General features: G+C 66.2%; 45 protein-coding genes (1 of these 45 only partly in view). 38 read left to right on the forward strand and 7 right to left on the reverse strand.

Translation table 11 applies throughout. The annotated features are described in order from the left end of the window. The 3 genes from hpf to secA all read left to right on the forward strand — a co-directional run. Positions 1–287 carry the end of a ribosome hibernation-promoting factor, HPF/YfiA family gene (gene hpf / locus ACT3S6_RS07255; RefSeq protein WP_444554382.1) on the forward strand. 397 nt of this gene lie to the left of the window's left edge, so the window shows 287 of its 684 coding nt (coding positions 398–684); its start codon lies beyond the left edge, outside the window; it ends in the stop codon at positions 285–287. A 28-nt stretch (positions 288–315) separates the two neighbouring features. Next, positions 316–1,590, forward strand: a complete 1,275-nt coding sequence (locus ACT3S6_RS07260) for a winged helix-turn-helix domain-containing protein (protein WP_444554383.1) — start codon at positions 316–318, stop codon at positions 1,588–1,590. A 72-nt stretch (positions 1,591–1,662) separates the two neighbouring features. Continuing rightward, on the forward strand, positions 1,663–4,398 hold the full coding sequence (gene secA, locus ACT3S6_RS07265; RefSeq protein WP_444554384.1) for a preprotein translocase subunit SecA: 2,736 nt from the start codon (positions 1,663–1,665) through the stop codon (positions 4,396–4,398). On the opposite strand, the gene ACT3S6_RS07270 is transcribed toward secA, so the two are convergent. Further along, positions 4,395–4,973: an Rv3235 family protein gene (locus ACT3S6_RS07270; RefSeq protein WP_444554385.1), complete on the reverse strand. Its 579-nt coding sequence runs from the start codon at positions 4,971–4,973 to the stop codon at positions 4,395–4,397. The two genes, secA and ACT3S6_RS07270, sit on opposite strands and share 4 nt — an antisense overlap. Before the next feature lie 5 nt (positions 4,974–4,978). After that, entirely contained in the window at positions 4,979–5,782 is an 804-nt protein-coding gene (locus tag ACT3S6_RS07275; RefSeq protein WP_444554386.1) for a LysM peptidoglycan-binding domain-containing protein, read from the reverse strand. Between the two features lie 104 nt (positions 5,783–5,886). Here ACT3S6_RS07275 and ACT3S6_RS07280 point away from each other — a divergent pair, with 104 nt between their 5' ends. The 5 genes from ACT3S6_RS07280 to ACT3S6_RS07300 all read left to right on the forward strand — a co-directional run bounded on the left by ACT3S6_RS07280 (position 5,887) and on the right by ACT3S6_RS07300 (position 14,870). Then, positions 5,887–6,441, forward strand: a complete 555-nt coding sequence (locus ACT3S6_RS07280) for a hypothetical protein (protein WP_444554387.1) — start codon at positions 5,887–5,889, stop codon at positions 6,439–6,441. Positions 6,442–6,588: 147 nt separating this feature from the next. Further along, positions 6,589–7,242, forward strand: a complete 654-nt coding sequence (locus ACT3S6_RS07285) for a hypothetical protein (RefSeq protein ID WP_444554388.1) — start codon at positions 6,589–6,591, stop codon at positions 7,240–7,242. Continuing rightward, entirely contained in the window at positions 7,239–8,480 is a 1,242-nt protein-coding gene (locus ACT3S6_RS07290; protein WP_444554389.1) for an AAA family ATPase, read from the forward strand. The genes ACT3S6_RS07285 and ACT3S6_RS07290 overlap by 4 nt, the downstream gene beginning before the upstream one ends. Positions 8,481–8,576: 96 nt before the next feature. After that, positions 8,577–13,400, forward strand: coding sequence for an NAD-glutamate dehydrogenase (locus ACT3S6_RS07295; protein ID WP_444554390.1), 4,824 nt, complete (start codon positions 8,577–8,579; stop codon positions 13,398–13,400). A gap of 3 nt (positions 13,401–13,403) precedes the next feature. Next, positions 13,404–14,870, forward strand: a complete 1,467-nt coding sequence (locus ACT3S6_RS07300) for a sensor histidine kinase (RefSeq protein WP_444554391.1) — start codon at positions 13,404–13,406, stop codon at positions 14,868–14,870. A gap of 77 nt (positions 14,871–14,947) precedes the next feature. Here ACT3S6_RS07300 and ACT3S6_RS07305 read toward each other — a convergent pair whose 3' ends face one another. Beyond that, positions 14,948–16,726 (reverse strand): LysM peptidoglycan-binding domain-containing protein, encoded by a 1,779-nt coding sequence (locus ACT3S6_RS07305; RefSeq protein WP_444554392.1) that lies wholly within the window; start codon positions 16,724–16,726, stop codon positions 14,948–14,950. Between the two features lie 226 nt (positions 16,727–16,952). Here ACT3S6_RS07305 and ACT3S6_RS07310 point away from each other — a divergent pair, with 226 nt between their 5' ends. Continuing rightward, complete coding sequence (locus tag ACT3S6_RS07310; RefSeq protein ID WP_444554427.1) at positions 16,953–17,285, forward strand: Rv2175c family DNA-binding protein; 333 nt, start codon at positions 16,953–16,955, stop codon at positions 17,283–17,285. Positions 17,286–17,315: 30 nt separating this feature from the next. On the opposite strand, the gene ACT3S6_RS07315 is transcribed toward ACT3S6_RS07310, so the two are convergent. Then, on the reverse strand, positions 17,316–18,422 hold the full coding sequence (locus ACT3S6_RS07315) for a polyprenyl synthetase family protein (RefSeq protein WP_444554393.1): 1,107 nt from the start codon (positions 18,420–18,422) through the stop codon (positions 17,316–17,318). Positions 18,423–18,495: 73 nt separating this feature from the next. Between ACT3S6_RS07315 and dinB the strand changes: the two genes are divergently transcribed. The 25 genes from dinB to nrdR all read left to right on the forward strand — a co-directional run bounded on the left by dinB (position 18,496) and on the right by nrdR (position 47,730). Beyond that, positions 18,496–19,695, forward strand: coding sequence for a DNA polymerase IV (gene dinB / locus ACT3S6_RS07320; RefSeq protein ID WP_444554394.1), 1,200 nt, complete (start codon positions 18,496–18,498; stop codon positions 19,693–19,695). A 172-nt stretch (positions 19,696–19,867) separates the two neighbouring features. Next, the gene (locus ACT3S6_RS07325; RefSeq protein ID WP_444554395.1) at positions 19,868–20,233 is read left to right on the forward strand and encodes a DUF3040 domain-containing protein; all 366 of its coding nucleotides are present in this window, start codon (positions 19,868–19,870) and stop codon (positions 20,231–20,233) included. Between the two features lie 480 nt (positions 20,234–20,713). Continuing rightward, on the forward strand, positions 20,714–21,145 hold the full coding sequence (gene mraZ / locus ACT3S6_RS07330) for a division/cell wall cluster transcriptional repressor MraZ (protein ID WP_444554396.1): 432 nt from the start codon (positions 20,714–20,716) through the stop codon (positions 21,143–21,145). 169 nt (positions 21,146–21,314) lie between these two features. Further along, a complete protein-coding gene (gene rsmH / locus ACT3S6_RS07335; protein WP_444554397.1) occupies positions 21,315–22,307 on the forward strand; it encodes a 16S rRNA (cytosine(1402)-N(4))-methyltransferase RsmH in 993 nt (330 codons plus the stop codon). A gap of 2 nt (positions 22,308–22,309) precedes the next feature. After that, on the forward strand, positions 22,310–23,011 hold the full coding sequence (locus ACT3S6_RS07340) for a hypothetical protein (RefSeq protein ID WP_444554398.1): 702 nt from the start codon (positions 22,310–22,312) through the stop codon (positions 23,009–23,011). Between the two features lie 63 nt (positions 23,012–23,074). Continuing rightward, a complete protein-coding gene (locus ACT3S6_RS07345) occupies positions 23,075–24,895 on the forward strand; it encodes a peptidoglycan D,D-transpeptidase FtsI family protein (protein ID WP_444554399.1) in 1,821 nt (606 codons plus the stop codon). Next, a complete protein-coding gene (locus ACT3S6_RS07350) occupies positions 24,889–26,547 on the forward strand; it encodes a UDP-N-acetylmuramoyl-L-alanyl-D-glutamate--2,6-diaminopimelate ligase (RefSeq protein WP_444554400.1) in 1,659 nt (552 codons plus the stop codon). Before ACT3S6_RS07345 ends, ACT3S6_RS07350 begins: the two co-directional genes overlap by 7 nt. Positions 26,548–26,559: 12 nt before the next feature. Beyond that, positions 26,560–28,038 (forward strand): UDP-N-acetylmuramoyl-tripeptide--D-alanyl-D-alanine ligase, encoded by a 1,479-nt coding sequence (locus ACT3S6_RS07355; protein ID WP_444554401.1) that lies wholly within the window; start codon positions 26,560–26,562, stop codon positions 28,036–28,038. Continuing rightward, the gene (gene mraY, locus ACT3S6_RS07360) at positions 28,035–29,141 is read left to right on the forward strand and encodes a phospho-N-acetylmuramoyl-pentapeptide-transferase (protein ID WP_444554402.1); all 1,107 of its coding nucleotides are present in this window, start codon (positions 28,035–28,037) and stop codon (positions 29,139–29,141) included. The genes ACT3S6_RS07355 and mraY overlap by 4 nt, the downstream gene beginning before the upstream one ends. Further along, entirely contained in the window at positions 29,123–30,664 is a 1,542-nt protein-coding gene (gene murD, locus ACT3S6_RS07365; protein WP_444554403.1) for a UDP-N-acetylmuramoyl-L-alanine--D-glutamate ligase, read from the forward strand. The genes mraY and murD overlap by 19 nt, the downstream gene beginning before the upstream one ends. Before the next feature lie 9 nt (positions 30,665–30,673). Next, positions 30,674–32,206 carry a putative lipid II flippase FtsW gene (ftsW, locus tag ACT3S6_RS07370; protein WP_444554404.1) on the forward strand — a complete coding sequence of 511 codons (1,533 nt, stop codon included), beginning with the start codon at positions 30,674–30,676 and terminating at the stop codon, positions 32,204–32,206. After that, positions 32,203–33,351 (forward strand): undecaprenyldiphospho-muramoylpentapeptide beta-N-acetylglucosaminyltransferase, encoded by a 1,149-nt coding sequence (murG, locus tag ACT3S6_RS07375; protein WP_444554405.1) that lies wholly within the window; start codon positions 32,203–32,205, stop codon positions 33,349–33,351. Before ftsW ends, murG begins: the two co-directional genes overlap by 4 nt. A 4-nt stretch (positions 33,352–33,355) precedes the next feature. Beyond that, positions 33,356–34,753, forward strand: coding sequence for a UDP-N-acetylmuramate--L-alanine ligase (murC, locus tag ACT3S6_RS07380; protein WP_444554406.1), 1,398 nt, complete (start codon positions 33,356–33,358; stop codon positions 34,751–34,753). Next, positions 34,750–35,493, forward strand: a complete 744-nt coding sequence (locus tag ACT3S6_RS07385) for an FtsQ-type POTRA domain-containing protein (protein WP_444554407.1) — start codon at positions 34,750–34,752, stop codon at positions 35,491–35,493. Before murC ends, ACT3S6_RS07385 begins: the two co-directional genes overlap by 4 nt. A 197-nt stretch (positions 35,494–35,690) precedes the next feature. Then, positions 35,691–36,917 (forward strand): cell division protein FtsZ, encoded by a 1,227-nt coding sequence (ftsZ, locus tag ACT3S6_RS07390; RefSeq protein ID WP_444554408.1) that lies wholly within the window; start codon positions 35,691–35,693, stop codon positions 36,915–36,917. 82 nt (positions 36,918–36,999) lie between these two features. Beyond that, positions 37,000–37,773, forward strand: a complete 774-nt coding sequence (locus tag ACT3S6_RS07395; RefSeq protein ID WP_444554409.1) for a polyphenol oxidase family protein — start codon at positions 37,000–37,002, stop codon at positions 37,771–37,773. Next, entirely contained in the window at positions 37,770–38,552 is a 783-nt protein-coding gene (locus tag ACT3S6_RS07400) for a YggS family pyridoxal phosphate-dependent enzyme (RefSeq protein ID WP_444554410.1), read from the forward strand. Before ACT3S6_RS07395 ends, ACT3S6_RS07400 begins: the two co-directional genes overlap by 4 nt. 67 nt (positions 38,553–38,619) lie before the next feature. Further along, entirely contained in the window at positions 38,620–39,138 is a 519-nt protein-coding gene (locus ACT3S6_RS07405) for a cell division protein SepF (RefSeq protein WP_444554411.1), read from the forward strand. 15 nt (positions 39,139–39,153) lie between these two features. Beyond that, entirely contained in the window at positions 39,154–39,444 is a 291-nt protein-coding gene (locus tag ACT3S6_RS07410) for a YggT family protein (protein ID WP_444554412.1), read from the forward strand. 172 nt (positions 39,445–39,616) lie between these two features. Beyond that, positions 39,617–40,348 carry a DivIVA domain-containing protein gene (locus tag ACT3S6_RS07415; protein ID WP_444554413.1) on the forward strand — a complete coding sequence of 244 codons (732 nt, stop codon included), beginning with the start codon at positions 39,617–39,619 and terminating at the stop codon, positions 40,346–40,348. A 96-nt stretch (positions 40,349–40,444) separates the two neighbouring features. Next, positions 40,445–41,029, forward strand: a complete 585-nt coding sequence (lspA, locus tag ACT3S6_RS07420; RefSeq protein ID WP_444554414.1) for a signal peptidase II — start codon at positions 40,445–40,447, stop codon at positions 41,027–41,029. Continuing rightward, positions 41,026–41,961, forward strand: a complete 936-nt coding sequence (locus ACT3S6_RS07425) for an RluA family pseudouridine synthase (protein ID WP_444554415.1) — start codon at positions 41,026–41,028, stop codon at positions 41,959–41,961. Before lspA ends, ACT3S6_RS07425 begins: the two co-directional genes overlap by 4 nt. 113 nt (positions 41,962–42,074) lie before the next feature. After that, positions 42,075–45,638, forward strand: a complete 3,564-nt coding sequence (gene dnaE, locus ACT3S6_RS07430; RefSeq protein ID WP_444554416.1) for a DNA polymerase III subunit alpha — start codon at positions 42,075–42,077, stop codon at positions 45,636–45,638. Positions 45,639–45,696: 58 nt separating this feature from the next. Continuing rightward, positions 45,697–47,064, forward strand: coding sequence for a histidinol dehydrogenase (gene hisD / locus ACT3S6_RS07435; RefSeq protein WP_444554417.1), 1,368 nt, complete (start codon positions 45,697–45,699; stop codon positions 47,062–47,064). A 174-nt stretch (positions 47,065–47,238) separates the two neighbouring features. Further along, positions 47,239–47,730: a transcriptional regulator NrdR gene (nrdR, locus tag ACT3S6_RS07440; RefSeq protein WP_444554418.1), complete on the forward strand. Its 492-nt coding sequence runs from the start codon at positions 47,239–47,241 to the stop codon at positions 47,728–47,730. Positions 47,731–47,794: 64 nt separating this feature from the next. Here the strand turns inward: nrdR and ppgK are convergent, their stop codons facing one another. Further along, positions 47,795–48,601, reverse strand: a complete 807-nt coding sequence (ppgK, locus tag ACT3S6_RS07445) for a polyphosphate--glucose phosphotransferase (RefSeq protein ID WP_444554419.1) — start codon at positions 48,599–48,601, stop codon at positions 47,795–47,797. A 32-nt stretch (positions 48,602–48,633) separates the two neighbouring features. Next, the gene (gene map, locus ACT3S6_RS07450; protein WP_444554420.1) at positions 48,634–49,509 is read right to left on the reverse strand and encodes a type I methionyl aminopeptidase; all 876 of its coding nucleotides are present in this window, start codon (positions 49,507–49,509) and stop codon (positions 48,634–48,636) included. 97 nt (positions 49,510–49,606) lie between these two features. Here map and ACT3S6_RS07455 point away from each other — a divergent pair, with 97 nt between their 5' ends. Further along, positions 49,607–49,792, forward strand: coding sequence for an SPOR domain-containing protein (locus ACT3S6_RS07455; protein ID WP_444554421.1), 186 nt, complete (start codon positions 49,607–49,609; stop codon positions 49,790–49,792). Here the strand turns inward: ACT3S6_RS07455 and panB are convergent, their stop codons facing one another. Then, positions 49,793–50,647 carry a 3-methyl-2-oxobutanoate hydroxymethyltransferase gene (gene panB / locus ACT3S6_RS07460; protein ID WP_444554422.1) on the reverse strand — a complete coding sequence of 285 codons (855 nt, stop codon included), beginning with the start codon at positions 50,645–50,647 and terminating at the stop codon, positions 49,793–49,795. It abuts the gene before it with no gap. A gap of 127 nt (positions 50,648–50,774) precedes the next feature. On the opposite strand from panB, the gene glnA reads away from it, so the two are divergent. The 3 genes from glnA to ACT3S6_RS07475 all read left to right on the forward strand — a co-directional run bounded on the left by glnA (position 50,775) and on the right by ACT3S6_RS07475 (position 55,753). After that, positions 50,775–52,115 (forward strand): type I glutamate--ammonia ligase, encoded by a 1,341-nt coding sequence (gene glnA, locus ACT3S6_RS07465; protein ID WP_444554423.1) that lies wholly within the window; start codon positions 50,775–50,777, stop codon positions 52,113–52,115. 9 nt (positions 52,116–52,124) lie between these two features. Continuing rightward, positions 52,125–55,322: a bifunctional [glutamine synthetase] adenylyltransferase/[glutamine synthetase]-adenylyl-L-tyrosine phosphorylase gene (locus ACT3S6_RS07470; RefSeq protein WP_444554424.1), complete on the forward strand. Its 3,198-nt coding sequence runs from the start codon at positions 52,125–52,127 to the stop codon at positions 55,320–55,322. 101 nt (positions 55,323–55,423) lie between these two features. After that, positions 55,424–55,753: a cupin gene (locus tag ACT3S6_RS07475; RefSeq protein WP_444554425.1), complete on the forward strand. Its 330-nt coding sequence runs from the start codon at positions 55,424–55,426 to the stop codon at positions 55,751–55,753. Positions 55,754–55,898 lie beyond the last annotated feature (145 nt).

Here is a 55,898-nt window from a genome sequence, read left to right on the forward strand (position 1 = left end):
AACAGGACCAGGAACGCGAAGCAGCCGAAGCCGCCGAGGAAAGCCCGGTCGAGATCCGCCGTAAGGTCTTCCCCTCCGAGACCATGAGCGTGGACGATGCGGTGGACCGCATGGAACTGGTCGGGCACCCGTTCTACCTGTTCGTCGATGCCGACACCGGGGCCAGCTCGGTGGTGTACCGCCGGCGGCAATGGAACTACGGGGTGATCACCCTCGACGACAACCACTCCGACGAGGAGACGGTGGAGACCCGGAAGTACCGTGGCTCGCAGGGCGCCGCCGTGTGATGACGGCTCCGGGGCCCGAAAGGGCTCCATGACCCGATCGATGACCTTGGCCCAGGCCCGGCGCATTGCGCTGGCGGCCCAGGGACTTCATCAGGAACGGCCCACCCGCCGGGCGACCGCCCGGCAGGTGGGCCGGACCTTTGAGCGCCTGCAATTGTTGCAAATTGATTCGGTCAACGTCCTGACCCGGGCCCACTATCTGCCGCTCTTCGCCCGGTTGGGGCCCTACGATCGGGCGGCATTGGACCGGTTGTCCTCCCGGTCGCCACGGCGGATGGTGGAGTACTGGGCCCACGAAGCAAGCTTCATCCGGCCCGAACACCACGCCGACCTGTTGCTGTGGCAACGACGGACCTGGATGGGCAGCTTCACCCCCGATCGTCCCGAACTCGGTGAACTGGCCGACCGGATCCTTGACCTGCTGGGCTCCTCACGGCCGCTGACGGCCCGTGAGGTGGCGACTCGTTTGGGACACCATGAAGTGATCGACCGTTCCGGCTGGGGATGGAACCGCTCCTCGGTGAAGGAGGCGTTGGAAGCCATGTTCGCCCTCGGGCAGGTCGGCTCCGTGAACCGCAGCACCCAGTTCGAACGGCGTTATGCCCCCATCTCCACGGTCCTTCCCCCACAGGCCCGCAGTGCGGGGCCGCCGCGGGCGATCGAGGGGGTCGGAGGTGGCATGGTCGTCGCGGCCACCGACGCCGAGCGCTCCACCTCCGCCCGCAGGCTGATCGAGGCCGCGGCCAGGGCTCACGGCATCGGCACCGTGCGTTGCCTGGCCGATTACTTCAGGCTCCCGGTCCGCGCCGCGGCCGAAGCCGTGGAACGACTCGTCGAGGACGGGGTGCTCGAACTGGTCGATGTCCAGGGGTGGCCCGGCCGCCAATACCTCCACCACCAGGCTCTCAAACCGCGCCGGGCACGGGCCCGGGCGCTGCTCAGCCCCTTTGACTCGCTGGTCTTCGAACGACGGCGCCTGGAGGAGCTCTTCGGTTTCCACTACCGGCTCGAGATCTACACCCCGGCCGCCCGACGACGCTACGGCTACTACGTCCTGCCCTTCCTGTTGGGCCAGGACCTCGTGGCCCGGGTGGATCTCAAGGCCGATCGGGCGCGGGGAGTGCTCCTGGTCAGATCCAGCCACGCCGAACCGGAGGCACCCGCTGAAACCGCCCGGGAACTGGCGTCCGAGCTTTCCCTGATGGCTGAATGGCTCGGTCTGGAATCGGTGCAGGTCGAACTGGAGGGTAACCTTTCCCTAGAACTGGCCAATACGGTGGGGACACGAAGCGCGGGAACCTGAAAGGGCCGCCGATCGTGTCTCCCGTAGACTGGTCAAGCCAGAATTCCTGTGCCTGAGATTTGGAGCTACCACGTGGCATCACTGCTAGAACGCGTCCTGCGGACCGGCGACAAGAAGACCCTGAAGCAACTGCGCGGATACGCGCAGGCCATCAACCTGCTTGAGGACGAATTCCGGGCCATGTCGGATGCGGATCTGCGGGCCGAAACCGAGGACTTCAAGAAGCGCTTCCAAGAGGGCGCTTCGCTGGACTCCTTGCTGCCCGAGGCCTTTGCCGCGGTCCGCGAGGCATCCGACCGCACGTTGGGCATGCGTCACTTCGACGTCCAGCTCATGGGCGGGGCGGCCCTGCATCTGGGTGACATCGCCGAAATGAAGACCGGTGAAGGCAAGACGCTGGTGGCGACCGGGCCTGCCTATCTCAACGCCATCTCCGGCAAGGGCGTGCACATCATCACGACCAACGACTACCTCGCCGAGTACCAGTCGGACCTGATGGGGCGCGTCTTCCGCTTCCTGGGCCTGACCACCGGCTGCATCCTGGCCAACCAGGATCCTTCGGTGCGCCGTCAGCAGTATGAAGCGGACGTCACCTACGGGACGAACAACGAATTCGGCTTCGACTACCTGCGCGACAACATGGCTTGGAGCAAGGATGAACTCGTCCAGCGCGGCCACAACTTCGCCATCGTTGACGAGGTCGACTCCATCCTCATCGACGAGGCCAGGACCCCGTTGATCATCTCGGGCCAGGCCCAGGGGGATGTGAACCGCTGGTTCAGCGAGTTCGCCCGGCTGGTGACCCGCCTGGACGTCGACACCGACTACGAGGTCGACGAGAAGAAGCGCACCGTGGGCGTGCTGGAGGCGGGGATCGAAAAGGTAGAGGACCACCTGGGCATCCACAACCTCTACGAAGAGGCCAACACCCCGCTGATCGGCTTCCTGAACAACGCCATCAAGGCCAAGGAATTGTTCAAGAAGGACAAGGACTACGTCGTGATCAAGGGCGAAGTCATGATCGTCGACGAACATACCGGCCGTACGCTGGCGGGACGCCGCTACAACGAAGGCATGCACCAGGCGATCGAGGCGAAGGAAAACGTCGAGATCAAGGCGGAGAACCAGACGATGGCCACGGTCACATTGCAGAACTACTTCCGTCTGTACGCCAAGCTTTCCGGCATGACCGGTACCGCACAGACCGAGGCGGCCGAGTTCATGGGGACCTACAGCATCGGTGTCGTGGAGATCCCCACGAATAAACCGATGGTGCGCAAGGACCAGTCGGATCTGATCTACAAGAACGAAATCGCCAAATTCGATGCCGTCGCCCAGGACATCGTGGAACGCCACGCCGCCGGACAGCCGGTGCTGATCGGTACCACCAGCGTCGAAAAGAGCGAATACCTCTCCCGCAAACTCGCCCAGGAGGGCGTGCGCCATGAGGTGCTCAATGCCAAGCAACACGCCCGTGAGGCCGCCGTCATCGCCCAGGCCGGCAAGAAGGGTGCGGTCACCGTGGCCACCAACATGGCCGGCCGCGGTACCGACATCATGCTCGGCGGCAACGCCGAGTTCCTCGCCGTCGCCGACATGGAGCGCCGTGGCCTCGACCCCGAGCGCGACTCGGAGGAATACGAGCGGATCTGGGACGACGTGTTCGCCGCCGCCCGCGAAAGCGTGAAGGCCGAGGCCGAGGAGGTCCGCGGGTTGGGCGGTCTCTACGTCCTGGGCACCGAACGCCACGAATCCCGCCGTATCGACAACCAGTTGCGCGGCCGTTCCGGACGTCAGGGCGATCCGGGGGAGTCCCGTTTCTACCTGTCCATGACCGACGAACTGATGCGGCGCTTCAACGCCAACGCTGCCCAGCGGATCATGAACAACCCCTCGATGCCCGAGGACATGGCCCTGGAGTCCAAGATCGTGTCGCGGGCCATCGAAACCGCCCAGGGCCAGGTCGAGTCGACCAACGCCGAACAGCGCAAGAACGTCCTGAAGTACGACGACGTCATGAACCGCCAACGCGAAGCCATCTACGGCGACCGCCGGCGCATCCTTGAAGGTGGCGACCTGCAGGAGCAGGTCCAGCACTTCCTGGAGGACGCCATCAAGGCCATGGTGTCCGAGGCGACGAGCTCGGGGCACGGCGACGACTGGGACTTCAAGCAGTTGTGGACGAACCTGGGGCAGTTGTACCCGATCGCCTTGACCATCGAGGAGGTCCTGGAAGAAGGTGGCGGCCCCGGCCGCATCACCCCGGAGTTCCTGTACGAGGAAATCCTTTCCGACGCCCGCGTCCAGTACGAGGAACGCGAACGGGCCATCGGTGCCGAGAACCTGCGTGAACTCGAACGCCGGGTGGTCCTGAGCGTGATCGGACGCAAATGGCAGGAACATCTCTACGAGATGGACTACCTCAAGGAGGGCATCGGCTTGCGGGCCATGGCCCAGCGCGACCCGCTGGTCGAATACCAGCGCGAGGGCTACGTGATGTTCCAGACCATGATGGAGGCCATCCGCGAGGAAAGCGTCGGCTTCTTGTTCAACCTCGAGGTCGAGGTCGCCGCACCGACCCCGGTGTCCTTGCCCGGGGTCACCGACGGACGCTCCAACACCACGACGCCGGTGCTCAACACCCCCGGCCTGGATGCGCCGGCCCCTCCCTCGACCTTGCAGTACACCTCACCCAGTGAGGACGGGGAAGCGGAATCCCGGGTCGAGCGGTCGGCCTCGGCGGCGGCCAAGACCAAGGGCAAGGCCAACCGGGCCGAGCGGCGCTCGAAGAAGGCCAAGCGCAGCTAACCCAACTGCAGATCGACTACGGTCCAGTGTCCGTGTCGCCGCTCCACCCGGAGAGCGGCGGCACGGACACGGTCGTTTTCGGCCACCACCAGACTCGCCTCGTAGGCGCCGGTGGCCACCGGGCAGAGCCGGGTCCGTCTGATCGAGGTGTTGCGCCGGGAGCGGGTTCCGTCATCGGGTCGGGTCGCGTTGATCAGGGCGACCCGGCAACGGAGCTTCTCGTACTGGCCGGCCTCGAGCCAGCGGGCCAGCTGGTGGACCGGTCTGACCCCCGTCATCGATTCGAAGGCCGCCAGGGCAACCATGCGCACGATCGTCTGCACATGGGCGACTTCCTCCCGCCGGGACGCCTCCGCGGCGTCGTGCCGTGCCGGTGGAACCCTGGGGTCCGCAGCGGACCCGTTCGAAGTGCTGGCGGGGTAGCGGGGTGTGGTTGCCGGGAGCAGATCGGCGAATTTGCGCACCGGCAGGGGGCGGATCATTGCCTCCGGTGTTCCGGCGGAAAACCCCGGTCCGATCCCGGGGCCGTTCACGGGGCCCGGCGGCGGGGGTTCCGGTTGTGCTGACTGGCTCATGGCTCCTACTTTCCGTTGTGGTCCAACTCGGCCGGAGGCCGGGTCAAGACGGTTCCGATGGACAACAGGTTGGGGTCCGGGCCGATGGCATCCCGGTTGGCGTGGTACCAGCGGGGCCAGGCATGGGCGATTTGTGCGTCACTGGCTCCGGGCCCGGCCATCCGTGCGGCGATCCGCCAGAGGGAATCCCCGGCGCCGACCACCACGGTCCTTCCCGGTGCGGGGGCATCGGCCGGACTGCCCATCAGCCGCTCCATCGGTGCTGCCGGCCGTTCGGCATTCCACCGGGGGGTGGGTAGCTGCCGTTCGGTCCAGGACGCCGTGGGCACCGTGGACCGTGGGTCCTGGAGTGCCAGCTCCGGTACCGCGATGCGGAAGGTGGCAGACGAGGCAGCGACGGGGGGAACCGGTGCGAGGGCGTGGGCGGCCGGGGCGATCAGGAGTTGGGTGCCGAGCAGGGCTGCCGCCGCCCGGCGCATGAAGACCGGCGAAAGCCGTGCGGTGCGATCGGCGCCCGCCGTCCGTCCTCTCCGGCGTAGGAATTCACTGAGGCAGGCGGCAAGGAAGCTGAAAATCCACCACCCGATGACCGCCAGCCCCAGCACGACGCAGCAGAGGGCGGCGCTGCGGTCCCAGCTGGCGGGGGAGCGCGTCGCCGCATCGCCCCACTCGGGTCCGCCGGACAGTCGGATCACCGCACAGAGCGACAGCAGGATCGTGCAGAGTCCGATCAGGACCCCGCTCACCCCCGAGGCTGTCTGCCGGGGGTCACCGGTCGGTCCTGGAACCATTTCCATCACTCTTTTCATTTGATGCAGTTTGATGTTATTTGGTGTTGATTGAGATCGAGCATGGCACTCGGGATCCCCGCTGTCCAGAGCCGAATGGAAATCGGTGGGAATAGGGTGGGCCCATGCGCTGGGAATCACTATTCGCCGATCTGGAGTCCCAGCTCAATGCCGTCCGGGCGCGGGAGCGCACCGTGGAGATCCAGGAGATGGTCCGGATCGAGCGGTCCCAGCTGCGCCTCTGGGACTATCTCGCCGGCCAGACGGGCGCGGAGATCACGCTGGACCTGCTCTCCGGTCAGCGGCTGCGCGGGGTGCTGGTGCATGTGGGGGCGAATTGGTTGTCGCTGCTCGAGGGCCATGCCGAATACCTGGTGTTGGCTCCCGGCATCAGGTCGATCGAAGTGGCCGGAGAGCGTGCCGCGGTCGTGGACCAGACCGCGGTACGACGCCGGCTCAGCCAGGGTGCTGCCCTGCGTTCACTGGTGCGCAACCGGGCGCGGGTCACGGTGTGGGCCGTGGACGGGGCCGCCTTGGGGACCGGGACCCTGGATCATGCCGGTGCCGACCATTTGCGCCTGGCCCGGCATCCGGCCGACGGGTACCGTCGCAGCGCCGAGGTCAGATCGGTTGCCCTGCTGCCATTCGCCTCGATCTCCGTCCTGCGTCATGAGGGCTGATGGCCGCCGACGATCCACAGATCGGGCCCACCCCTTGGGTAGTGGGGGTTTAGTCATTAGTGTTGACGCGTAGGGAGGAATCATTCACCGTAACTTCTCCCACCAACGCGGTCTGTGTCATCACAGTCGGCGGGAAGCAGAGGCAGCGTGGCAACCGATGTACAGCACAGCCAACCGGCGCGCAGACTGCGCAAACCCGGGTGGAGGGATCCCCGGCTGATCGTTGGCATCCTGTTGGTTATCGGCGCCGTGGCCGGAGTCCTCACCCTGCTGTCCTGGCAGAACAAGACGGTGCCGGTATACGTGGCCAGCCAGGACATCAGCATGGGGGAGAAGATCGAAGCCTCCGGATTGGACGTTGTCGATGTGCGGCTGGATTCCGTCCAGGACCAATACCTCACCGCCCGGCAGGCCCCGTCCGAGGATCTTCGGGCCAATACGCTGATCCGCAGCGGTGAACTGGTCCCCCTTGCCTCGCTGGGCGGCCGCGACCCGCAGAACCGCAAACCCCTCTCCGTCGAGTTGTCCCGGGACCTGCCGGTGGCGGTGGCGGTGGGCACCCGTGTTGATGTGTGGGCCGCCGAACGGGCCAAGGACTCCACGACCTATCAGGAACCGAAGAAACTGTTGGAAACCGTGGAGGTCAGTGCCATCCGCGAACTCGATTCCGGTTTCGGCGGGGTCTCGGGGCAGGTGGTTGAGCTCCTCGTGACCGATGAGGACCTGCCCGGGATGATTTCCGCCTTGGCCAATGAAGCGCAACTGACCGTGGTGTTCGCCGGCGGAGGGTCTGCCGGATGAGTATCGCCGTCGTGGTCTGGGGCCGGGCCGGGGACCTGGCGGACCGTCTTGAACGATTGCGCGGCATGGTCACCATCGTGAGGCACTGCGAGGAACTGGGCGAGGTCGTGGCCTTGGCCGAATCCGGCTTGGCCGATGCCGCGTTGTTGCTGGGACCGCCCATGGACATCGATGCGGAATTCGCCGACGAGCTGTCCTTCCACGGCGTCCCGGCGGTGGCCATCACGGATGAACCCTCCCAGGCCGGGCGGCTCGCCGGGCTCGGTCTGGGCGTGGAACCGGAAACCGCGCAGGAGCAGTCGGTCTCGGATCTGCTCGAACTCCTGGTTTCCGGCGCCCACCGTCCAGCGCCACGCGGTGCACGCCGGGCGCAGTCCCCCGCAAGGACGGAGCACATCCCGGAGCCGGCCCCGGGACGGATCCTGGCGGTCTGGGGCCCGGCGGGATCGACTGGGAAGACCCTGGTTGCGGTGAACCTGGCTGCCGAAGCGGCCATGGACGGCCAACGGGTCGTGCTGCTCGACGCCGATACCTACGGCGCCAGCGTCGCCGTCCATCTGGGGCTGCTCGACGAGGCTGCGGGGCTGGCACAACTATGCCGGCTCTCGGACCAGGGCATGCTCGACGAGGCGGGGTTCGAACGCTCCTGTGCCGTGGTCGCGGTCGGAGGGACAACGCTCCGGGTGGCCACGGGCTTGTCCCGGCCCCAACGATGGCCCGAACTGCGGGCCGGGGCCTTGGCCCGGGTGCTGGACTTCGTGCGTCGTCGGGCCGACCTGGTGGTCGTCGATGTCGCCTCCTTCCTCGAACGCGACGAGGACCTGACGTATGACACGTCCGCCCCGCAACGCAATGGTGCGGCCCTGGCCGTGTTGGAGTCGGCGGCCGAGGTCATCGCCGTCGGCTCGGCCGACAGCGTCGGGGTTCCCCGGATGATCAAGGGCCTCGAGGATCTGCGCGAGATCCTGCCCGGAACGACTCCCCGGGTGGTCTTCAACCGGGTGCGTCGTTCGGCGGTCGGACCCGCCCCGGAACGGGCCCTGGTGGAAAGCTGGGAGCGCTTTGGTCCCGGTGGCGGGATCGACGGGCTGCTGCCCTGGGAACCGGACACCGCGGACCGGGCCTTGCTGCAGGGCAGCGTGCTGGCAGAGCTGGCTCCCGAGAGTGTTCTGCGGGCCGGGATCGCGGCCCTGGTTTCGGTGGAAGTCAGGCGTCGTGCAGGGTTCTTCAATCGCTGATACAGCCCATTGGGAGCTAACCGGTCCGCGGGTTAGTCTTGAGGTGTTCGAGACCGCAAAGGCGCGGTCCTCATCCTTTTACGGAGGCGTTAATTGATGTCGTCGGAGTCGGGCAGTCCTACAGGATTCATTGCCGAGACCAACACCCCCCAGTTCGCCGAGGCCTATTACGGGCACCTTTCACCGGAGGATGCGGCAACGTATCCACCGGAGGAGCTGCGGAACCGCGTCGGGGTGCATCTGGGCCTCGGGCACCAGCGGGACCGGGGACGGGCGAAGGTCGCGGTGGATCTGGAGGAGGACCGTGCGGTCGTCTATGCGGTCACCGACGACATGCCCTTCCTGGTCGACTCTGTCACCGCGGAGATCGTCCAGCAGGAACAAGGCATCACCTTGGTCGTCCACCCGACGTTCCTGGTCCATCGGGACGAGGAGGGAATTGCGACCACGATCGAACCGGTCAACACCGCCGAGGCCACATCATCGGGCGATACTGCTGCCTTGCCGGACCTTTCCGCCTTCATGGACCAGACCGGTAAATCGACCGTCGAATCATGGATCGCCATCGAAATCGCCGGGACGCCGGAACCGGAGCGGGTCACCGCATTGGTCGAGGGCCTGGAACAAGTCCTGTCCGATGTCCGCGACGCCGTGGAGGACTGGGCGCCGATGCGTGCCAAGGCCCACGAAATCGCTGATTCGCTGGCAGATGTCAACGACGAGATCCCCGATCTGGATAGCGCTGCCGAGCTGTTGCGTTGGTTGGACGAAGGCAACTTCACCTTCCTGGGATACCGCGAATACGATCTGGCCGTGGAGGACGGAAAGGATGTCCTGCACGTGCGTTCCGAGAGCGGATTGGGCCTGATGCGCCGGTCGGGCACCACCATGCTCCGTCAGGAACTGACGAAACTGGGGAGGGACAAGGCCCGGGAAAAGCGTCCACTGGTCATCACCAAGGCCAATTCACGCTCCACGGTCCACCGCGCGGTCTACCTGGACTACATCGGGGTCAAGAGCTTCGACGCCCAGGGCAACGTCACCGGCGAACGACGCTTCATCGGCCTCTTTGCCACCAGTGCCTATACCCGCCCGGTCCGGACCGTCCCGGTGGCCCGCGATAACGTCGAGCGCGTGCTCAAGGCCTCGGGATTCGCCCCTGATTCCCATTCGGGCAAGGACTTGTTGACGATCCTGGAGAGCTACCCCCGGGACGAACTCTTCCAGATCCAAACGGAGGACCTGCTGCGTATCGTCACCGGGATCCTCAGGCTGCAGGAACGTCGTCGCACCAGTTTGTTCCTCAGGCCCGACATCTACGGACGGTTCATGTCCGCCTTGGTCTTCCTGCCCCGCGATCGGTACACCACGGCGGTCCGGTTGCGCATCGAGGAGGAACTGAAGAAGGCCTACGCCTCGGATTCCACCGAGTACGAAGTACAGATGAACGAATCCGCCCTGGTGCGGCTGTTCTATCGGGTCCGACTGCCCCTGGGTGAGCAGACGCCTGAGGTTTCCCGCGAGGAGCTGGAACAGCGGCTCGTCCGGGCCGTCAGGTCCTGGGGCGAGGGAGTGGACGAGGAGGTGCGCAGTCGCTTCGAGCGAGGCGAAGCCGCCGAGATGTCCCGGCTTTGGGCCGATGCCTTCCCGCAGGCCTACCGCGTGGACTTCGAAGTGGAGGACGCACTCGATGACATCGAACGCTTCTCCACCTATGACGAGCCCGGGCACGAAGGCCCCGTGCTCCACGTCTACGTCCCCTCCAACGTGGCCGACCAGCATGGCGTGGATGCCCGGTTGAACCTGTACCTGACCGAACCGCTGTCCTTGAGCCGGATCCTTCCGGTGCTGTCCCACCAGGGATTGGAAGTCGTCGACGAGAAGCCGTTCGCCATCGAACGACGCGACGGCAAGAAGTTCTACCTCTACGACCTGGGACTGAAGTATCCGGAGGGCATCGACCCGCTCGAAACCAGTGACCTGCTCACCGAGGCCTACGGTGCGGTCTTCGTGGGACGGGCCGAATCCGACGCCTTCGACCGGCTCATCCTCGCTCAGGGCCTGTCTTGGCGGGAGACGGCGGTCCTGCGGGCGTACGCCAAGTACCTGGGCCAACTCGGTGCCTCGAACTCCTATGGGTTCATTGCCGATACCATGCTGGCCAACCCGGAGGTGACCGAGGCCCTCGTGGACCTGTTCGAGGGCACCTTCGACCCGGATCTCGATGACGCCGAACGCACGCGTCGCACCGCAGCGGCACGGGCCGCGCTGGAGACCGGGCTGGAACACGTGGCGACCCTTGACGCCGACAGGCTGCTGCGCCGCTTCGTCAACGTCATCGACGCCACCACGCGGACCAACTACTACCAGGACACCATCCACCTGTCCTTCAAGCTCGAACCAGGGCGGATCGACGGGGCCCCGTTCCCGCGGCCGCAATACGAAATCTGGGTCTATTCGCCCCGCGTCGAAGGCGTGCACCTGCGCTACGGCAAGGTTTCCCGCGGTGGCCTGCGCTGGTCGGATCGCCGGGAGGACTTCCGGACGGAGGTCCTGGGGCTGGTCAAGGCACAAATGGTCAAGAACGCCGTGATCGTCCCGACCGGCGCCAAGGGCGGTTTCTTCGCGAAGAACCTGCCTGACCCTTCGGTGGATCGCAATGCCTGGATCGAGGAAGGCAAGGCCGCCTATCGGATCTTCATCTCGGCCCTGCTCGATATCACCGACAACCTGGTCAGGGACGGTGACACCGAGAGGGTGGTCGTCCCGGACCGCGTGGTGCGCCTGGATGACGACGACACCTACCTGGTCGTCGCCGCCGACAAGGGCACGGCCAGCTTCTCCGATACCGCCAACGAGATCTCACTGGCCCGGGGCCACTGGCTCGGCGACGCCTTCGCCTCGGGCGGATCGGTGGGCTACGACCACAAGGCCATGGGCATCACGGCCCGTGGCGCCTGGGAGTCGGTCAAACGGCACTTCTTCGAACTGGGAATCGACACCCAGACGGAGGAATTCACCGTGGCCGGCATCGGCGACATGAGCGGGGACGTCTTCGGCAACGGGCTGCAGCGTTCCGAGCACGCCAAACTGGTTGCCGCCTTCGACCACCGGCACATCTTCCTGGATCCGAATCCGGATCCGAAGCCGTCCTTCGCCGAGCGCCAGCGGCTATACGAGCTACCGCGTTCGAGCTGGGGCGACTACGACACCTCGCTGATCAGCGAAGGCGGGGGTGTTTATCCACGCCAGTCCAAGTCCATCCCGATCTCCGACCAGGTCAGGGACGTGTTGGGGCTGCCGGAAGGGACGACGTCGATGTCGCCCCCGGACCTGCTGCGCGCCATCCTGTCGGCGCCAGTGGATCTGGTCTACAACGGTGGCATCGGCACGTATGTGAAGGCTTCCACGGAATCCCACACCGATGTCGGGGATCGTGCCAACGACGCGATCCGGGTCGACGGCAAGGATCTGCGGGCCCGGGTGGTCGGCGAAGGCGGAAACCTGGGCATGACCCAGCGCGGACGCATTGAAGCAGCGCTGAAGGGGGTCATCCTCAACACCGACGCGATCGACAACTCCGCCGGGGTGGACTGCTCCGACCACGAGGTCAACATCAAGATCCTGATCGATCGGATGGTCACTGCCGGAAAGCTGCCCGAGGACGAGCGGGCGGACTTCCTGCATTCGATGACCGACGAGGTCGCGCGGCTGGTGCTGCGGACCAACGTCGACCAGAACATCCTGCTGGTCAACGACAAGCAGCATCTCTCCGAATGGAGCCCGAGCTTCGAACGGCTCATGGACTGGTTGGAGGAGCATGCCGATCTGGACCGCGAGCTCGAGTTCCTGCCCAGTACGGAGGAACTGGAGGAACGCCTGGCCGGGGGCAAGTCACTGACCGCTCCCGAGCTGGCCGTGTTGGTGGCCTATTCGAAGATCCAGCTGGCCACGGCGTTGGCGCAGACCACGCTGGCGGATGATCCGTACTTCGACCGGACGATGCGCGAGTACTTCCCGGTGCAGCTTTCGGAGAAGTTTCCCGAGGATGTCCTGGCCCACCCGCTGCGCCGGGAGATCGTCAGCACCGTGGTGGCCAACGACATGGTCAACATGGGTGGCATCACCTATGCGTTCCGGGTGCTGGAGGAGACCAGCGCTTCCGAGGAAGCCGTGGCCCGTTCATTCGTGGCCCTGCGGGAGATCTACGCCCTGGATGACTTCGTGGACGCCGTGACCGGTTTGCCGGCCAGCGTCCCCGTCGAGCACTGGTGCCGCATCCAACTGGATATGCGCCGGCTGCTGGACCGGGCCACGCGTTGGTTCATCTCCCATGTCGGTTCCGGGACGAGCATCCAGCAGGACATCGAGGCCTTCGAGCCGACGGTCACCGCCCTGCAGGCCGAACTGGGGGACCTGCTGCGCGGCGTTGACGCCGAGCGGGTGGCCCGGTGGAAGGACAACGGGATCCAGTGGGGCCTGCCCGAGGATCTTGCCTCGCGCTGGGCCTTGCAGTTCGAGGGCTTTGCCTTGCTGGATATAGCCCAGGCCGCCCATGACCGGGGACTGCCGGCCCGCGAGGTCGCAGCCGTCTACTACGTGGTCTTCGCGCGTTTCGGCATCGACAATTTGCTCGAACGCATCACCCGGCTCCCGCGGGGGGACCGGTGGCAGGCGCTGGCCCGTGCCGCCCTGCGGGACGATCTGTATTCCACGGCGGTGGACATCACCGGAGCGGCGTTGCAGGCCGCACCGGAGGTGGTCGATCCCGAGGGACGGGTCGTGGAGTGGGAAGAGCAGAACGCCGACAACCTGGCCCGGGCGAAGAACATGTTCGATGAGGTCAACAGCCTCGAACGCGATGACATGGCTTCACTATCGGTGGCACTGCGCCTACTGCGTTCGATCGTGCGGCGGTAGCTCTTGGCGACCTTCACCGATCCGGTCCGGGACGACGCCGATTTCAGGCCCGGGGACGAGGAATGGCTCCACCTGCTGGTGGGGGATTGGCAGATGGTCGCGGACCTGGCGTTTGCCGATCTGGTCCTCTGGCATCCCTCGGCCGGAGGGACGTATGTGGCTCTGGCCCATGTACGTCCCTCCACCAGCCATACCGTCTTCCATAGCGACTTCGTGGGGGAGCGGATCCGCAAGGACCTGCGCCCCCTGGTCGAGCAGGCCTGGACCAGCGGGGAATCCCAACGCGCAGGGGAGGAGCATTGGACGCAGGAGTCGGCGATGCGCATCGAGGCGTTCCCGATGGTGCGCAACGGCAGGACGCTGGCGATCGTCACCAGCCACCAGGATCTGTCCAACTCCCGGGTGGCCTCGCGGCTGGAACAGACCTATAAGCAATGCGCCACCGATCTGCTACGCATGGGCATGCAGGGCCTGTGGCCGGACTTCGCGACACCCACCGGCTCCCGACGCGGGGCTCCCCGCGTCGGTGACGGGCTGATTCGGTTGGATGCCGAGGGAATCGTGCAATATGCCAGCCCCAACGGGGTCTCGGCCTATCGCCGTCTCGGGGGGGTCGACTCCCTGGAGAGCCGCTCACTGGCGGAGGTCACCACCGGTCTCCTGAGGGACCGCCGCCTCGTGGACGAGGCCCTCGCATTGGTCGTCACCGGCAAGATGCCCTGGCGCACCGAGGTCGAGTCCAACGGGGTCAGCTTGTCCCTGCGGGCCATCCCGCTACGTGATGGCAAGAAGCGATACGGGGCCCTGGTGCTCTGTCGCGATGTGACGGAGTTGCGCCGCCGCGAGATGGAGCTGGTCTCCAAGGATGCCACCATCCGGGAGATCCACCACCGGGTGAAGAACAACCTGCAGACCGTCGCCGCACTGTTGCGCATGCAGTCCCGCCGCATGGTCAGCGAAGACGGAAAGCAGGGTCTGGAGCAGGCTATGCGCCGGGTGGCCACGATTGCCCTGGTGCACGAGACGCTGTCCCAGGGCCTGAGCCAGAGTGTCGACTTCGATGAATTGATCGACCGCCAGTTCAGGTTGGCCGCCGAAGTGGCCTCACCCGGTCAAGTGGTCCACACCGAACGGTCGGGATCCTTCGGCGGGCTGCCCAGCGAACTGGCGACCCCGCTGTCGCTGGTCATCAACGAGTTGGTTTCCAACGCCGTCGAACACGGCCTGGGCGAGCAGGACGGAACGGTCAGCCTCCACGCGGTGCGACGCACCATCGCCGATGGCACCGAACGGCTGCGCGTGGTCGTCTCCGACGACGGTCGTGGTCTGGGCTCGGAGCCCCGCAAGGACGGACTCGGACTGCAGATCGTTCGCACCCTGGTGACCAGCGAACTGGCGGGGACCATCGAATGGGAGCCGGGAACCCATAGCGGCACGGATGTCATCCTGGACCTGCCGCTGCGCAGCTGAGGGGCGCACCCGTGAACAGGAAAAACGCCGGCCGGTCCCCGAAGGGACCGGCCGGCGTCATGGGGACCCGGGATTGATCAGTTGAACTTCTTCTGGTGGGCCTTGACCGACTTCACGTAGGTCTTGGTATCGCTGTACATGCCATTGCGCTTCACCGAGCCCTGCCCCTGGTAGTAGGAGGCGATGCCGTCTTCGACGTTGCTGCTGGTGCGCTGCAATGAACGGATGATGGCAACCCCCGCCGTGGCGTTGTCGTAGGGGTTCAGCAAGTCCAGCTTCCGGCCGACCAGCTGTGACGCCCAGTCACCCGAGGTCGGGATGACCTGCATGGCACCGATGGCGTTGGCGGGGGAGACCGCTGCCATGTTGAAGCCTGACTCCTGGTACGCGTGGGCCAGGGCCAGGGACGGGTCGACGCCCATCTTGCGTGCCGTGCTGCTGATGATCGACTGCATTTCCGACCGTGAGGGGAGGTTGCGCGAGAGCAGCGTGTACTTATTGTCGTTCGCGGACTTCACCGTGCCGGCCGGGTACTTATAGTGCAGGAAGGTATCCGGCACCAGCTGCTTACGGGTCGACGAGGTCGAGGAGGTCGAGGAGGCCGGGGACCCGCCGGAGAGCTTGAGCTTCTGTCCGGGGTAGATGACCGAGGAGTTGTTCAGGTTGTTGGCCGACAGGAGCTTGGACAAGCCCATCCCCGCCTGGCCGGCGATACCGGAAAGGGTGTCCCCGGACTTGACCGTGTAGGTGCTGCTGGTCTTCTTCTTCGTCGAGCTCGACGAGCTGGAGGAACCCGAGCTGGATTTCGAGGAGGAAGAGGCGGAGCCGGAGAGCTTGAGCTTCTTGCCCGGGTAGATGACCGTGGACATGCTCATGTTGTTGGCCGCCAACAGCTTGGACAGACCCATGCCCGCCTTCTCGGCGATCGCCGAGAGGGTGTCCCCGGATTTGACCGTGTAGGTCGACGCCGATCCGCTGGAGCTCTTCTTGGAGGAGCTCGAGCTGGACTTGGACGAGTTCGAGGAGCCCCCCGAGAGCTTGATCTTCTGGCCCGGGTAGATCATGGAGCTGGACTTCAGTCCGCTGGTCTTCAGCAGGGCCGAAAGGGAGAGGCCCTTGCTGTGGGCGATGCCCGAGAGGGTGTCTCCGGATTTGATCGTGTAGGTCGATGCCGATCCGCTGTAGCTCTTCTTGGAGGAGCTCGAGCTGGACTTGGAGGAGGACCCACCGGAGAGCTTGAGCTTCTTGCCCGGGTAGATGATCGTGGACATGCTCATGTTGTTGGCCGCCAACAGCTTGGACAGGCCCATGTCCGCCTTTTCGGCGATCGCCGAGAGGGTGTCCCCGGATTTGATCGTGTAGGTCGACGCCGATCCGCTGGAGCTCTTCTTGGAGGAGCTCGAGCTGGACTTGGAGGAGGACGATCCACCGGAGAGCTTGAGCTTCTGGCCGGGGAAGATCAGATCGCTGGCCTTGAGCTTATTGGCCTTGAGGAGTTTCGACAGCGGCATATCGTGTCGATGGGCGATGCCCGAGAGGGTATCGCCTGACTTGACGGTCACCTTCTTGGCGGGCGCTGCGGCCACGGTGAGGCGGGTCGGCAGCTGTGAAGCCACCAGATGGGCGGCGATGCGCTGCTGGGCGGCCGCGATGTTCGCGGGAGTCGCGGTCTTCGGGGTGAGAAGTGCTGTGGACGTGGGAGCCTCGACGGCGGCTGCGGGGGCGGCTGCTGCCACACCTGACAGGACGACGGCGGGAATCGTCGCGGCTGCGACGGCTCCGGAAATGGAACGGTTGCGGGCTCCCTGAACGAAGACGTTCGAGGAACGCGCGCCGCTGGTGCGGTGCTCGGGCATGTAGACATCCTCTGATCGCGACGGCCTTGGCCGAAGAGATCACCATCGAGTTGAAGCCAGGCAGGGCTTCGCGATACTCGTGTGACCTATGTTGCAACTGTGACTCATGTGAATTTACACCATGTGATGCGTTCCTAAAAGTCTTAAGTGGCTCGTCACCTGAGCATTGCGACGGGGAGAGCACGGATTGTGGCATTCTTGTGTGGTGAGTTCTCTTAATAATCTCGTGACCGAATGGTTGTCTTTGCCTGACCTAGCCGAGGCGTTGGACGTCTCGATCAAGGACGTGCACCGTCTGTTGGACGAACGCTCGATCGTTGAATTGCGGGTGGGCGCACGCAAGGTGCGCTCCGTTCCGGCGGAATTCGTTCTGGAGGGGCGGATCATCGATAGCCTCAAGGGCACCATCACGGTGCTGGGCGACGCCGGATTCACGGACGAGGAGCTGATCAGCTGGCTCTTCACCCCCGATGAATCGCTGCCCGGTACGCCGATCCAGGCCCTGCGTGAGGGGCGGAAGACGGAGATCAGGCGCCGGGCCCAGGCCCTCGGCTGGTAGCAGCGGCGCCCGGGCGGGCGGCGGTGGTGCTCAGGCCGTGCGCTCGGTGACGGCCTTTCCCAGCGCGCGCAACTGTTCGCGGATCTGATCGGTGACGGATAAGACGTCGAGCGCATCGAAGGCCTGCGCCGAGAGTGCGGCGATGCTCCCCTCGGTCGCTGCCAGCGCCCCGCAATCGGTGAGGACCGTCATCATGCGATTGATTTCCGCCGCTGTGAGGTCATCGGCCCCCAGACGGTTCTGGATGAAGTCGCGGTCTTCCTCAGAGGCCAGCAGCAGCCCGTGGGCGATCATTTCGGTGCGTTTGCCCTCGCGGAGATCATCGCCGGCAGGTTTCCCGGTGATCTCGGCGTTTCCGAACACGCCCAACACGTCGTCGCGGAGTTGGAAGGCCTCGCCGATCGGCAAGGCGAAGGCGGAGTAGCCGGCCAGCAGGTGGTCGTCGGCCCCGGCCAGGGCGCCCCCGAGGAGCAGGGGGTTCTCGGTGGAGTACTTGGCTGATTTATATCTCAGGATCGTCCGGGCCCGTTCAAGGACGTCGCTATCGGATGACGAAGGCCCCGCCGACTCCTCCAGGACGTCGAGATACTGCCCGGCCATGACCTGGGTGCGCATGCCGTCAAAAATCCTCCGCGCCGGCGAACCGGCGTCCGTGGCGGTCGCGAAGAGCTGTTCACTGAACGACAGGCAGAGATCGCCGGCCAGGAGGGCTGCTGCTTCCCCGAAACGTGCTCCGTCCCGGGCCCAGCCGAGCCGGGAATGGGTGGATTCAAAGGATTTGTGCACGCTGGGTCGGCCGCGTCGGGTCGCGGACCGGTCGATGACATCATCGTGGATCAAGGCCGCCGCCTGGAACAGTTCCAGGGCCGCGGCCGCCCTGATGATCGCCTCGTCGGCGGGATCCCCACCGGCCCCGGCATAACCCCACCAGGCGAATCGCGGCCGAAGCCTCTTGCCGCCCTGGATGAGGGTTTCGACCGAATCGACGAGATCGACGGCGGTGGGCGAGATTCCGGTCACGATATCCCGCTGTTCCGACAGGAACGTCGCCAGCATGGAGTCGAGGCGCTTGATGAATTCGGTGTCCTCGGCGCGGGGGGGCCGGGGGAAGGGCCCGGGGGCTTCAGTGGGATTCATGACGTCCGTTGTGTGGGGTGGGCTGGGAACGGTCCCATTCTATCTGTCGGAGCAGTTACGTAGAATTGGTGACATGGTCGAAGCCCCCACGCCGCGCACGGTCTTCCATGTGGACATGGATGCCTTCTATGTCTCCGTCGAGCTCCTGACGCGGCCGGAATTGAAGGGGCGCCAGGTCATCGTGGGAAACCCCGGGGGGCGTTCGGTGGTGCTTTCCGCATCCTATGAGTGCCGTCGCCTGGGCGTCCGGTCCGCGATGCCGATGGGCACGGCGATGCGGATGGCACCGAAGGCCACGGTCATCGAGCCGAACATGGCTTCCTATCGCCTCATTTCTGAACGCATCATGTCGGTCTTCGCCGAGATCACCCCCCTGGTGGAACAAGTGAGCGTGGACGAGGCCTTCCTCGACGTCACGGGCAGCTTGCGTCGACTGGGTGAACCACTGGAGATCGGGCGCATGATCCGGGCCAGGTTCCGCGCTGAACTGGGCCTTCCGGCCAGCGTGGGGATCGCCAGGAACAAATACGTGGCGAAGGTGGCCTCGACCCGTTCCAAGCCCGACGGATTGCTCCGCATCGCTCCCGAGGACACGGTCGCCTACCTGCACACCCTTCCCGTCGAAGCCCTGTGGGGCGTGGGGGCCAAGACAAAGGAGGTGTTGGCCCGGGCCGGGATCTCGATGGTGAGCGAACTGGCCCAGACCCCGCTGGCCACGCTGGAACGGCTGCTTGGTTCCAATGGCCTCCACCTCCATGCCCTCGCCTGGGGCAGGGACGACCGTGCGGTGGAACCGGTCAGGGTGGAGAAGAGCATCGGTGCCGAGGAAACCTTCGCCGTCGACGTCCATGAAGAGGCGCCGCTGAAGCGGGAACTGCTGCGCCTGGCGTACCGCGTGGCCCAAAGACTCCGCGAGGCGGAGCGCCAGGGCCAGACAGTGGCCCTGAAACTCAGGTACTCGGACTTCACCACCATGTCTCGGAGCCGTCGACTGGTGCAGCCCACGAATTCCGCGCAGGTACTGCTGGCGGCTGCGGAAGGACTGCTGGCCGGGATCGGAGAACGACCGCAAGGGGTTCGTCTCATCGGCATCCGGGTGGAACAACTTTCCGATGCCGACGGCGGCATCCAATTGAGCTTCGAACGGAGCGACGGAAACTGGCGTCAGGCCGAGGAAACCATGGATCGCATCCGGCAGAGGTTCCCCGCCGGATCGCTGCAGCCGGCGACCCTGATGCGCCCACCGGAGAACCCACCCGAGGAGGAAACATAACTCGACTTCCCGGTGGTGGAAATGCAGACTATCCTTGACGGACCACAGGTAGCGAAAAAGTAATTGGACGTACTTGCGGCAGCGGGAACAATGCAGTTGCGGGAACCGTTGACTTATATATAGGGGTTCTCCGGACGGAGACCGACGGACACGAGGGATTGGGGAAGGGATCATGCCACTTTCCGAACACGAGCAGCACTTGCTCGAGCAGCTGGAAAAGCAACTGCACGAGGATCACAAGTTTGCCTCCTCGATGAAGTCAAACGCCGCACCCGGCGGCTATTCCACGCGGAACATCGCCATCGGCGCCATCATCGGAGTCGTGGGCATCATCGCTCTGTTGCTGGGTGTCTCCAGCCAATGGATCCCGGTCGGTGTCCTGGGCTTCGCGCTGATGTGCATCGGGGTCTATGTCGCTTTTTCGAAGAATGCCTTCGGCAAGGTCGGCAAGGGCAGAACCAGGTCAGGACCGCAGAAGAGCTCATTCATGGCGGATCTTGAATCCAAATGGGAAGCCCGTCATCGGGACGAGCACTAACGATCACTAACTAGTCGTCGGGCCTGGCCACCAGGCCCGAAGAAGGACCCTAGCCACCGCAGGGCGCAGGCCATCACGGCCGGCGCTCTTTTTTTGTGCCCTCAGGGCGCCACGACCTCGTGGTGAACGCCACACCCCCGCGGGCCCATCCCCTCCGGTGGCCCTCCGCGCCGTCCTCCACTTCCCGCCACCGGGTTCCTCCACTTTGCCCCACCAGGATCCCGGCGAGGGCGCACAGCCCGTGATTGCGCATCTTTTCGGACTTTTTCCCGTCCGGCGCGCTCTTGTATACCAAATTCCCTCCACTCCTCACCACGGGCCTGCTTCCCTCTGATTGCAAGGAAAAGAATTTGCCCTATTGGTGGTAAAACTACCGTCTGTCGTTGACAGTGGGGCTTTGTGGAGTAAAGTGGGGGACTGTAGAGGTGATGGGGGATGACGGGGTGAACGTAGCTCCTTGATGACGGGAAGGCGGTGCGTATGTTCCTCGGGACGTACACGCCGCGTCTTGACGAAAAGGGGCGCATCATCCTTCCTGCCAAATACCGCGATGAACTGGCGAACGGGCTGGTTCTGACCCGGGGGCAGGAACGCTGCGTCTACGTCTTCAGCCAGCGGGAATTCGAGAACGTGCATGAGCAGATGCGTCAGGCACCGTTGTCCTCGCGGCAGGCGCGGGATTACATCCGCGTTTTCCTCTCCGGCGCCTCTGACGAGATGCCGGATAAGCAGGGCAGGGTCACCATCCCGGGGGCACTGCGCGCCTACGCCGGACTGGACCGTGAGGTCACCGTCATCGGTGCGGGGTCCCGGGCCGAGATCTGGGATACCCAGGCTTGGAACGAATACCTCGAAGAACAGGAGAGCACGTTCTCCGAGACAGATGAAGAAGTACTGCCGGGCATTTTCTAGCAACCGCTGGAAGCGCTCGGTGGGGTTGGACCAGATCTCCAGCCGCCCGTCAGCATCATCCTGGCTCCACTTCCCCGGAGCCAGGCCGATGAGGATCGGAGCGGAGGGGGATCTGGCCCAATCCCTACACCACGATTGCAAGCTGTGACACGCTGAAAGGGGACAGGGCATGACCGACGACATCACACCCCGTCCCACATCCGAGCGGCACGTACCGGTGCTGCTCGAACGTTGTGTAGGGCTGTTGGCGCCGTCGATCCAGGCAGGGATCGACCAGCGCGAACGGGCCGTCGTCGTTGATTGCACGCTCGGCATGGGCGGGCACTCCGAGGCGCTGTTGCGTCGTTTCGACCAGCTTCACCTGATCGGGCTGGATCGCGACGAGCAGGCACTGGCCTTGGCGGGGGAGCGGTTGGCGCCGTTCTCCCACCGGACCGATCTGGTCCACGCGGTCTACGACGAAATCGATGATGTGGTCGAGGACCTGGGCTTCGACGGCGTCGATGGCGTGTTGTTCGACCTGGGGGTTTCCTCGCTGCAGCTCGATGAGCGCGAACGCGGCTTCGCCTATTCCTTCGATGCCCCACTGGACATGCGCATGGACACCTCGACCGGACCGACGGCCGCCGATGTGGTCAACGACTATTCCGAATCGGATCTCGTCCGCCTGATCCGCACCTGGGGTGAGGAGAAGTTCGCCGGTCGGATCGCGTCGGCCATCGTCCGGGACCGGGGGATGCGCCCCTTCGAAACCACCGGCCAGTTGGTGGAGAGCATCCGCAGCGTCGTGCCGGCCGGGGCCGCCCGCACCGGGGGACACCCCGCCAAAAGGACCTTCCAGGCCCTGCGTATCGAGGTCAACGAAGAACTCGATGTGCTGGACCGGGCGCTACCGGCCTCGATGGACGTGCTGAACATCGGGGGCCGGGTGGTGGTGATGAGCTACCACTCGCTCGAGGACAAGCTGGCCAAGAAGCACTTCGCCGCGGCCTCCAAGTCCTCGGCCCCCCTCGGGTTCCCGGTCGAGCTGGAGGAGCACAAGGCCCGCTTCCGGAGTCTGACCAAGGGAACCGAGAAGCCGAATGACATCGAAATCGACGAAAACCCCCGCGCGGCATCAGCCAAGCTCCGCGCGGTGGAACGAATCCTGAAGAGGAGCTGAACATGAGCACCGCAACCCAGACGCGTGCAGTTCACGCACGGCAGAGCACCGCAGGCAGCACCGTCGGTGCCAACGCCCGCGCACTGGCTCCGACGCCCCTTCCTCGTTCCGAACCCAAGCCGCGCACACCGCTGTCCCTGGTCCCGGCCACGAAACGCAGCCGACGCGCCGGATTCGCCGTGTTCTGCTTCGCTTTGTTGCTGGCGGCGCTGGTCGGGGTCCTGGTCATCAACGTCAATGTGGCCAACTCCCAGTACGACATCGTGAGCCTCCGCGGCCAGGAACAGGCCCTCAGCCAGCAGAACGAAGCGCTGACACAGGAGCTCCAAAACCTTCAAGCTCCCCAGAATGTGGCAGTCAAGGCGGCAGAATTGGGTATGGTCACCCCGGGAACGGTGGCTTCGATCAATCTGGACACCCAGAAGATCGCCGGAAAGGCCACGGCCGCGGAAAAGGGAAAGCTTCCTTCCGCCCATGTACCGACACCGGCGGTCCCTGAAGACCAGGCCAAGAAACAGACGGTGGCGGACACGAAGTCCGAAGCCGCGGAGCAGCAAAGCAACATCGCCCCCGAGGGCAAGGCAGTCACCGACGGCGCCTCGGAGGCCGAGAGCAAGACACAAAAGAAGACCGACGAAGCTTCGAGCGAGGACCTGAACGGCGGAACCATCCCGGCTCCGGCGCAGCAGGGTTCCGGACAGTAGGGCAGCGAGTCCTGTTCGGTACGGACCTCGAGAAGAACCGATCAGCAACCCAAGGAATGAACTATGGCCAGGCCGCCCGCCAGGAAATCAAAGCACACCGAGCCGCGCCGTCTGCGGACGGGCCTGGCCCTTGCCATGGTCATGCTGGTCCTGCTCGGCGGACGGCTCTTCCTGGTGCAGGGGCTCGATCCGTCGGCTGCTGCGGAGGCGGCCACCGGCCAGCGGATCCGCGAAACGGACCAGCAGCCGGTGCGTGGCAAGATCCTGGACTCATCCGGGAAGATCCTGGCTGCCAGCTTTGAACGCTACGACCTGGTGGTCGACCAGCGCCAGGTTAAGGACTCGTTCAAGCGCAAGGACGGTGACGGCGGCCGGGACGTCGTGCAGACCGAAGACGCCGTCAAGGAACTCGCGGCCACCCTGGACATCGATCAGGACACGCTGAAGACCTCCATCATCGGCGATGAGGGGGCCAAGAAGAAGGGCTACTCCGTCGTGGCCAAAGGGGTGACCCCCGAAACCCGCAACAAGGTCCTGAAGATCGGGCTGCCATGGATCACCAGCCAGGAACGCTTCGAACGTGAATACCCCAACGGCACCGTCGCCGGCTCGGTATTGGGTTTTCTGCGGTCCAGCGAGGACGGGACCTCCCAGACCGGGGCCGAGGGCTTGGAATTGAGCCAGAACAAAGCATTGGCCGGTGAAGCGGGGACCAAGACCTTCGAGATCGCCGCCGATGGGGTCAGGATTCCGATGGCGACGCTCAAGGAAAAGCCGGCGGTCGATGGCCAGGACCTCAAACTCACGATCAACAGCGATATCCAGTGGGCCGCCCAGGAAGCGGTGATGGCCAAGCAGAAGCAGTTCAACGCCGAATGGGTCAACGCGGTGGTCGTCGAGGTGGACACCGGCAAGATCCGGGCCCTGGCGGATTCGACGACGGTGGATCCGGCGGACCCGGGAGCCACGGACGCCAAGTTCCGTCGTTCAACCACGGTGTCGCAGGCCTACGAACCCGGCTCGACCGGCAAGGCCGCCACTTTCGCGGCCGCCTTGGAGGAAGGCGTGGTGAAGCCCAAGGACCACTTCACCGTCCCGAACGAATACACCATCGGCAAGGAAACCATCCACGACTCGATGAAGCACGAGACCCTGGACATGACCACGGCGGGGATCTTCGCGCGCTCCTACAACACCGGCACCACGATGGTCGGCAGCAAGCTCAGCAACGAACAACGCTACGAATGGATGAAGAAGTTCGGCATCGGCCAGGGCTTCGACATCGGGGTTCCGGTCAACAAGGGCATCTTCGTTCCCCCGGAGCGCTGGGACCGCCGCCAGCAGTACACGACCATGTTCGGCCAGGGCTACAGCCTGACCTCCCTGCACACGGCCCGCATCTTCCAGGCGATCGCCAACCAGGGGGTCCAGATCGAGCCCTCGCTCATCGAGTCCTACACGGATCCGGACGGGACCGAACACGAGCGCAAGGAGGTCAAGAGCAAGCGGGTCATCTCCAAGAAGACCTCCAAGGAAATGCGGCGGATGATGGAGACCGTGGTGACCGACGGCACGGGGTATGACATGGACATCGATGGATACCGCGTCGGGGGCAAGACCGGAACCGGTCAGGCCGCCGGTCCGACGGGCAAACTCGACGGCTACACCAGCTCCTTCGCCGGGATGGCGCCGATCGACGACCCGAAGTACCTGGTCGTCGTGACGATGCAGCGGCCCAAGGGCAATTGGGAGAGCTTCAGTGTGGGCGACACGTTCACCTCGATCATGTCCCAGACCCTCAACAGCTACAACGTCCCACCCACCACCGATAAGCCCGATCCCTATAAGGTCTTCGTCGGAAAGAAGCAGAAATACGCATGGTGAACACAGTGCCCCCCACCCCCCAGGACGCCGAACGTGCGTTCCGTCCCGACCAGGCTCCTCGTCTGACCCTGAACGAGCTGGCCGGTCGCCTGGCCGAGCACGGCATCACGCCTCGGCTCCGGGGTGACGGCGGCACGGTGGTCCAGGGGGTATGCCTCGATTCACGAGCCGTGCTGGCCGGGGACCTCTACGCAGCGGTTCCCGGGGCACGAAGCCATGGTGCCGACTACTGCACCGCAGCCGCCAATTCCGGAGCCGGGGCGATCCTCGCCGACGAAAGCGGTGAAGAACGGGCGGCGGCCACCGGCCTACCGGTGCTGGTGGTGGACTCCGTGCGGGCCTCCGTGGGACCCGTGGCCGCCATCCTGTACGGATCGGTGGTGCCCGGGCTCGGCCTGATCGGTGTCACCGGAACCAACGGCAAGACCACGACGACGTACTTCATCACCTCGCTGTTGCGGGCGCTGGGCCAGCGGACCGGGCTGATCGGGACCATTGAGATCCTCGCCGACGGAACACGGATCCCCAGCGTGCTGACCACACCGGAAGCCCCGCAACTGCATGCGTTGTTGGCCCGGATGCGGGCGGCCGGGGTGGACACGGTCGCGATGGAGGTCTCCTCCCATTCCATCGACTATGAACGAGTCGGAGGCATGGCCTTCGGGGTCGCGGGCTTCACCAACCTCACCCAGGACCACCTGGACCTGCATGGCAGCATGGAGGCCTATTTCGAGGCCAAGTCCCGGCTCTTCGCCGCCGAGCGGAGTGCCCGTGCGGTCATCACGGTGGACGATGCCTGGGGTCGTCGCATGGCGCGCTCCAGCACCGCCGAGGTGTCCACCCTGCGGACCGTTCCCCGTGATGGGGCAGGAGCCGACGAGCAGCTGCCCGGTCGGGCGTGGAGCGTCCAGGGCATCGCCCAGCACGGTCTCGGTCATGAATTCGAAATTCACGGTCCCGACGGGGAACGGTTGCGCGCCCACACGGGCCTGCCCGGGCTCTTCAATGTCTCCAACGCCGCCCTGGCCCTGCTGATGGTCCATGTCGCAGGCATCGCCCTGGAAGACCTCCAACGGGTCCTGGACGCCTCCGACCCCCTGACCGTCGCGGTGCCGGGCCGGATGCAGGTCATCTGTGATTCCCCGGCAGCCGTCGTCGATTTCGCCCATAATTCAGACGCGCTCGAACGGGCCATCGAAGGCGTGCGGGGACAACATCCGGACTCACGGGTCATCGTCGTCTTCGGGGCCACGGGGGACCGGGACGCCACCAAACGCCCCACCATGGGGGCCGTCGCAGCCCGACACGCCGATGTCGTGATCATCACGGATGATGATCCCCACAACGAGGAAGCCGGAGGGATCCGCCGGGATGTCCTGACCGGGGCGTTGGAGGCCATCGAAGCCGAGGGACTGGGGAGCCAGGCCGCCGAGATCTTCCCGCGGGCGGACGCGATCGTGGCCGCAGTGGCGATGGCGCGGGCCGGGGACACCATCCTGGTGGCAGGGCGCGGGCATGAGGTCTGGCAGGAAGTCAACGGCGTGAACGTGGCCCTGGACGACCGGGTGGAACTGCGTCAGGCATTGCTCGCCGCAGGGCATAGCCCGCGCCCCGCCGAGGACGGTTCCACCGACTCGGCGGCCAACGGGTAAAGTCAAAGAGCCATGATTGAACTGAACACAGCCGACATTGCGTCCATTACCGGTGGGCGCATCACGGCCACCGCCGATCCCGGAACCACCGTCAGCGGTGTCGCCACCGACTCACGGGAGTGCGCCACCGGGACCCTTTTCGTCGCCAAACCCGGCGAGGTATCGGACGGCCACCACTTCATCGACCGGGCCTTCGCCGCAGGCGCCATCCTGGCCCTGGCCGAGCACGAGACACTGGATACGGCAGGGGCCGTGCACCCGGCGGTCATCGTCGACGATGCGGTCATCGCCATGGGCGCGCTGGCGGCCCATCTCGTGGAGCGGCTGCGGGCCGGCGGGACCCGGGTCATCGGCATCACCGGTTCCGCCGGGAAGACCACCACCAAGGACCTGCTCGCATCGATCCTGCAGACCTCGGGGCCCACGGTGGCTCCCATCGGTTCCTACAACGGCGAAGTCGGCGTCCCTCTGACCGTCTTCAATGCCACGGCCGAGACCCGGTACCTGGTCATCGAAATGGGTGCCACCGGCATCGGCCACATCACCTACCTGACCGACATGGTCCACCCGGACACCGGCGTCGTGCTGTGTGTGGGCACCGCCCACGCCGGCGAATTCGGCGGAGTGGAGAACATCGCCCGGGCCAAGGGCGAATTGGTCGAGGCACTGCCTGGCAACGGCACCGCCATCCTGAACCTCGACGACCCGCGGGTCGCCGCCATGGCGACACGCACCGACGCCGAGATCCTCGGATTCGCCATGGACGACGGCGGGAACCGGGCCCCGGTCATGGCCACCGACATCGTGGTCGCCGAGGGCGGCTACCCCGAATTCACGCTCGACCTGCCCGACGGTGGAAGCCACCGGATCCGTAGCGGACTCATCGGACGGCACCACGTCTCAAACCTGCTGGCCGCCGCGGCCGCCGCGTACAGCGTGGGCATCGACGGCTCCACGATCGCCGCGACCCTGCAGGACCGGGGGCCGGCGAGCCGGTGGCGCATGGAACGCACCGACCGTGCCGACGGCGTGAGCATCGTCAACGACGCCTACAACGCGAATCCCGAATCGATGCGTGCCGCACTGCGGACGCTGGCCGAACTCGGTCTGCCCTCGGAGGCGGGAGTCGCCCGCCGCACCTGGGCAGTCCTGGGCGAGATGCTCGAACTCGGCCCCGAATCAATCCACGAACACGACCTGGTCGGCCGCCTCGCGGTCCGGCTCAACATCAAGAAGCTGGTGGTGGTCGGCCAAGGAGCCAAGGCCGCCTTCAACTCGGCAGTGCTCGAAGGCAGTTGGGGAGACGAGGCGTACTACGTCGAGACCCCGGACGACGCCGAGGCATTGTTGGCTGACCAGCTGGAACCCGGAGACATCGTCTTGTTCAAGTCCTCCAACTCCGCAGGTCTACGCCACCTGGGCGACAGGGTGGCTTCCACTACCTGCTCGAACGGTGCCACCAGCGCGCTCGAAACGGAGGATCCCCGGTGATCTCCCTCATCATGGGCGCAGCCATCGCCCTGGTCCTGTCCTTTGCCGGAACCCCGGTCTTCATCAAGGTCCTGACCAAGCGCAGCTATGGCCAGTTCGTCCGGGACGACGGTCCGACCTCGCACCACACCAAGCGCGGGACGCCGACCATGGGCGGTGCCGTCATCGTCGCGGCCGTCTTCGTCGCCTATTTCGGTACGCACGGGATCCTGGGCCTGCTCGCCGACCATGCCCCCGGCCCCTCGGCCAGTGGGTTGGTGTTGCTGTTCCTGATGGCCGGCATGGGCTTCGTCGGGTTCCTCGACGACTACATCAAGATCTCCAAGCAGCGCAGCCTCGGGCTCCGGGCCTGGCAGAAACTGCTGTTGCAGGCGATCGTGGGGATCGCCTTCGCGATCCTCGCACTGAAGTTCCCCAACGGCAAGGGTCTGACCCCGGCCTCCACCCATTTGTCCTTCACGCGCGACACCGCCCTGGATCTGGCGTTCTTCGGCCCGCTGATCGGGGCCATCCTCTTCATCATCTGGGCGAATGTGATCGTCACCGCGGCCACCAACGGCGTGAACCTCACCGACGGCCTGGACGGGCTGGCGACCGGGGCGTCGATCATGGTCTTCAGTGCGTACACCCTGATGGGCATCTGGCAGTTCAACCAGGCCTGTGGATCCTCCCGCTCGATCGGGTCGGTGTGTTACGAAGTCCGCGACCCGATGGATCTGGCCCTGCTCGCGGCGATCCTCTCCGGGGCCCTGATCGGGTTCCTGTGGTGGAACACCTCCCCGGCACAGATCTTCATGGGGGACACCGGCTCACTGGCCATCGGTGGTGCCGTGGCGGCCTTCGCGCTGCTCTCACGCACCGAGGTCCTGCTGATCATCCTCGCCGGACTGTTCGTGATCATCTCCTTGTCGGTGATCATCCAGGTCGGCTTCTTCAAACTCTCCGGCGGCAGACGAATCTTCCTGATGGCTCCGCTGCAGCATCACTTCGAACTCAAGGGGTGGGCCGAAGTCACCGTCGTCGTGCGCTTCTGGATCATCTGCGGACTGTGCGTCGCCGTTGCCTTGGGTCTCTTCTACGGCGAATGGGTTTTGGGACTGTGAACGTGCGTTTGGACGATCTGACCAGCTGGGACGCCGACTGGAGCGGCCTGCGGGTCGTGGTGGCCGGGCTGGGCGTCACCGGCTTCTCCGCCGCCGATACCCTGATCGAGCTCGGGGCCGCCGTCGTCGTCGTCGATACCGGCGCCGGGGAGGAAAGCGCCCAGCGGGCCGACACCTTGAAGATCGTCGGTGCCCGGGACGTCCTGCTGGGCCCGGAACACACCCAGGGACTGCCCACCATCGACGGCCGGGTCGCCGATCTGGTCATCGCCTCACCGGGCTGGCCACCGCATCACCCGCTGCTGAGGGCTGCCGCCGAAGCCTCGGTGCCGATCTGGGGCGACGTCGAACTCGCCTGGCGGGTGAACCACCGTGAAGGGCGCAAGACCGCCGAATGGCTGGTCATCACCGGGACGAACGGGAAAACCACCACCGTGGGGATGACCGAGGCCATGCTGCGGGCGGGCGGGCTGCGGGCCGTCGCCGCCGGCAACGTCGGCACGCCCATCCTCGATGCGGTCCGCGACCCCGAGGGGTATGACGTGATCGCCGTCGAGCTCTCCAGTTTCCAACTGCACTACACCCACACCCTCTCGCCGCTGGCCTCGGTGGTGTTGAACATCGCCCAGGACCATGTGGACTGGCATGGCTCCTTCGAGCAGTACCAGGCGGATAAAGCCAGGATCTACGAACGCACCCGGGTGGCCGCGGTGTACAACGTGGAGGCACCGATCACCGAGAAAATGGTCGAAGACGCCGATGTCGTCGAGGGATGCCGGGCCATCGGCTTCACCACCTCGGTCCCCGCGCGCAGCATGCTGGGGGTCGTCGACGATCTGTTGGTGGACCGCGCCTACATCGCCGAGCGCGGTGATTCGGCCGCCGAACTGGCCTCGTTGGAGGACTTCGGGGGAGTGGCACCGCGGCATATGGTCGCCAATGCGCTGGCTGCCGCGGCGCTGGTCCGCGCCTACGGGGTCGAACCGGAAGCCGTCCGCCGGGGACTGCACGCCTATGAAGGCGGGGACCACCGCATCCAGGCCGTCGCCCGTCGGGACGACATCCTGTGGATCAACGATTCCAAGGCCACCAACCCGCATGCCGCCGCCGCATCGCTGGGCTCCTTCGGCTCGGTCGTCTGGATCGCCGGAGGGCTGTCCAAGGGAGTGGACTACTCCGAACTGGTGACGCGCTTCGCCGACAAACTCCGAGCCGTGGTGCTCATCGGAACCGACACCTCCGCGCTGCAGGAGGCATTGCGGCGACACGCGCCCACGGTGCAGGTGATCGAGGCGCCGGTAGGCGAAACTGGTACACAGACAGCAGATGGTTCGGATCGGCAGGAACGCGAAACGTCGGTCATGGAAGCGGCTGTTCAAGCCGCGGCGCGGATCGCCGAGGCCGGGGACACGGTGCTCATGGCGCCGGCGGCGGCATCCATGGACCAGTTCACGTCCTACGCCCACCGCGGCAACGCCTTCATCGAAGCGGTCGGCCGGCTCATGGAGGACGAAGAAAACTAAGGAGTATGCGTGGAACCCCCCACATCACGCCCCACCGGTGGATCGGGCCGCAAGCCCCGGATCCGCAGGACGGGCCTCCACGGGGGCAACGCAGGCTCAGCGGGACATCCGCCGGCGTCCGGTCCATCCGGCACCGCCGATACCGGGGCGCAGGAGTCGGCCCCGGCCACCAACGCCCACCCCGGCAGCCCGAAGAAGGCCTCCTCCCCGCGGAAGAAGGGCCTCCAGGCCCCCGACCGGTCGCGGGCCCTCATCACCCGGACCCCCGGACGCGAGAACACGGCGGCCACGCGGGGCAGGACCCGGGAGAAATCCACCCAAACGCCGGTCGCCCGCTTCTGGAACTGGGTTGAAGGCGACCCGCATAAGGACGGACGGACCGGGTACTACCTGATCCTGGGCAGCACGTTGGCCCTGACCGTGATCGGCCTGATGATGGTCCTGTCCTCCTCCTCCGTGGAAGCGATCAGCAGCAACCCCGATGCCTCCTCCTACGACCAGGTCATCAAACAGGGCGTCTGGGCCGTCGTGGGGGTCGCGATGATGCTCATCATCTCGCGGTTCTCGCTGCCGACGTTCAAGAAGCTGGCGTGGCCGGCCCTGTTCATCAGCGCCTTCCTGCTCCTGCTGGTCCTGACACCGCTGGGGCTGGAGATCTACGGGAACAAGAACTGGATCAAGATCGGTTCGCTCACCTTCCAACCCTCCGAAGCGGCGAAGCTGGCCCTGGCGGTCTGGGCGGCCTCCGTACTGAGCAAGAAGTCCAAGCTCATCGACCAGACGTCCCACGCCTTGATCCCGGTCCTCTTCCCCGGGGGCGTCCTGCTCCTGGGACTGGTGATGGTCGGCCGGGACCTGGGCACCGCACTGGTCATCGGTCTGGTCCTGGTGGCCACGTTGTTCCTGGGCGGGGTCCGGCTGAAGCTGTTCGCCGCGGCCGGGGTGCTCGGGGCCATCGCGGCCGTGGTCATGGTGATGGTCTCCGGCAACCGCATGACCCGCATCTATGCCTGGCTGGGGCTGAACTGCGATACCCAGCCCGGCGCCTGCTACCAATCCACCCAGGGCATCTATGCGCTGGCCTCAGGCGGCTGGTGGGGTGTGGGCCTGGGCCAATCACGGCAGAAGTGGAACTACATCCCCGAGGCCTCCAACGACTTCATCTTCACCATCCTCGGTGAGGAGCTCGGACTGTTGGGCACCCTGGTCGTCGTCGTGCTCTTCGCGATCCTCGCCATTGCGATGTACCGGGTCGCGGCCCGCCACCAGGACGGGTTCGTGCGCATCGCCACCGGCGGCATCATGGCCTGGCTGATCGGCCAGGCATTCCTGAACATCGGCATGGTCACCGGGTTGCTCCCGGTGATCGGCGTCCCGCTGCCCTTCATCTCCTCGGGTGGTTCGGCCCTGCTGCTCTCGCTCATGGCCGTCGGCGTCGTGTTGTGCTTCGCCCGTTCCCGCCCCGACGCCAGCTCTGAACTGCCCACCGAAGCCACGACCCCGGGCGGGACCCCACGCAAAGTCAGGAAGGCCAACCCATGAACCATGTCCCCTCGGTGGTGATGGCCGGCGGAGGAACCGCCGGCCATGTCTCACCCCTGCTCGCCATTGCCGATGCCCTGCGGGAGGCCGAACCCCGGCCCGCGATCCGCCTGGTCGGAACCCCCTCGGGGATGGAAACCCGGCTGGTGCCGGCGGCCGGCTACGAGTTGGAGACCATCGCCCGGGTGCCGATGCCACGCCGTCCCTCGCTGGACCTGCTGAAGCTGCCGTTCCGTTTCGTGGCGGCAGTGCGGGGGGCCCAGAACATCCTGCGCCGGGCCGAGGCCGACGTGGTCGTCGGGGTCGGCGGCTACGTCTGCACTCCGGTTTATCTGGCGGCCCGTCGGCTGCACATCCCGGTGGTCGTGCATGAGGCCAACGCCAAGGCAGGCCTGGCCAACCGGGTCGGCGCGCGCTTCGCCGCCGCCGTGGGCACCGCGTTCGAGGGCACCGGCCTGCCCGGAGCCGAACTGGTCGGCATGCCCATGAGCCGCCGGATCGCCGGATTGGACCGCGCCGCGGCCCGGGTCGAAGCCCGCAGCGCCCTGGGCCTGGACCCACAGCTGCCGACCCTGGTGGTCACCGGCGGATCCTCCGGCGCCCTGTCGGTGAACCAGGCCCTCATCGGTGGTCTCCGCCGCCTGGCCGGGGACGCCGGCGCCGAACACCCGGGATTCCAGGTCCTGCACGTCACCGGCAGCGGCAAGGCCATGGTGGACGAGGACGGGGAGCCGCTGTCGCTGCCCGGCTACCACCAGGTCGAATACGTGGACGGGATGGAACAGGCCTACGCCGCCGCGGACCTGATCATTGCCCGGGCCGGAGCCGGCACGGTCTGCGAGCTGGCCGCCGTCGGACTGCCCTCGATCCTGGTCCCGCTGCCGATCGGCAACGGCGAACAGGCACAAAATGCCAGCGACCTGAAGGCCACGGGGGGCGCCATCGTGAAACCCGATGACGAGTTCACCGCCGACTACGTCGCCCGGGTCGTCCCCGGGTTGCTGGCCGACCCCGGACGCCTGGACACCATGTCCGCGGCGGCCCGGGCGCTGGGGCGCCGCGACGCCGCCGAACAGATGGCCCGCCGGGTGCTCGACGCGGCCGCCGGGCAGCGGGGCGTCCGCGCCCCGAAGAGAGGACACTAGAGGCATGCAACAACGTCATACGCTGGCCGAGCTCGGCCGGGTCCATCTCATGGGGATCGGCGGGGTCGGGGTCTCCGCCGTCGCCCGGCTGATGCTGGCCCAGGGGGTCGCCGTCACCGGCAGCGACGCCAAGGACCTTCCGGTCCTGGACGAACTCCGCGCCCTGGGGGCGGTGATCCACGTCGGATACTCCGCCGCGGAGCTGCCGGAGGCCGATACCGTCGTCGCCTCCTCGGTCATCAAGGCGGGGAATCCCGAATATGATGCCGCCATCGACCGCGGGATGCGCATCCTGCACCGCTCCGAGGGGCTGGCGGCCACGATGGATTCCCACCATGTCGTCGCCGTCTGCGGCACCCACGGCAAGACGACGGCCACCTCGCTCATCGCCGTGATGCTGCGCCAGGCAGGAGCCTCACCGTCCTTCGCCATCGGCGCCAACATCGCGGGGTTGGGGGTCAACGCCGAACATGGCTCGGGGCGGATCTTCGTGGCCGAAGCCGACGAATCCGACGCCTCGTTCCTGAACTACCGTCCCGATACCATCGTGGTGACCAATATCGAGGCCGACCACCTGGACCACTACGGCACCGAAGCCGCGGTGCATGAGAGCTTCCACCAGTTCGCCTCTTTGTTGCCCGACGGCGGATTGGTGATCGCCTGCGCCGACGACCCCGGGGCCCTGGCCCTGGCACGGCGCCTCCGCGCGGAACGTCCTCTGGTGCGGGTGCAGACCTACGGTTTCTCCGACTCCGCGGACCGTCGGCTGAGCAACTCCCGGCCCGAGGAGGGACGCTTCGCCTGCGATCTGGACTGGGGCAGTGGCGGATCCGGGCGGCTCTCGCTCTCCGCCCCCGGGGACCACAACCTGCTCAATGCGGCGGCGGCCTTCGCCGTCGGACTGGACTGCGGGCTGGATCCGGGGACGGCTCTCGACGGCCTGGCGGCCTTCACCGGGGCGGCCCGGCGTTTCGAGCTCCGGGGCCGGGCCCACGGGGTCACCGTCTACGACGACTACGCCCACCACCCGACGGAGGTCCTGGCGGCGCTGCGGGCCGGCCGTGCCGTGGCGGGGGAGCATGGCAAGGTCCATGTCGTCTTCCAACCGCATCTGTTCAGCCGGACCCGCGAATTCTGGGCGGAGTTCGCCGATGCCCTCTCCCTGGCTGATACGGCCCTGGTGCTGGAGATCTACGCAGCCCGTGAACAACCGTTGCCCGGGGTCCATTCATCCCTCGTGGCCGATGCGTTGAACACCGCCGGCGGGTTGGTCGATCGCGGGGACGTGGCGGCCCGGATCTCCGAGGTGGCCCGCAGCGGCGATATCGTGATGACCATCGGCGCCGGGGATGTCACCGAACTCGGACCGGTGATCGTTTCGAGGTTGGAATCGGGCGCATGAGCGGGGGATCCTCCGGCGGCCCCAACGTCGTCACCCTGCCCGAATCGCCCGGCCGGCGTCTGCGTCGACGCATCCTGTGGATCGGCGGGGCCGTCGTCGCGGTGATCGTGGTCCTGATGCTGGTGCTGCTCTATTCGCCCCTGCTGGCCGTGCAGACGATCACGGTGGAGGGCAATAAGCTGGTCCCGACGAAGACGATCACCACGGCGCTGGAACCATTGGAAGGAACTCCATTGCCACGGATCGGTCCGGGGCGGGTCAAGGACCTGCTCGCGGATCAGGAAGCCATCCATGACGTCGTTGTCCAGGCCCATGCCCCCGGGACCCTCGAGGTGCGGATCGTCGAGTTCGCCCCGGTGGCCATCGTGGAGAACGATTCGAAGTCCTACGACCTGGTCGGAGAGGACGGCAGGACGTTGTCCAGCGTCAAGAAACGCAAGGGCGTCAAGCTTCCGCTGATCGACGGGAAGGCCTCGGAGCAGGATCCGGAGGTCTTTTCCTCCTTGACCGGCGTTTTGGCGGCCTTGCCTTCCTCGACGTTGAAAAAGCTTGACCATGCCAGCGCGCAGACCGTCGATTCGGTTGAACTCTCCCTCACGACCGGGCAGAAGGTCCTGTGGGGGAGCGACGAACGCAGCGGTGACAAGGCACGGGTCCTCACGGCCTTCCTGAAGGACAAGAAGCAGGCGGGCGTCAAGACCTTCGACGTCAGCACCCCCGACCACCCTGTCACCCGGTAGGGGTCGGGGCATGCGGCAGGAACCACCCCACGGTAATGGTGCGACACGCCTAGGCGGTCGTTGCATGCCGGGGATGCAAAACATAGCGTCTTAGTAGCAGGTACTTGACATAACTATAACCCTCAACTTGAGGGTTAACGTTGGTCCGGTTGAAGCTTCCTAAGACTCAGCAGCACATCGAACAAGGGAAACAGGACGTGGCAGCTCCACAGAACTACCTCGCCGTCATCAAGGTCGTCGGAATCGGCGGTGGCGGCGTCAACGCCGTGAACCGCATGATCGAGGTCGGCCTTCGCGGCGTCGAATTCATTGCGATCAACACCGACGCGCAGGCGCTCCTCATGAGTGACGCCGACGTGAAGCTCGACGTGGGGCGCGAACTGACCCGTGGCCTCGGCGCGGGCGCCAACCCGGAGGTCGGCCGCCAGGCAGCGGAAGACCATGCCGAGGAAATCGAAGAGGTCATGCGCGGCGCCGACATGGTCTTCGTGACCGCCGGCGAAGGCGGTGGTACCGGCACCGGCGGGGCCCCCGTCGTCGCCCGCATCGCCCGTTCGTTGGGGGCGCTGACCATCGGCGTCGTCACCCGTCCGTTCACCTTCGAGGGCCGTCGCCGTGCAACGTCCGCCGAGGCCGGCATCGACGCCCTTCGCGACGAGGTCGATACCTTGATCGTGATCCCGAACGACCGGCTGCTCTCCATCAGCGATCGGAACGTCTCGGTACTCGATGCCTTCCGTTCCGCCGACCAGGTGCTGCTGTCCGGCGTCCAGGGCATCACCGACCTGATCACGACCCCCGGGTTGATCAACCTCGACTTCGCCGACGTGAAGTCGGTCATGCAGGGGGCGGGTTCCGCCCTCATGGGCATCGGCTCGGCCCGGGGCGAGGACCGTGCGGTCCAGGCCGCCGAGCTGGCCATCGCCTCACCGCTGCTCGAGGCGTCCATCGACGGGGCCCACGGCGTGCTGCTCTCCATCCAGGGCGGTTCGGATCTGGGCCTGTTCGAGATCAACGAAGCGGCCCGCCTGGTCCAGGAGGTCGCCCACCCGGAAGCCAACATCATCTTCGGTGCCGTCATCGACGACGCCCTGGGTGACGAGGCCCGCGTGACCGTCATTGCGGCGGGGTTCGACCAGGTTGATGTCACCAGCGCACCGGCGCAGCCGCGACAGCAGCAGAGCGGACCGGCAGTGCCGCAGCAGGCGCCGCCCACGACGGTCCCGGGCACCATCCCGCTGGCCCCGTCCGAGGGAGCCGCCTCGGCGCAATCGACGCCCGGCTCCTCCGGCCAGTCCGTGGCCTCCGCCCCCGAAGCGGCCCCCGCTGCCTCCCAGGGGTACGACGAGCTGCCCCACGTCGTGGAGCAGGACCTCTCGTCCTCCTCGCATGACGATCTGGATGTCCCCGACTTCCTGAAGTAATCCCCGACAGTGGCCCTGATGGGGTCGACGGCGCGTGGCCCGGTACCATTCCGGGTGGCGCGCCGTTGTCTGATTTGGAGTGGTGGTCTTGCTTCGCTTTGAGTTCCCCGGCCCTTCGCCGGCGCAGGTGGCCTTCACCTCGACCGCCGAGGGCAACCTGGCCTTGCACGTGGGCGACCACGCCCCGGAGGTTCTTCAACGACGTCGGAGGCTGGAGGACCGGCTGGGCCTGGAACCCGGGAGCCTGCGGTTCATGAACCAGACGCATTCGGTCACGGTCCATACCGTGGAACCCCGTCCGGCGGCCCCGAACCAGCAGGTCGACCCGGCCCGGGACGCCGGGGTGGGGGAGAGGTCCGCCGAGGCCGACGCCCTGCTGTCCCCGGACGGCTCGATCCCCCTGGCGGTCATGGTCGCCGATTGCGTACCGGTCGTCTTCGTGGCCGCCCGGGACGATGGCGGACTGGTCACCGCGGTGGCCCACGCCGGGCGCAACGGCCTGCTCGGGGGCATCCTGACCAACACGGTCGAGGCTATCCGCGAGGCCGGGGGCGCCCGGATCCATGCGTGGATCGGTCCTGCGGTATGCGGGGCCTGCTACGAGGTTCCTGCCGACATGGCGTCGGACGCCGCGGCCGTGATGCCCGGAATCGAAGCCAGGACCTCCTGGGGTACTCCTTCACTGGACCTGCCGGGTGCGGCGGCCACCCTGTTGGCAGGTCTGGACGTGGACGTCACCTCCACCGGGGTGTGTACGGTCGAGGACCAGGACTACTACTCCTACCGGCGTGATGCACGCACCGGCCGTCTGGCCGGAATCGTCTGGCCGGCCCAGCTGTCGGAGAGGAACACATGAACACCACCCCCGCCCCGGCCCCGGATGAGGCCCGGCGTCGCGAGGGCCTGGAGCAACGACTCACGGCCGTCCGCGAACGCATCACCACCGCGACCCGTGCCGCCGGACGGGACCAGGAGCCCGAACTGGTGGTCGTGACCAAGTTCTTTCCCGCCTCCGACGTCCGGCTGCTCCACGAGCTCGGGGTGCGCGAGGTCGGTGAGAACCGCGACCAAGAAGCCTCCGCCAAGGCAGTTCAGGTCCAGACGCTGGACCTGAACTGGCATTTCATCGGCCAACTCCAAAGCAACAAGGCCAAATCGGTGGTCCGTTACGCAGCGGCCCTGCATTCGTTGGACCGGGCCTCCCTGGCCCGGGCGTTGGGCAAGGCCATGCACCGCGAAACCGAGCGCCGGGCCGAGGAGGGGCTGGCTCCCCGAGCGGACCTGGCCACTGTGATCCAAGTCGACCTGCGTGCCGCGGACCAGCGCACGGGGGACGACGGCGGGATCGGACGCGGCGGCGCGGAACCCGAAGAGGTCCAGCAGCTGGCCGAGCTCGTCGCCGAAACCGAAGGTCTGGCCCTGGCCGGGGTGATGGCCGTGGCCCCGTTGGGTCAGGACCCGACTCCGGCCTTCGAACGGCTGGCCGGAATCTCCGCCTCCTTGCGGGCCGACCACCCCACCGCGGACTGGATCTCGGCGGGGATGAGCCACGACCTGGAACAGGCCGTGGCCGCCGGGGCGACACACCTCCGTGTCGGCTCCGATGTGCTCGGCCAGCGCCCGCCGGTGCTGTAGCGTCGTTTGCAGCGGAGACTCAAGCGGGAGAAGACCCCTCGCCGCGTACGATCATAAGGAGAAGACCATGGCTGGCGCCTTGCGCAAGACGATGATCTACCTGGGACTCGCCGACGGTGACGAGCACTACGAGGACGAGCAGTCCGAGATGCCCGAACAGCAGCAGCTGCAGCAGCGTCCGGAACCGTCCCGTGTCGAGCCCGAGCGGGCCCCCATGGCAGTCGCCGCTGAACCGGAAACGGAATACCGGGCTCCGGTCACCCCCATCAAGCGCGCGCCTTCATCCAGGGACGAGGATTCTTCATTGCGGCAAATCACGACGGTTCACCCCCGTTCATATAACGACGCCAAGGTCATCGGCGAGAGCTTCCGGGACGGCATCCCGGTCATCATGAACGTCACGGACATGGGTGAAGGCGACGCCAAGCGTCTGGTCGACTTCTCCGCCGGCCTGGTCTTCGGGCTGCATGGCAGCATCGAACGCGTCACCAACAAGGTGTTTCTTCTCTCACCGGCCAGCGTCGAGATCCTGGGTGAGGACAAGAAATCCTCCGAGGACACGGCAACCTTCTTCAACCAGAGCTAGCGGCCGCTTCGTACCGTGGGAATTCTTTTCGGACTGGTCTATGCCGCCTTGACGGTCGTCCAGGTCATGCTCATGCTGAGGATCGTCTACGACATCGTCCAGATGTTCGCCCGGGGCTGGCGTCCCCGCGGCATGGCGCTGATCCTGGCCAGTTTCGTCTACCGCATCACCGATCCGCCCATGCGGTGGCTCCGGTCCAAGATCAAGCCCTTGGATGTGGGCGGGATGCGCCTGGATCTGGCTTTCCTGATCCTTTATTTCGCCATCATCATTGCCAAGGTCGTCGTTCTGCAGATCGGGCGATAGGCTCTTGTCTCCCGACCGAGGTCAAAGGTTAGTCTTCGGTGCGGGAAACGTTATAGTCTTGAAACAGGAAGTATGCCGCGGCAGCCGCTGCAGCTTGCTTACATAACCGGTGTAATCGCCCTCGGGCCGCAATCAGGCGGCCGGGGAGAGAACTAAGTATCGAGGTGACCAGATGGCGCTCACGCCAGAAGATGTAGTCAACAAGCGTTTCCAGCCAACGAAGTTCCGGGAGGGCTACGATCAGGACGAAGTTGACGACTTCCTGGACGAGATCGTCGTGGAACTGCGTCGACTGACCCAGGAGAACGAGCAGCTGCGCCAGCGCGTCAGCGAGCTCGGTGGCTCCACGGACGTCGAAACCGGCAGCGTTCCGGCCCCCGTCGCCGCGGCCCCCGCCAGCGAGACCGCCGCCGCTCCGGCCGCGGAATCCGCTCCGGTGACCGGCAACGTCGACGAAGCAGCCGAAGAAGCCTCCCCCGAGGTCGAGGACGCCCCTGCCACCGAGCAGACGCCGACCACGCCGGAAGCTCCTGCTGCCGCCGCGGCCCCCACCGCCGATACCGCTGCCGCAGGATCCGGTTCCGCCGAGTCCGCCGCCGGTGTGCTGGCCATGGCCCAGCGCCTGCACGACGAATACGTCGGCGCCGGGGTCGAGCAGCGCGATAAGATCATCGCCGAAGCCCAGCTGCAGGCCACGAAACTGGTATCCGACGCCGAGGACAAGAGCACCAAGACGCTCAACTCGCTGGAGGACCAGAAATCCGTGCTGGAGCGCAAGCTCGACCAGCTGCGTGGCTTCGAGCGCGACTACCGGGCCCGCCTGAAGTCCTACATCGAAGGTCAGCTGCAGGATCTCGAGTCGCAGGGCCCCATCGCGACCCCGGATTCCCAGGACAACGCCTAGCCAATCGTTGCGGGGAGGACGCTTCGGCGTCCCACCCACGACCATGTCTGTCGGCGGCCGGATCACCCGGCCGCCGACATCACGTTAAGGACCCCGATGGATCAGGACCCCGCAGCACGCACCGAGCATGAGGCCCCGGCGCCCCCGCCGAAGGGTGCCAGCGGCCGGTTGATCGCGCTCTCGCTGGGCATCGCCGTCCTCGGGGCCGGCCTGGACCAGCTGACGAAGGCCCTGGTGCAGGCCAGGATGGAACTGGGCGAAACGATCGACGTGATCGGATCGGCCCTGCAATGGCATTACATCCTGAACTCCGGGGCCGCCTTCTCCATCGGTACCTCGGTGACCTGGATCTTCACCATCATCATGGCCGTCGTCGTGGTCTACGTCCTGACGCTGCTGCGCAAGGTGAGCTCGGGATGGTGGGCCGTGGCCCTGGGAGGCTTGCTGGCCGGTGCCAGCGGCAACCTCATCGACCGGCTGTTCCGTGAGCCCTCGTTCGGCATGGGCCACGTCGTGGACTTCATCGCCGTCCCGCACTTTGCGATCTTCAACGTGGCCGACTCCTTCGTGGTGTGTTCCATGATCGGCATCTGCCTGCTGCTCTTCCGGGGCATCGGACTGGACGGCCTGCCGGTGCCCGAGAAGACCACCCGGAAGAGCGGGAAAGCCGACGAATCGTGAGCCCGACCATCTTCGCCGTCGGGCCCGAGGAAGCAGGCCAGCGCGTCGACGCCCTGCTGGCCGCCCGACTGGAGACCACCCGCAGCGTGGCTGCGCGCTGGTGCGCCGGGGGCCATGTGCTGCTCAACGGCAGCCAGGTCGCCAAATCCCGCAAGGTGGCCGACGGCGACGTCGTCAGCGTCGATCCGCCCCCGGAAACAGACCCGTTGGAAGTGAGGGCCGAATACGTGGAAGCCATGAAGATCCTGGCCGAGGACGACGACTACGTGGTCATCGACAAACCCGTCGGGGTGGCCGCCCATCCTTCCCCCGGGTGGGTGGGGCCCACGGTCGTCGGCGCGTTACTCGCCGCCGGCTACCGCATCTCCACCTCCGGGGCCCCCGAACGCCAGGGCATCGTGCACCGGCTGGACGTGGGGACTTCCGGGGCGATGGTCGTGGCCAAGACCGAGCGGGCCTACACGGCACTCAAACGTGCCTTCAAGGAACGCACCCCCTCCAAGACGTACCACGCCCTCGTCCAGGGGCTGCCCGACCCGTTGTCCGGGACCATCGATGCACCCATCGGCCGGCATCCGGGACATGACTGGAGGTTCGCGGTCCTCGAAGGCGGACGCGATTCGGTCACCCACTACGAGGTCCTGGAGGCCTTCGGTCGGGCCAGCCTGGTGAAGGTGCAGCTGGAGACCGGACGCACGCACCAGATCCGGGTGCACTTCTCGGCCCTGCGCCATCCCTGCGCGGGAGACCAGACCTACGGGGCCGACCCGCGGTTGGCGGCCGACCTCGGACTGACCCGGCAGTGGCTGCACGCCTACCAGCTGGGGTTCCCGCATCCGGTCACGGGGGAGTGGGTCGAGGTCGAGAGCAGCTACCCGCAGGACCTCTCCCACGCCCTGGAGATCCTCCGCGACGGGGACCTGGGCTACTGAGCCCCCGCCGCGTCGACCTCCACGGACCCGGGGCCGCCCGGCCCCCGACCGGGACACGCCTGCCGCCGCGCGGGGAAGTTCGGAAGGGTCGCCTCCGGGCCTAGAATGGATCGGTGGCCAGCTCAAACCGGGACGGATTCGTCCACCTTCATACGCATACCGAATACTCGATGCTCGACGGCGCCGCGCGCCTGACCGACCTCTTCGAGGAGACCAAGCGCCTGGGCATGCCGGCCCTGGCCACGACCGACCACGGCTATCTGTTCGGGGCCTTCGACTTCTGGAACAAGGCGACCAGTGCGGGGGTCAAACCCATCATCGGGGTCGAGGCCTACGTCACCCCCGGAACCTCCCGCAAGGACAAGACCCGGGTGCGCTGGGGCGAGGCCCATCAGAAGCGGGACGACGTCTCCGGCGGTGGCGCCTACACCCATATGACGTTGCTCAGCCGCAACAACGAAGGCATGCGCAACCTCTTCAGGGCCTCGTCGATCGGATCGTTGGACTCGGTGTTCGGCAAGTGGCCGCGGCTGGACCGCGAACTGCTCGAGCAGTACAGCTCAGGGCTCATCGCCACCACCGGCTGCCCCTCGAGCGAGATCCAGACCCGCCTGCGGTTGGGCCAGTACGAGGAGGCCAAGCAGGCCGCCGGTGAATACCAGGACCTCTTCGGCAAGGAGAACTACTACTGCGAGCTGATGGACCACGGGCTGGACATCGAGCGCCGGGTCACCAAGGATCTGCTGCGGCTGGCCAAGGAACTGAAGCTGCCGCTGGTGGCGACCAACGACCTGCATTACACGCACGAACGCGATGCCAAGGCCCATGAGGCCCTGTTGGCCCTGCAGTCGGGCTCCACGCTGCTGGAACCGACCTATGACCAGGGGGGATCACGCTTCGCGTTCTCGGGAACCAGTTTCTACCTGAAGTCGCCGCAGGAGATGCGCGCGCTCTTCGCCGAGTTCCCCGAGGCCTGCGACAACACCCTGGAGATCGCCGAACGGTGTGAGGTCTCCTTCAACACCGACGCGAACTACATGCCCAAGTTCCCCTGCCCGCCGGGGGAGGACGAAACCAGCTGGCTGGTCAAGGAAGTCGAATCCGGCATGCGGTACCGCTACCCCCAAGGCGTCCCCGAGGCCTCGCGCCGGCAGGCCGACTACGAGCTGGACATCATCACCAAGATGGGCTTCCCCGGCTACTTCCTCGTCGTGGCGGATTTCATCAACTGGTCCAAGGACAACGGCATCCGGGTCGGCCCCGGACGTGGTTCCGGCGCCGGCTCCATGGTGGCGTACGCCATGCGCATCACCGACCTGGACCCGCTGCAGCACGGGTTGATCTTCGAACGCTTCCTCAACCCGGAGCGTGTGTCCATGCCCGACTTCGACGTCGACTTCGATGATCGTCGCCGCGGCGAGGTCATCAACTACGTGACCGAGAAGTACGGCGACGAGCGCGTGTCGATGATCGTGACCTACGGCTCGATCAAGACCAAGCAGGCCCTGAAGGACTCGGCCCGGGTCATGGGCCACCCCTTCAGCATGGGCGAGACGCTGACCAAGGCCCTGCCGCCGGCCGTCATGGCCAAGGACATCCCGCTGGCCGACATCGAGGACAAATCCGCCCAGCGCTACTCCGAAGCAGCGGATTTCCGCCAGATGCTGGCCGCCGATCCGGAGGCCGCCAAGGTCTTCGAAACGGCGAAGGGCATCGAAGGGCTGAAGCGCCAGTGGGGCGTCCACGCGGCGGGGGTGATCATGTCCTCGGACCCGATCATCGACGTCGTGCCGATCATGCGCCGTTTCCAGGACGGGCAGGTCATCACGCAGTTCGACTACCCCACCTGTGAAACTCTCGGGCTGATCAAGATGGACTTTTTGGGGTTGCGGAACCTGACGATCATTTCCGACGCGATCGAGAACATCAAGATCAACCGCGGGATTGACCTGGACCTCGAACAACTCGAGGTGGACGACCGGGCCGCCTACGAACTGCTGGCCCGCGGGGACACCCTGGGGGTCTTCCAGCTCGACGGCGGACCCATGAGGTCGCTGCTGCGTCTGATGCGCCCCGACAACTTCGAAGACATTTCCGCCGTCATCGCGCTCTATCGTCCGGGCCCGATGGGCGCGAACTCGCACAACAACTATGCGCTGCGCAAGAACGGCCTGCAGGAGATCACCCCGATCCACCCCGAACTCGAGGAACCGTTGCAGGAGATCCTCGACAAGACCTACGGCCTGATCGTGTACCAGGAGCAGGTCATGGCCATCGCGCAGAAGGTCGCCGGGTTCTCGCTGGGCCAGGCGGACATCCTGCGCCGGGCCATGGGCAAGAAGAAGAAGGCCGAACTGGATAAGCAGTACGCCGGCTTCCACCAGGGCATGCTGGACAGCGGGTTCTCCGAGGCCGCCATCAAGGCCCTGTGGGAGATCCTGCTGCCCTTCTCCGACTACGCGTTCAACAAGGCCCATTCGGCGGCCTACGGCCTGGTCTCCTACTGGACCGCCTACCTCAAGGCCCATTATCCGGCCGAATACATGGCGGCCCTGTTGACCAGCGTCGGCGACGACAAGGACAAATCGGCGCTCTACCTCAACGAATGCCGCCATATGGGCATCACCGTGTTGCCCCCCGACGTGAATGAATCACAGCTGAACTTCACCCCGGTGGATACCGACATCCGTTTCGGCATGGGAGCCATCCGCAACGTCGGCTCCAACGTGGTCAACGCGCTGGTGGAGGCACGCCAGGAGAAGGGCGCCTTCGAGACGTTCACCGACTTCCTGCAGAAGGTTCCCGCGGTGGTGTGCAATAAGCGCACCATCGAATCGCTGGTGAAGGCGGGCGCCTATGATTCGATGGGCCACCCACGGCGGGCCCTGGCCATGATCCATGAGGAGGCCGTCGACTCGGTCATCGTGCTCAAACGCAACGAGGCCGCCAACCAGTTCGACCTCTTCAGCGCCCTGGACGATCCGTCCGCCGGCTCCGGGCTGGCCATCGACGTCCCGGATCTGCCCGAATGGGAGAAGAAGGACAAGCTTTCCTTCGAACGCGACATGCTCGGGCTCTACGTGTCGGACCACCCCCTGCAGGGCCTGGGCAACCTGTTGGAACAGCATGCCGACCTCTCCATCACCCAGGTGCTCTCCGAGGACGGGCCGCGCGACGGGCAGATCGTCACGATTTCCGGGATGATCACCTCGCTGCAACGGCGCATTGCCAAGAACAGCGGGAACCCGTACGCCCGGTCGGAAATCGAGGACCTCGGCGGCTCCATGGAGGTCATGTTCTTCGGTCAGGCCTACGGGCCGATCGCCAGCGTGCTGGCCGAGGACCTGATCGTCGTGGTCCGCGGTCGACTGCAACGGCGCGACGACGGGGCGGTGTCCTTGAACGCCCAAGAACTGACCATCCCCGAGATCAGCGAGGACGGGCTGGCCGGGCCGGTGGTCATTTCGATGCCCAGCCACAAGGCCAACGAGGCGGTGGTCACACAGCTCGGTGAGGTCCTGCGCACCCACCAGGGCAACACCGAGGTGCGGGTGAAGCTAGCCGGCACCCGCAGCGTGGAACTGATGCGCCTGGGCATCGACTTCCGGGTCAACCCCAACCCCGCACTGTTCGGGGACCTCAAGGTGTTGTTGGGCCCCACCTGCCTGGACATCTAGCGTCGCCGGTCCGCCGTAGCACTCGGCGGGCCGGGGCCCGAGGCCGTAAACTGGTGCGGTGACGAATTCAACCCAGACCCCCGGATCCCTCCCCGTCCTGCGGACCATCGACCTGCGGGGGACCGCGCTGGACCATGCGGGCCTGAAGGCCGCCCTGCCCCGGCCGGAGAACGACTTCGACTCGGCCTCCGACGCCGTCGCGCAGATCATCGCCGAGGTCCGGACCGGAGGCTACGCGACGTTGGCGGAACTGGCCCGACGCTTCGACCACGTGGAGCAAAGCAGCACCGTGGTCCCCGCCGAGGCCCGTCGCCGTGCCTTGGACGAACTCGATCCTGCCGTCAGGGACGCGCTGGAGGAGTCCATCCGCCGGGCCCGCCTGTTTGCCGCCGCCCAGCGCCCGGCCCCCGCCACGGTGGACTTCGGCCAGGGAGCCACCGTGACCCAGCGCTGGGAACCGGTACGCCGGGTGGGGCTGTACGTCCCCGGCGGGCTGGCCGTCTACCCGAGTTCGGTGGTCATGAATGTCGTCCCGGCACAGGCCGCCGGGGTGGGGTCCATCGCCCTGGCCTCGCCTCCGCAACAGGAATTCGGCGGGCTGCCCCACCCCACGATCCTCGCGGCCGCGGAACTGCTGGGCATCACCGAGATCCATGCCATCGGAGGCGCGCAGGCCATTGCCGCCTTCGCCTACGGGGTCGACGCCGATACCGCGTCCACGCCGACGGAGGGCATCGAGCCCGTCGATGTCATCACCGGGCCGGGAAACGTCTTCGTGGCCACCGCAAAACGTCTGGTCAAGGGGGTCGTGGGAATCGACGCGGAGGCCGGTCCCACCGAAATCGCGATCCTGGCCGACGCCGGCGCCACCGCCCGGTACGTGGCCGCCGACCTGATCAGCCAGGCCGAACATGATCCCAACGCGGCGGCGGTGCTGGTCACCGATTCCACCGAGCTCGTCGTGGCCGTCCGGCAGGAGCTGGACGGGCAGATCGCCGCAACGAAGCACGTCGAACGGGTGCGGACCGCACTGGCGGGTCGCCAATCGGCCGTCATCCTGGTCGACGACCTCGCCGCGGGGCTGCGCGTCTGCAACACCTATGCCGCCGAACACCTGGAGATCCTCACCGCCGATGCCGCCGCGGTGGCCGCACGGGTGACAGCGGCCGGAGCCGTCTTCGTCGGGGAACACAGCCCGGTGAGCCTGGGGGACTACAGCGCCGGCTCCAACCATGTCCTGCCCACCAGCGGAACCGCTGCCTTTGCCTCGGGGCTGAACGTGCTGACGTTCCTGAAGGCCATCCAGGTCATCGACTACCCCTCTGCGGCGCTGCGTGAGGTCGGTAATCATGTCGTGGCGTTGGCCCGGGCCGAGGACCTCCCGGCGCACGGCGACGCGGTCAGCCAGCGCATCGGGGGTGACTAGGGACGACGGCAGCACCGGCCCCGGGTCCCGGGGCGGGGCCTACACAGGGCGTCCTGGTGGCCTTCGACACGTCGAGGGGCTCCGAACATGACATGATGGTGCTGCCGTGACCATGTCCTTGATCACGTAGCCGGGTCCGAAGTCCGGCCCATGACCCCAGGAAAGGTGGAGTGGATGCGTTGCCCATTTTGCAGGAACTCCGACTCCCGGGTCGTTGACAGCCGGCTGACCGAAGACGGTTCGTCCATCCGCCGGCGTCGTCTCTGCAGCTCTTGCGAACGACGGTTCACGACCTTGGAAACGACGAGCCTGAATGTCGTCAAGCGATCCGGCGTCGCCGAACCCTTCGATCGCGCCAAAGTCATCTCCGGGGTGGGCAAGGCGTGCCAGGGCCGGCCGGTCACCGATGACGACCTGGCGCTGCTTGCCCAGGAAGTCGAAGAAAGCGTCAGGGCCTCGGGCGCCGCGGAGATCAACGCCAACGAGGTCGGATTGGCGATCCTGGGCCCGCTACAGAAGCTGGACCAGGTCGCCTACCTGCGGTTCGCCAGCGTCTACCAGGGCTTCGAGTCGCTCGAGGATTTCGAAAGCGCGATCGCCAAGCTGCGCAGTGAAGGCCAGCCGCGCCCCGACGCCGCCCATCAGCGTCCCCTGACCGCCGAATAAGGAACCGCAGGGTCCCGGACCCGACGGCTTCCCGCCGCCGCATCCGGCCCTGCCGGCCGGCAGGCTAGTCGTGGAGGCCGTGGTGGATGGCCGACTGCAGTGCACCACCGACAATGCCGGCATTGTTCTTCAGATGTGCCGGTTCGATCGGGGTGCGGAGCTTGAGCTGGGGCAGGAAGTCCTCCGAACGCTTGGAGATCCCGCCGCCCACCACGAAGAGCCGCGGGGAAAAGAGGAACTCCACGTGGGAGAAGTAGCGCTGAAGCCGCACCGCGTAGTCCTCCCAGGACAAGCCATCGCGTTCGCGGGCCGAGGCGGAGGCCTGGGTTTCGGCGTCGTACCCGTCGATTTCCAGGTGCCCGAGTTCCAGGTTCGGGACCAGGACGCCGTTGTGGACCAGCCCCGATCCGATGCCGGTGCCGAGCGTGATGAGCATGACGGAGCCCTTGACCCCGGCCCCGGCCCCGTACCTGGCTTCGGCCAGTCCCGCGGCGTCGGCGTCGTTCATGACCTGGACGGGGCGTTGGAGCACGTCGGTGAAGAGCGTGTCGACATCCGTGTCGATCCAGGATTTGTCGACGTTGGCTGCCGAGAGCGCCACGCCTTCGTGGATGATCGCCGGGAAGGTGATGCCCACCGGGGCGTCTGTGGCCGGGGCCTTGTCCCGGGTGCCGAGTTCCTCGAGGATCTGCCGGACGACCTCGGCCACGGCCTGCGGGGTGGAGGGGGTCGGGGTATCGATGCGGTACCGCGAGCCGAGCAGCTTGCCCTTCTTCAGGTCGACGATGCCGCCTTTGATCCCTGTGCCGCCGATATCCACGCCGATGGCAGTGGAAACCGTGTTCTTCTTGCTTTTCTCGTCCTTCGACATGGTGCTCCTCAGCGGGGGATGGGAGGGCCGGGTCAGGCCACGGTCAGGATTTCGGCGCCCTGGTCGGTGACCAGGAGGGTGTGCTCGAACTGGGCGGTGCGTTTGCGGTCGCGCGTCACGGCCGTCCAGCCGTCGTCCCACATGTCCCAGTCGACCTTCCCGAGCGTGAGCATCGGTTCGATGGTGAAGACCATCCCGGATTCGATGAGTCGTGAGTAGGCAGGCGCTGCGTCGTAGTGCGGGATGATCAGACCGGTGTGGAAGGCCTCGCCGACGCCGTGGCCGGTGAAATCGCGGACGACGCCGTAGCCGAAGCGCTTCGCGTAGGCGGAAATCGTCCGGCCGATGACATTGATCTCGCGTCCTGGCATGACGGCCTTGATCGCCCGACGCAGGGACTCCTCGGTCCGTTCGACCAGCAGACGGGAATCCTCGTCGACGTCCCCGGCCAGGAAGGTGGCGTTCGTGTCGCCATGGACGCCGTTGATGTAGGCGGTGATGTCGATGTTCACGATGTCCCCGTCCTGCACCACGGTGGTGTCGGGGATGCCGTGGCAGATGACTTCGTTGATCGAGGAGCACAGGGACTTGCTGAAGCCGCGGTAGCCCAACGTGGAGGGGTAGGCCCCGTGGCTGATCAGGTAGTCGTGGCCGACCCGGTCCAGCTCGTCGGTGGTGACGCCGGGGACGACGGCCTGCCCGACCAGTTGCAGGGCCTCCGCCGCGATCTTCGAGGCGTGGCGGATCCGTTCAACGGTCTCGGGGGACTTCACCTCGGAACCCTCGAATTTCGCCGGGGCCGGCTTGCCGACATATTCGGGACGGGTGATCGAGGCCGGAACATGACGCTGCGGCGTCGGGGTTCCGGGGACGAGGTTTCCAAGGGGGGCTGTGGACGTACGTGGCATGTTCTTGATCCTATCGCCATCTTCGCCGCCCGGAGTATGGTGGGCTCCCCAGCTGAGCCCGACCCTGCGTCGGGGAACCGAAAGAAAGAGGTACGGCATGAGCGATGGCAGTGGAACCCCGGGCGGCAACTTCTGGTTCAACGTCAACACCAAGCAGGTCGAATCAGGCCCGCAGTCGGACTGGTCGCAACTCCTGGGCCCGTACGACACCCGCGAGGAGGCCCAGGGCGCGCTGTCCCAGGTGGCCCGGAACAACGAGGCCTGGGACGACGACGAGGACTAGCTAGAAGCCGTGTTCCTCGGCGGGGAAGGTCCCCTCGACGACGTCCCGGTGGTAGGCGGCGGCCGCATCGCCCATGACCTGGCGCAGATCGGCATATTTCTTCACGAAGCGCGGCAGCTTGCCCGGGTTCAGGCCCAGCATGTCCTGCCAGACCAGGACCTGGCCGGTGGTCCCGGCCCCGGCCCCGATGCCGATCGTGGGCACCGACACGGCCGCGTCGACGGTCGCTGCGACGTCGGCGGGGACCATCTCCATCAGGACGCAGAACGCCCCGGCTTCCTGGAGTGCGGTGGCATCGTCGATGAGCTGCTGGGCGGCATCACCGCGCCCCTGGACCTTATAGCCGCCGAGGGCGTGTTCGGCCTGCGGGGTGAACCCGATATGGGCCATGACCGGGATGCCGGCGTCGACCACCGCACGGACGTGTTCGGCCCGGCGGGCGGTGCCCTCCATCTTCACTGCATGGATGCCCGTTTCCTTCATCAGCCGGACCGACGATTCGACGGCGAGCTGCGGGGAGGCCTCGAAGCTGCCGAAGGGTAGATCGCAGACGACCAGGCTGCGCCGGGCCCCGGCGGTCACGGAGCGGGCGAAGACGGTCATCTCGTCCAAGGTGATGGGCAGGGTGGTCGAATAGCCCATGACGTTGTTCGCCGCGGAGTCACCCACGAGCAGCACCTCGATGCCCGACTCGTCGAAGATCGATGCGGCGTACTGGTCGTAGGCGGTCAGCATGGCGAAGCGGCGGCCTTCGGCCTTGGCGCGGGCCAGGTGGCCGATGCGGACCCTGCCGCCGGCCGGGGGCGGGGTAGTGGACTGACCGGAGTCGTAGGGGGAGGGTTGTTCGTGCGACATGTCCATCACGATACGTCACCGGTGGGCCGGGACACTGGGACGTACACGGATTCCGAGTAGTGTTGAGCGCGGTGGAACGGCCCGGAACCACCGCAGCATTCGCCGGATCAGACGAGGAGCGACGCATATGGACCGCCAGCAGGAATTGGTGCTCAGGACCATTGAGGAGCGCGACGTGCGCTTCGTACGCATGTGGTTCACCGACGTGGTCGGATCGCTGAAGTCGGTGGCGTTGGCCCCGGCCGAGGTGGAGGGCGCGTTCGAGGAGGGACTGGGGTTCGACGGTTCTTCCATCGAGGGCCTGTCGCGGATCTACGAATCAGACATGCTCGCCCAGCCGGATCCCTCGACGTTCCAGATCCTGCCCTGGCGCGGGGAGATCGAACCGACCTCACGCATGTTTTGCGACATCCTGACCCCGGAAGGTGAACCATCCCCGGCGGATCCCCGGCATGTGCTCAAACGCCAGTTGGCGGCCGCGGCGGACCAGGGGTTCACCTGCTACACCCACCCCGAGGTGGAGTTCTACCTGCTGAAGTCCGATGACCTGGGCGACAACGGTGAACCGATCCCCGTGGACTACGGCGGCTACTTCGATCACGTGACCGGTGGCGTCGGGCAGGATTTCCGTCGTCGTGCGGTGACCATGCTCGAGGCGGTGGGCATCTCCGTGGAGTTCAGCCACCACGAGACCGGTCCCGGCCAGAACGAGATCGATCTGCGCTATGCCGATGCGTTGCAGACCGCCGATAACATCATGACGTTCCGGACCGTCATCAAGGAGGTGGCGCTGCAGCAGGGGATCTACGCGACGTTCATGCCCAAACCCTTCTCCCGCCACCCCGGTTCCGGGATGCACACCCACTTTTCGCTGTTCGAAGGTGATTCGAACGCGTTCTTCGAAGCAGGGCAGGAATACCAGCTCTCGCAGACGGCCCGGCAGTTCATCGCCGGGATCCTTCACCATGCCCCCGAGTTCACCGCCATCACCAACCAGTTCGTGAACTCCTATAAGCGCCTCTGGGGCGGCGGAGAGGCACCGAGCCACCTGTCCTGGGGCCATAACAACCGCTCGGCCCTGGTCCGGGTGCCGTTGTACAAGCCGAATAAGGGCCAGTCGGCGCGGGTGGAATACCGGGGCATCGACTCCGCCGCCAACCCGTATCTGGCCTATGCCGTCATCCTCGGCGCCGGGCTGAAGGGCATCGAAGAGGGCTACGAACTCGCTCCTGCGACCGACGACGACGTCTGGGGCCTCAGCGCCGCCGAACGCCGGGCGATGGGCCATGCCCCGCTGCCGGGATCGTTGCACGATGCCATCCGCAGCATGGAGGACTCCGAACTGGTCGCGGGCATCCTGGGTGAGCAGGTCTTCGACTCGTTCCTGCGCAATAAGCAGGATGAATGGAACGAGTACCGCCAATACGTCAGCCCCTTCGAGACCTCCCGCTACCTCGGCATCCTCTAGGCGGATTCCGTGAGCCTGACGCGACAGCTGATTTCCGCCGGGTTCGAAGACGTCGAGCGGGCCAAGCGGTTCCTCGGGGACGAGATCCTCGCGGGAGCCGATGAAGCCGCGCTCTTGGCCGGTCTGCGGGCGGCCGCGGATCCGGACCAGGCCCTGTTGCTGGTCCTGCGTCTGGCCGAGCGGGCCCCGGGGATCCTGGACCGGCTCCACGACGTCGACGCCGCGATCCCGGTATTGCGCCTGTTGGGGGCGTCGGAGGCCCTCGGGGATTTCCTGGTCAGGCATCCGGAACAACTCCGAATCTTCGCCCAAGAGGAGGGGCCCGGCGACGAGGCCCCCGACCCCGGGGCCTTCGCCGGGGCATCCGACGATGACACCCGCCCGGAGGCCCCCGGGCTGGATCCCTCCAGCGGGCCGGACGTCTCCGACGGGGACGAGGAATCCGGCACCCCCACGGAGAACTCCGATACCGCCGTCGTTGCCGGGGCGCCCGAGGGGTGGCGTCAGGTGCCGTACCGCACGTTGCGCCAGCGCATGCTGCGCGCGGTGGGAGCCGATCCCGACGACGAGCTGCCGGTGGCCACCCACGAGGGCAAGGACGGCTATGCCCTCCTGCGCGTGGCCTATCGGGCGGGACTGGCCCAACTGGCGTTGCGTGATGTCGGGGCCGAAGACCCTTCGGCCGTCATGCCGGCCGTGGCCGCCGAACTCGCCGACCTGGCAGGGGCCGCCGTCGACGGGGCCCTGGCCATCGCCCGGCTCGAAGCCGCCGAACGGTTCGCCGCCGACGCGGTGGCCGCCGTGCATCTGGCCGTCATCGGGATGGGCAAATGCGGGGCCTGGGAGCTGAACTACATTTCCGATGTGGACGTCATCTACGTCCACGAGGCGGAGGACCTGGACGACGACCGTGCGGCCGAGATCGCCGCGACCCTGGCCATCGGGATCTCCCGGGCCATCAACTCCCCGGGCCCCGAGCCGTCGCTCTGGGAGGTCGATGCGAATCTACGGCCCGAAGGCAAGGACGGTGCCCTGTCCAGGACGTTGTCCTCGCATGTGGCCTACTACGACCGGTGGGCCAAGAGCTGGGAGTTCCAGGCCCTGTTGAAGGCGCGGTGCATCGCCGGAGACATCGAACTGGGGCGTCGCTACGAGGAAGCCGTCGCACCGATGATCTGGAACTGCTCGGAACGCGACGGATTCGTGGAATCGGTCCAGGGGATGCGCAAACGCGTGTTGGAGAACATCTCCCCCGATGAACGTTCCCGTCAGCTCAAGTTGGGCCCGGGGGGATTGCGCGATGTCGAATTCACCGTCCAGCTCCTGCAACTGGTGCACGGCCGGGTCGACGAGACCCTCCGGGTGAGGGATACGACGTCGGCCATCACCGCCTTGAGCGTGGGCGGGTACATCGGGCGCGCCGATGCGGCCGACTTCGACCAGGCCTACCGCTATCTGAGGGTGCTGGAGCACCGGCTCCAGTTGGTCAACATGCGTCGGACCCACCTCATGCCGGTCAAGGAGGAGGCACTGCGTGTCCTGTTCCGGGCCTCCGGGGGGAAAGCGGTCAGCGGTCGCAAACCCGCCGACGAACTGACCCGCCAATGGCAGAACACGAAGCGCTCGGTCCGGCGTCTGCACGAGTCGATCTTCTACCGGCCGCTGTTGGCCTCGGCGTCGAACCTGTCCACCGACGAGGTCAGGCTTTCGCCCACGGCCGCCCAGGCCCGGTTGGCTGCATTGGGGTATCTCGACCCGAAGGGGGCCATGCGCCATATCGAGGCGCTCACCACCGGGGTGCGTCGTCGTGCCGCCTTGCAGCGCCAGCTGCTGCCGGTCCTGCTCGAATGGTTGGCCGAGGGGGTGGACCCCGACGCGGGCCTGCTGGGCTTCCGTCGCTTGAGTGAGGCGTTGGGGGAGTCGCACTGGTACCTGGGCATGCTGCGCGATTCGAAGGCGGCCGCCGAACGGCTCTGCCATGTCTTGTCGGGTTCGCGTTTCATCACCGACCTGCTGGAGGTGTCCCCCGAATCGGCATCCTGGCTGGGGGACGACCGGGAATTGCGGCCACTGAGCTTCGACCAGTTGTGGCAGGAGAACAAATCCAAGCTCAAACGGCATGGCAACCCGGAATCGGCCATGCGCCTGGTGCGTCTGAACCGTCGGCGTGAGCTGTTGCGGATCGCCTTGGCCGATTCGGCGAACCTGCTGAGCATCGACGAGATCGGTTGGGCCCTGTCCGATGTGGACCGGGCAGCGGTCCTGGCCGCTTTGCGGGTGGCCGAAAGCCATGAGTTCGAGACCACCCGGCGGATGACCGACCTGCTGGTGGTGGCCATGGGCCGTCAGGGCGGCCGGGAGATCGGTTACGGGTCCGACGCCGATGTCATCTATGTCCACCGGCCGTTGGAGGGGGCAGATCCGCAGGAGGCGCAGCAGCAGGCACTGCGGGTCTTCGCCCATGTGGGAAAACTGCTCACCCAACCGCTGAAACCTGCGGTGCTCGCCGAACCCAAGCTGGTGGTCGACGCGGGTCTGCGCCCGGAGGGGAAGAACGGTCCACTGGCCCGGTCGCTGGAGTCCTTCCGCGGCTACTACGACCGCTGGGCCCTGGTATGGGAGCGTCAGGCGCTCCTGCGGGCCCGGCCGATGGCTGGTTCCGACAGCCTGGCCGCGGAATTCATGACCCTGGTCGACGGCGTCCGGTACGGCCGGGGCGCCACCCCGGACGAGGTGCGTGAGATTCGCAGGGTCAAGGCCCGGGTGGAAGCCGAACGGCTGCCGCGTGGCGCGGATTCGACCCGACACGTGAAGTTGGGACGTGGCGGCCTGAGCGACGTCGAGTGGCTCGTTCAACTCCTCCAGCTCGAACATGCCAAGGATCATCCCGAACTACGGACCACCTCCACCCGTGAGGCACTGGCCGCGTTGGCCGAGCTGGAGTTGTTGCCCCCGGGCGACGTCGAACTGCTGGATCGGGCGTGGTTGCTGGCCACCCAGATTCGGGGGGCCTCGGTGGCCTGTACCGGTCGTGCCTCGGATGTCCTCCCCCGGTCATGGCGGGACATGGAAGCCGTCGCTCGGTGGTGCGGTTATCCCGCGGGGAATGCCTCGGAACTGGAAAACGACTACCGGCGGGTCACGCGCAGGGCCCGCAGCGTCTTCGAACGCCACTTCTACGGTTTCGAGGAAAACGGCCACGACTGACGTGGCCCCCCCGTCACGCGGGGTGACAATGGAAGGTAGGGGACCATGGTGGAGGCACCAATGCCGCCGGGTCCGGCTCCGGAACAACGAAAGTGGGAATCATGCATGTGAGCAAGGCCGATCTCGACGAACTCGTCGCGCTGCACCTGGAGAAGGCAAAGACCGCCCCGCATGGTCGCAGCGCCACGGCGGTGTTGAAAGACGGGAAGCTACGCCAGACATTGCTGGCGCTGGATGCCGGTTCCGAAATGGCTGACCACAGCAAGCCCGAATCGGCCACCCTGCTGGTCCTGCAGGGGACGGTCACGGTTCGTTGGGCCGAGGGCGAGCAGATCATCAACCACGGTGGGCTGTATGTGATCCCCGACGTCGTCCACAACGTCCTGGCTTCGGAGCCGTCAGCTTTCCTGCTGACCACGATCGCCGGCTAGCACGAGTCCGGCTCCTCGCCCCGGGCCGACGCGTGCCTCGGGTTATGGAGGGTCGGCTGTGGGGTAGGCCGCCGCTTCGGCTTCGGTTCAGTGGGCGCGGCGCGGTGTTTTCCCCGCGCCGACGGCCCACCGTTGGGCTCTCTTT

The sequence above is a fragment of the Arthrobacter sp. AOP36-C1-22 genome (genome assembly GCF_052377515.1).
Classification (GTDB): Bacteria; Actinomycetota; Actinomycetes; order Actinomycetales; family Micrococcaceae; genus Arthrobacter_H.

Excerpts from the sequence above, each read along its gene's own strand:
- murG (WP_444554405.1), top strand. The coding sequence starts at position 32,203 with ATGAACCATGTCCCCTCGGTGGTGATGGCCGGCGGAGGAACCGCCGGC.
- lspA (WP_444554414.1), top strand. The coding sequence starts at position 40,445 with ATGGATCAGGACCCCGCAGCACGCACCGAGCATGAGGCCCCGGCGCCC.
- ACT3S6_RS07315 (WP_444554393.1), bottom strand. The coding sequence starts at position 18,422 with ATGAATCCCACTGAAGCCCCCGGGCCCTTCCCCCGGCCCCCCCGCGCC.
- ACT3S6_RS07455 (WP_444554421.1), top strand. The coding sequence starts at position 49,607 with ATGAGCGATGGCAGTGGAACCCCGGGCGGCAACTTCTGGTTCAACGTC.
- ACT3S6_RS07325 (WP_444554395.1), top strand. The coding sequence starts at position 19,868 with ATGCCACTTTCCGAACACGAGCAGCACTTGCTCGAGCAGCTGGAAAAG.
- ACT3S6_RS07355 (WP_444554401.1), top strand. The coding sequence starts at position 26,560 with ATGATTGAACTGAACACAGCCGACATTGCGTCCATTACCGGTGGGCGC.
- ACT3S6_RS07340 (WP_444554398.1), top strand. The coding sequence starts at position 22,310 with ATGAGCACCGCAACCCAGACGCGTGCAGTTCACGCACGGCAGAGCACC.
- ACT3S6_RS07400 (WP_444554410.1), top strand. The coding sequence starts at position 37,770 with ATGAACACCACCCCCGCCCCGGCCCCGGATGAGGCCCGGCGTCGCGAG.
- ACT3S6_RS07270 (WP_444554385.1), bottom strand. The coding sequence starts at position 4,973 with ATGAGCCAGTCAGCACAACCGGAACCCCCGCCGCCGGGCCCCGTGAAC.
- ACT3S6_RS07295 (WP_444554390.1), top strand. The coding sequence starts at position 8,577 with ATGTCGTCGGAGTCGGGCAGTCCTACAGGATTCATTGCCGAGACCAAC.
- map (WP_444554420.1), bottom strand. The coding sequence starts at position 49,509 with ATGCCACGTACGTCCACAGCCCCCCTTGGAAACCTCGTCCCCGGAACC.
- ACT3S6_RS07385 (WP_444554407.1), top strand. The coding sequence starts at position 34,750 with ATGAGCGGGGGATCCTCCGGCGGCCCCAACGTCGTCACCCTGCCCGAA.
- ACT3S6_RS07305 (WP_444554392.1), bottom strand. The coding sequence starts at position 16,726 with ATGCCCGAGCACCGCACCAGCGGCGCGCGTTCCTCGAACGTCTTCGTT.
- dinB (WP_444554394.1), top strand. The coding sequence starts at position 18,496 with ATGGTCGAAGCCCCCACGCCGCGCACGGTCTTCCATGTGGACATGGAT.
- mraZ (WP_444554396.1), top strand. The coding sequence starts at position 20,714 with ATGTTCCTCGGGACGTACACGCCGCGTCTTGACGAAAAGGGGCGCATC.
- ACT3S6_RS07345 (WP_444554399.1), top strand. The coding sequence starts at position 23,075 with ATGGCCAGGCCGCCCGCCAGGAAATCAAAGCACACCGAGCCGCGCCGT.
- ACT3S6_RS07260 (WP_444554383.1), top strand. The coding sequence starts at position 316 with ATGACCCGATCGATGACCTTGGCCCAGGCCCGGCGCATTGCGCTGGCG.
- ACT3S6_RS07475 (WP_444554425.1), top strand. The coding sequence starts at position 55,424 with ATGCATGTGAGCAAGGCCGATCTCGACGAACTCGTCGCGCTGCACCTG.
- murD (WP_444554403.1), top strand. The coding sequence starts at position 29,123 with ATGGGTTTTGGGACTGTGAACGTGCGTTTGGACGATCTGACCAGCTGG.
- ACT3S6_RS07415 (WP_444554413.1), top strand. The coding sequence starts at position 39,617 with ATGGCGCTCACGCCAGAAGATGTAGTCAACAAGCGTTTCCAGCCAACG.
- ACT3S6_RS07280 (WP_444554387.1), top strand. The coding sequence starts at position 5,887 with ATGCGCTGGGAATCACTATTCGCCGATCTGGAGTCCCAGCTCAATGCC.
- murC (WP_444554406.1), top strand. The coding sequence starts at position 33,356 with ATGCAACAACGTCATACGCTGGCCGAGCTCGGCCGGGTCCATCTCATG.
- panB (WP_444554422.1), bottom strand. The coding sequence starts at position 50,647 with ATGTCGCACGAACAACCCTCCCCCTACGACTCCGGTCAGTCCACTACC.
- ACT3S6_RS07405 (WP_444554411.1), top strand. The coding sequence starts at position 38,620 with ATGGCTGGCGCCTTGCGCAAGACGATGATCTACCTGGGACTCGCCGAC.
- ppgK (WP_444554419.1), bottom strand. The coding sequence starts at position 48,601 with ATGTCGAAGGACGAGAAAAGCAAGAAGAACACGGTTTCCACTGCCATC.
- ACT3S6_RS07350 (WP_444554400.1), top strand. The coding sequence starts at position 24,889 with ATGGTGAACACAGTGCCCCCCACCCCCCAGGACGCCGAACGTGCGTTC.
- rsmH (WP_444554397.1), top strand. The coding sequence starts at position 21,315 with ATGACCGACGACATCACACCCCGTCCCACATCCGAGCGGCACGTACCG.
- ACT3S6_RS07275 (WP_444554386.1), bottom strand. The coding sequence starts at position 5,782 with ATGAAAAGAGTGATGGAAATGGTTCCAGGACCGACCGGTGACCCCCGG.
- nrdR (WP_444554418.1), top strand. The coding sequence starts at position 47,239 with ATGCGTTGCCCATTTTGCAGGAACTCCGACTCCCGGGTCGTTGACAGC.
- glnA (WP_444554423.1), top strand. The coding sequence starts at position 50,775 with ATGGACCGCCAGCAGGAATTGGTGCTCAGGACCATTGAGGAGCGCGAC.
- ACT3S6_RS07290 (WP_444554389.1), top strand. The coding sequence starts at position 7,239 with ATGAGTATCGCCGTCGTGGTCTGGGGCCGGGCCGGGGACCTGGCGGAC.